Below are 55,740 nucleotides of genomic sequence, written 5' to 3' on the forward strand. Positions count from 1 at the left end.
CGGGGTTCGCGGGCCGGACGAGCGCGCTGGGCCGGGACGGCGCGGTTCTGGGGGTGAGCCTGACGGGGGCGGTCGCCGAGGGCGTGCGGCTGTCGGTGGGCTACACCGGCGACGTCCGCCCGGGCGCTACCGCCCAGGTGTTCACCGCAGGCCTCCAGGCCGCGTGGTGAGGGCCTCTTGAGCCACGCTCCCCGTCGCGGCCGGGTCGCTCCCGGCACCCGTGCCGAGCCCGCAGCATCACGCCGCGCACGCCGGCGTGGTCGGCGCGCTTCCGCCGCCTCGCCATCCGCTCCGGGCGGCGCGACGATCTCCGCGCGCCTTCGCCCATCCCGTCTGCGCCCTCGTCCGCCGGACCCGGGCCAGAGGGTCGTGTGGCCGACTCTGCGTCAGAGGCGTCGGTGAGGAGCCAACTCGAGAGCGGACGCGCCGCGAACCGGCGTGGCAGTCTGATCCGTCGCGGCCGAGTAGGTTTCAGCCGTCCCCTTCTGCTTACGCTTCGCGGCGTAGAGGGCCGCGTCGGCGTGGCGCAGCAGCACGTCGCGGTCCTGTCCGGCCTCTCGTGACCGCGCGAGGCCGATCGTTCCCGTCACCCGCGCGATCTGACCCTGCCCTTTCACGACCATCTCGAGGTCGTGCAGGAGGCGCCGCACCATCGCCTGCACGCCCGCGCCATCGCAGCCGGCAGGCACCAGGATCGCGAATTCGTCGCCCCCCAACCGTGCCGGGAAGCAACCGGCGTAGCAGGGCGCGCGCAACCGCTCGGCTACGCAACGCAGAACCTCGTCGCCGGCCGCGTGCCCGAGGCGATCGTTCACGCCCTTGAAGCCGTCGAGGTCGATCAGGAGGACAGCCACAGCGTCGTCGGAAGCGCGCGCCTCGCGCAGCCGCGCGTCGAGCGCGCGGTGGAATTCGGCTCGGTTGGCGAGTTGCGTCAGGTCATCGGTGCGCGCCTGATGGCGAAGACGCTGCTCCAAGCTGTGCCGTTCGGTGATGTCCTGGATCAGGCCGATGAGGGCGACGGGCTTACCCTTGACCAATTCGATCTCGCAGGAGCACCGCACGCGCCGGGCATTGCCCTTGGCGGTCACGAAATCGGCGTCCATCTCGAACGGCTCGCCCGTGTCCAGCACGCGCCTGACGGCCGCGCGGAAGAGGGCGCGATCGGGCTCGGGAAAGAAGTTCATGATCGCGCCAATCGGCACACCGCCGCTGACGGGCAGCTCGTGAATGACGAAGACGCCGTCCGACCAGGAGGTCGACCGCGTCTCGATATCGTAGCGGTACGAGCCCATCTCGGCCATGCGCTCCACCTGCTTGAACTGGCGGCGCTCACGCTCCAGGCCCTCGACGGCCATCCGGCGCTCTTCGGCAGCCTCGGCTGCGCGCAGGGCCACGGCGCGCGCCTCGATCAGCGCCTCCGCGACGCAGGCCAGCTCTTCGAGCACCTCTAGGTCTGTCGCCGTCGGCTCGCGGGGCTGTTCGTCGAGGACGCAGAGCGTGCCGATCGTGATCTTGTCGCCGTCGGCTTGCCGGACGCGGACCGGCACGCCCGCGTAGTAGCGGATGTACGGGGCGTTCGTGACGAAGGGGCTGGCCACGAAGCGAGGGTCGAGGCTGGCATCCGCCACGATCAGCGGAGCCTCCGTCTCGAACACGACGGGGCAGAACGCCTGGGCACGCGGCGTCTCGGCCGCCAAGGGACCGCAACGCGCCTTGAACCACTGGCGCTCCGGGTCGATCAGGGTGATCGAGGACATGCCGGTGCCGAGCATGCGCTGCGCGAGCCTGGCGAGTGCGTCGAACTCGCGCTCCGGCGGCGTGTCGAGGAGGGCGATCTCGGTCAGCGCCTGCTGGCGGAGTGCCTCGCGCTGGGTATTCGATATGGTCCCCTGCAGCACTGTTCGACCTCGCCGGAGCCAAGAGGGTATCCGGGGGATACGACGAGAAGGTTTAATCGAGGGTGCGATGGCCTGACCTTTCGTCGAGGCCCGGCTTCGTCCTGGGACTGGCGCTGTCCGGCACGCGCGCAGGGGCCGCTCTCACCGCTCTTCTCCCGCGAGCCGGCTGGCAGCTTCCGAGCGGGGGCGATCCGGCAGCGACCCGGGGTAGCCGTTCCGACGAACATGGCCCCTCCCGGGGGAAACAGCCGAGTGTCCGGCGATGCGGGCTTCGGCCGGCGCTGGGGCCTCCCGGGCCTGGATCGCTGACCCGTGCGGGAAGCCGCGCGGCGGCGCGCGCGCGTCAGGTGGCTGCCCGCAGGGTGATCCGCGTCAGCTCCGACGGACGCCCGAGCCGGAGGGCGAAGCCGGGCCAGAGCCCGGTGCCGTTGCTGACGTAGAGCCGCATGGCCCCGACCCGGTACGCCCCCGAGACGAACCCGGAATTGCCGCGCGCCACCAGCCGGTCCAGGCCGCGGATCATGCCGCCGTGGGTGTGGCCGGAGAGTTGGAGCGCGACGCCGCGCGCCGCGGCCCGCGCGGCGTTGGCCGGCTGGTGGTCCAGCAGAACGATCGGCGCGCCCGGCGGTGCGCCCGCCAGGGCCGCGTCGAGGTCGGGCCCCGGATGTCCCGTGGCGGGCGCGGAGCGGTCGGTGACGCCGGCCAGCACCAGCGCGTCGCCCCCGCGCCTCAGGATCGTGTGGGCGTTGGCGAGGACGCGGATCCCCAGGCCCGCGAGATGGCGCATCCAGGCGTCGTGGTCGAAGAAGTACTCGTGGTTGCCGGGCACGGCCCAGACACCGTCGCGCGCGCGCAGGGCCCGCAGCGGCGCGACGTCGTCTCGCCGGGCCTCCAGCGAACCGTCGATGAAGTCGCCGGTCACGACGATCAGGTCGGCCTGGAGGGCGTCGGCCCGCGCGACGACGGCCCGCGCCCAGGCGGCCGGGAACAGGCGACTGATATGCAGGTCGGTCAGGTGCAGGATCGTGTAGCCGTCGAGGCCGGGGCGCAGGTCCGCGATCGCGACCGGGACGTCCTTCAGGGGCGGCACGCGCACGGCCTGCCACACGGCGAGGGCCGAGAGGCCGGCGGCCGTCGAGGCCACCGCGATGCGCCAGGCGGTCGGGATCGCCCAGCCGCCCCCGGGCAGCGCCAGCGAGATCAGCGCGACGGCATCGAGGGCGAGCTGCATCACCGCCGCCAGCGCGATCGCACCGAACGCCCAGTTGAACAGGATCACGATCGGGCGCGGGAATTCGGGCGCGAAGACCGACCCGGAGGAGAGGCGGCTCCACAGGTGGTACTGGGAGGCGACCAGGAGGAGCCCGGCGAGGCCGAGCCTGAGCGCGAGCGGCACCGGCTGGGGCCACACCACCCGCGCGATGACGTAGGCCGCGGGCAGGCTGGGGATGAGGCGGATCATGGGCGGCTACATGGACCGGGCGACGGCCGAAAGGCAAAGCTCGCGCCGAGCCGCCCGGTGCGCGGCGGCACATGCGGTCGCCTCGCGTGAGTCGGGAGGTGCCCTCGGCCGGCCCGTCGCCCGCCCCGCCTTCCCCCCACCGCGCCCGGAGATTGTCGGCGTCAGCGCGCGCCCGGATCGAACCAGGCGCGCAGGGGATCCAGGGTGGTCTCGTGCGCCAGCGGAGGCGACGCGCCGTCCGGGGCCGCCATGCCCACGCGGTCGTGCCAGTACGTCGCCAGCCCCACCCGCGCCGTGCCCACGAGGTCGAAGGCCGAGCCCGCGACGAACAGGCAGCGCGCCGGCTCGACCCCGAGGGCCTGCAGTCCCAGCCGGTAGGGACGCGGATCGGGCTTGTAGAACCCGGCGCGCTCCGCCGTGACGACCGCGTCGAGCTCGACCCCCAGGCAGCCGGCGGCGATGCGACCCAGACGTTCGGAGCAGTTGGTCACGACGCCGAGCCGCACGGAGCGCGCCGCGAGCGCCTGCAGGGTCTCCGTCACGCCGGGCCAGGGCCGGAGCTCGCCGTAGCGGTCCTCGAGGTCCGCCGCGAGGCGGCGCGGCAGGCCCACCGCCGCGGCGGCCTCGGCGACGAGATCCTCGTAGGGCCGGTACGCCCCCGTCCGGTAGGTGATCCGCAGGTACTCCGCCCGCCACCGGCGGCCGGCTTCCGTGCTGCCGGCGACCGAGTCCCACAGGGACCAGCTGTCGAGCAGGGCCGTCAGGAGGTCGAACAGGACGGCGTCGAACCGATGGGCTGTCATGATGGGCTTCTCCTTCCGTATCGGGCGCCGCATCGGGCGGCGTCGGTGCCGGGGGCCTCGGGCCGCGCCGAGAAGGGCGGCGGTCACGCGCCTCGCGGTGTCCGGGATGGCTCCCGCCGCGTCCGGCGCCGCCGGGCGCTCGCGAGGCGCCCGATCCGCGACGTCACGGTCGGCGCCGCCTACCAGCCATTGATGCGCGGCCAGACGGCGGCGACCCGCCCGTCGGCGTCGAGGACGTGATAGCGGTCGTACTGGGCGCCCGTCGCGCAGGCGTGGTTCGGCAGGACGCGCACACGGTCGCCGATGGCCAGGTCGGGGAGGGCGGCGCGGGAGCCCGGGCGCAGGGCGAGGATGCCGTGCTCCTGGTTGGCGTCGGCGACGATCAGGTCCGGGTAGGGGCGGCCGGCGCGGTCGCAGACCACGCCGTAGCCCTGATCGACCGCCTGCCGGGCCGTGCCCCGGTCGCGCGACAGCGCCATCCAGCCGGCATCGGTGATGATCCAGCCCTTGTCGCGGCGGTGCCCGATCACGGTGGCGAGCACGCTCACCGCGATGTCGTCGACCGCGACGGAGCCGACGCCGGCCTGGAACAGGTCGCCGAACATGAACACGCCGGCACGGACCTCGGTGATCCCGTCGAGGTTCCGGGCGTAGCGCGCGGTCGGCGTAGAGCCGACGCTCACCACCGGGCACGGCAGGCCCGCCGCGCGCAGGAGGGTGGCCGCCGTCACCGCCGCCGCGCGCTCGCCCTCCGCCGCCGCGGCGAGATCCTCGGGATCGCTGAGGCCGTAGCTGTCGCCGGCGTGGAGCAGCACGCCGCGCAGGTCCGCCCCCGCGCCGAGCGCGCGCCCGATCGCCACCAGCAGCGCCGCGTCGGCCGGCTTCACGCCTGAGCGATGCCCGTCGGCGTCGACCTCGATCAGGACCGGCAGACGGTCGCCGGTCCGCGCGGCCCAGGCGGCGACCGCGTCCGCCTGCTCGATCGAGTCGAGCACCACGGCGAGGTCCGCACCCCAGCGGCGCCGGACCGCTCCGACGCGGTCGAGCTTCTGCGGGGCGATGCCGACGCCGTAGATCATGTCCCGGACCCCGCCCTCGGCGAAGTATTCGGCCTCGCGCAGGGTCGAGACGATCGCCGGGCCGGCCGGACCGGTCATCGCCAGGCGGGCGACGTCGATCGACTTCGCCGTCTTCAGGTGCGGCCGGAAGGCGACGCCCAGCCGGTCCAGGTGCGCCCGCAGCCCCGCGAGGTTCGCGCGCAGCCGCGCCTCGTCCAGGAGGAGGCACGGTGTCTGGAGCGGACCCGACACCCCGTCGGCCTCCGCTGACGGCACCTGCGTCCCGACTCCGGTCTCCGGCATGTCCACGCCTCCCTGTCTCGCTGCCGGGTGACAGATCATGCCGGACCGGCAGACGCCATTAATCTGTTCGGCATTCTGGATTAAGGTTGGCCTTAATGCTCGACACCGACGATCTCCGCTTCTTCGTCGCGGTCGCGGCCAGCCCGTCCCTGGCCGCCGCGGCGCGCAGCCTGAACGTGTCGCCGCCCGCCGTGACGCAGCGGCTGCGCAGCCTGGAGAAGCGGCTCCGGGTCCATCTGGTGGACCGGTCCGGCCGCGGCCTCACGCTGACCGACGAGGGGGAGCTGCTGGCCGAGCGCGGTCGCGACCTCCTCGGCGCCTTCGACGATCTCGCCGACGCCCTGGCCGAGCGCGTCGGCGCGGTGACCGGACATCTGCGCGTCGTCGCCCCGCTCGGCTTCGGGCGCCGCTACGTGGCCCCGGTCGTGACGGCGTTCCGGCTGCGGCATCCGGGCGTGCGGATCGACCTGCTGCTCTCGGATCGCCTGGGCCGCATCCCGTCCGAGACCTGGGACCTCGCGATCCACGTCGGTGAGATCAGGGAGGCGACCCCGAGCCTGACCGTGCGCGCCCTCGCGCCGAACGACCGGATCCTCTGCGCGGCGCCCGCCTACCTGGCCCGGCATCCGGCCCCGCGCGTGCCGGCCGACCTGCGGGATCACACCTGCATCGCGCTGCGCGAGAACGACGAGGACGTGACGCTCTGGCGCTTCCGCGCGGCGGACGGCGCCGAGGTCCGCGTCAGGGTGGATGCGGGCTTGGTCAGCAACGACGGCGACGTGGTGCGGGGCTGGGCCCTCGCGGGCCTCGGCGTGATCGTGCGCTCGGAATGGGATGTCGCCGACGACCTGCGCGCGGGGCGGCTGGCGCGCCTGCTCGAAGGCTACGCCCTGCCGTCGGCGCCGGTCGTCGCCCTGCTCGGCTCGGAACGGCGGTCGCGCGCGGCCCGGACGGAGCGGTTCCTCGAGGCGCTCCGGCGCTCGTTCGATCCGCTCCCGTGGCGCCCGCCCGCGGGGCCGGGCGCGGCCGCCGGGGATGCGGGGCCTTGAGGCGCCCCGGCCGCGCGCCGTCCGGCCCCGAACGCTCCGCCCGACGACGCCCGATCCCGCTCAGCTCCGGATCTCGATCGGCGTGCCGACCTCGACCCGCGCGTAGATCGCGCGGGCCTCGGCGTTGGTCACGCCCACGCAGCCATCCGTCCAGTCGATCAGACGATGCAGGCGACCGACCCAGGAGAACCCGTTCCTCAGACCGTGGATCATGATGTCCCCACCGGGCGGCACGCCGGCCGCGGACGCCGCGGCGCGGTCGGCGGCGTCCGGATAGGAGATCCGCAGCGCGAGGTGGGCGATGCTGTCCGGGTTCTTGCCCGCGATGCGGTAGCGACCCTCGGGTGTTCGGCCGTCGCCTTCCCTCGCCTTCGGGCCGATCGGCGCGAAGCCCAGCGAGACGCGGTAGACCGCCAGGACGCGTCCGCCGCGCAGCAGCGTCAGGCGCCGCTGCGCCTTCTCCACGCGGACGAGATCCGCGCGCTCGGCTTGCAGCACCAGGCCGGGGGCCGCGGAGCCCGCGGGACCGTCGGCCGTCCCGAAGAGGAGGGCGAGCGGCGCGACGCAGAGGATCGGTCCGACGAGGTGGCGGCGTCTCATCGGCCGATCCTACGGGGCAGGCGTTTCACGGCCAAACGACCGGGCCCGGATCGCCGCCGGTCAGGGTCGATCCCGGAGTCAGGCGGCCCATCGCAGGGCGTCGCGGCCGGCGTGCTTCGCCTCGTACAGAGCGCTGTCGGCCCGCTGAGCCAGCGCTTCGTAGCCCTCGCCCACGCGCGCGACGGCCAAGCCCATGCTCAGGCTGACCGGCGCTTCGGTCCCGGCACCGGTCGAGAACGGCAAGGCGCGTGCGCTCGCGCGGATCCGCTCGCACACCGCCCTGGCGCGCTCGAGGTCGCTCTCGCGGAGAAGGATCACGAACTCGTCGCCGCCGAGGCGCGCGACCAGATCCCCCGGGCGGATCTGCGACGCGAGCAGCAATCCGAGAGTCTCGAGCGCGCGATCGCCCGCCGGATGCCCCCAGCGGTCGTTGATCTGCTTGAAGTGATCGATGTCGATCGCGATCAGGCTGACGGGCGGGAGTGCCCTGACGGGCAGGATGGTCTCGATCTGATGCTCGAAGCCCGCACGGTTGAGCAGTCCTGTCAGGGAATCGGTGAAGGCGCTCCTCGTCATCTCCCGATCGTGCGCGGCCAGCTCGGCCGTGAGCCGCGCCCGCGCGGAGACCTCCGCCGCGACGGGCAGGCAGGTCAGCAGGATGAAGGCCAGAAACACCTGGAACGCCTGCGCCTGCGTGACGGCGTCGGCCGCGATCAGGACCATCGGCCCGCGACCGTACATCGTTGCGACGCCTCCGATGACGGCCACGACCATCACGGCCGCGGTGACACCCAGGCGGCCCAGCCGGAAAGCGATCAGGATGAGGGGCGGGAAGATCAGGAACAGCAAGGGGCGGCTGGTGCAGAAGAAGGTCGCGTACGCGACCGAGCCTGCGAGGACGAGCAAGGCGGCCGCTTCGAGCCGGTCCCGCCAGCTCCGCTCCGCGAGCGCACGCGCGTAATCGCCTCGGAACAGCGCGAGCAGGAAGGGCGTGAAGACGATGAGCCCCAGGCCGTCGCTCGCGACCCAGGTGCCGAACGAGCGCAACAGGGGCTCGCCGAAGACGAGATGCGCCGTCAAGCCTCCCAGGACGCCGCTCGCGGCCGGTGCCAGCAATCCCGCGATGGCGAGGAACCGCAGGGCGGATCTCGTGGATTGCAGCAGGGCGTCCTGCTCGTAGGTCCTCCGCAGGAGATGGACGGCCAACATCGCCTCGGCGAGGTTGGCGAGACTGTACAGGAAGGGGCCGATCAAAGTCCCCCGCGTCAGGACATTGGCCGCGATGTTCGCGGCCAATCCGGCGCTCAGCACCGTGCCCGCGCGCGACCTGTCATGGGAGAGCAGCAGGGCGACCAGAATGGCATTGGCCGGCCATATGGCGGCGATGTCGTGTCCGCTGCTCGCCAGACTCAGTGTCGAGGCAGCGGTGCAGAAATAGAGAAACGCTGTCGTCAACCATAGATAGAGTGCCGGCTTCTCGTTGCTCTCGTCGTCGGATCGCTCTCGGATCATGGTCTCGATAGACATGAAAATTTATAACGAACAGATAAGATTGTGCAACTATTGGTATGCTACTCGTCTATAATACAACTGCTGGGGATGGAGACAGCAATCGTCATGATCGGCGATCGGCGCAGCGAGCATTGCGCCGACTCGCATGATCGGAGATCGGAGCCGTTACGGGGTGCCGCTGAGGCGTCCGTCGCGCGGTTGACCGCGCGTCCCCGCGGCGGACCCGGTCTCGCGCGGGAGCGGCGGGCGTGCCGCTTCACGCCTGCCGTCCGCGATCCCGCCGGACCGAGCCGGCGCCGTCGAGGCCGTGGAGGTCGAGGGTCAGGGCAGCCGCCGGGGCGTCGGCGGGCCTCTCGTCCGAAGAGGCCCGCCTCGCAAGCAAAGGTGGCTAAAAGGCCGGCATTAACCAAAGCTTAATTATCTGAGGAGGGCCGCTCCGGCTGCCTAGCTCCGCAACGCCGGCTGAGATACGGTTAAGGATCACTTAACGGATCCGAATACGATGGCGTCTATTACAGGTCTCGCCAAAGACTTGGTGCCATACCCTGGTCCTGTGCCGCTGCGACGGCGTCCGACGGCCGCGCGGCGGCCGAGCGAGAAGCGGATCGCGCCGACCGTCTCGTCTCCCGACCACGGCCTTTCCGAACTCGCTCAGATCGAAGTCAATCTCGAAACCGACACCAGCACCCTGTGGGCCTTCATGCGCCCGCAGGGCCGCCCGTGCCAGAATCCCGAGATGCTGGCCGACTTCAGCCGCCTGCAGGATGGCATCGAGCGCGGTTTCGGCAACGGCAGCCTCGCCCTGAACTACTTTGTATTCGGTTCACGATTTCCCGGCGTGTTCAGTCTCGGCGGTGATCTGAGCCTGTTCGCGAGCAAGATCCGCGCGGGCGACGAGGCCGCGCTGGTCGGTTACGGCAACGCGTGCGTCGATGTTCTTCATCGCAACATGAACGCGCTGAACCTGCCGATCATCACGATCGGCCTCGTTCAGGGCGACGCGCTGGGCGGGGGGTTCGAGGGCCTGCTCTCGTTCGACGTGATCATCGCCGAGAAGGGCACCAAGTTCGGCTTCCCGGAGATCCTCTTCGGGCTCTTCCCCGGTATGGGGGCCTACAGCTTCCTCGCCCGGCGTCTGGGGACCATCAGGGCTCAGGAGATGATCCTCGATGGGAGAACCTACACCGCGGAGGAGATGCACGAACTGGGGATCGTTCACGTCCTCGCCGAGCGCGGCCAGGGCGAGGCGGCCGTGCGCGCGTACATCGCCGGCAACCACCGGCGCCGCAACGGGCAGCAGGCGATCTATCGAGCCGCCCGGGAGGTCAATCGCATATCGTTGGAGGAGCTGAGAAAGATCGTCTCGGTCTGGGCGGCCGCCGCGATGAATCTCACGGACAGGGATCTGAGCATCATGGAGCGGCTCGTCCTGGCGCAGGACAGGCTCAGGGGAAAAGCCCAGGCCGCTCAGGCCCGCACGGTGACCGCGCGGGGGCTGGCGGCGTCAGCTCGCTAGCTTCGTCACGGGCTCCGCGGCCGCGAGCATGGCCCGGATCTGGGGTGCGGCGACCGGACGACTGAACACGTAGCCCTGGATCAGATCGCAGCCCTCGGCCCGGAGGATGGAGAGCTGCGTCTCCGTCTCGACGCCCTCGACGACGATGGCCATCCCGATGCTCCTACCCATCCCGACGATCGCCCGGATGATCGCGGTCGACTCGGCTTTCCTGTCCAGGTCCCACACGAACGACCGGTCGATCTTCAGCTTGTCGAAGGCGAAGTTTCTCAGGGAGCTCAGGGACGAGTAACCGGTTCCGAAATCGTCGATCGACAGGCGGATCCCGAGCTGGCGGAGCGTGTGGATGGTCTCGACGATCTTGTGCGTCGCGCCCAGCGTCACGCTCTCCGTGATCTCGAGCTCCAGGCGATGCGCCGGGAGGCCGGAGCGGTTCAGCGCGCCGATGACGTGGAAGGCCAGCTGCGGATCACCGAACTGACGCGGCGACATGTTGACCGCGACGCTCACGGTCGACGGCCAGTTCCGGGCCTCGCGGCACGCTTCGTTCAGAACCCAGTCGCCCAGCTGGACGATGAGCCCCGTGTCCTCGGCCACCGGGATGAAATCCGACGGCGGGATGTAGCCGGAGACGGGGTGCTGCCACCGTAGCAGGGCCTCGCAGCTCACGATCGCCCCGGTGCTCGCGTCGACGATCGGCTGATAGTGCAGCTCCAGTTCGCCGTTGGTCAGGGCGGCTCGGAGATCGGACTCGAGGGCGTGCCGCGCGCGCGTGGCCGCTTCCATCTCGTGCTGGAAGATCTTGAACCCGCTCCTGCCGGCCCCCTTGATGGCGTAGAGGGCGATATCGGCGCATTTCAGCAGCCTGTCCTCGTCGTTGGCATGGAACGGGGCGATCGCGATGCCGATCGAGGCGCCGACCGTGACGTGAGTGCCGTCAATATCGAAAGGTCGCTCCAGCTCGTGCAGGACGCGCTGCGCGAGATCCTCCGCGACGGCCGGCGACGTGACGGATTGCTGGACGATGACGAACTCGTCGCCGCCGAGGCGGGCGACCGATCCGGACAGCGCCCCGATCCCGCGCAGCCGGTCCGCCACCATCTGCAACAACCTGTCTCCGGCCGGATGCCCCAGCGTGTCGTTGATGACCTTGAAGTGGTCGAGATCGAGCAGATGGACCGCGAAATCGCCCTTGCTGCTGGCGCTGGCTCGCAGCGCCTGGGAGACCTTGGCCTTGAAGCTGCTGCGATTGAGCAGGCCCGTCAGATCGTCGTAACGCGCCATCTGCTGGATGCGGGCTTCGCTCCGACGCCGCTCGGTGATGTCCTCGAAGATGATCACGTAGCCCTTCTCGGCGGTCCGCCGCTGCATCAGGGAGACCACGCGATCGTCGGGGAGGATCAGGACCAGGTTTCCCGACCTCAACGCGTTCGACGCCGCCGAGAATGTCGAGAGCGTCGCGCCGCGCCCCGCGGTTCGCTCATCGATGATGGCGCGGCTCAATGCGTACAGCGATTTGGCCGTCGAATTGGTGTGGATGCGGTTCGAGGGAATGCCCGATATCGAGAGGAATTGGTCGTTCCAGACCTGGAGCCGGCCGCGCGCGTCGAACATGCACAGTCCGTGCGACATGTTGCGCAACGCGATGTCGAAGAGATTGGCCTGGGCTTGGAATTTCTCGGCGAGCGCCTCCTTCTCGCGCGTGGTCACCAGGGCCGACACGATGATCTCGCGCGTGCTGAGCGTGATGTCGATCATGCCGTAGGCGAACAGGAGCGAGAGGATGCCGAGCGAGGCCCGCTCGCCGTCGCCCGACACGAGCAGGCCCGCGGACAGCGGCATCGCCGACAGGAGCACCTGCGCGATGGCCAGCAGGGGGCGGCCCGCATTGCGGCCCGAGATGCCCGCGGCATAACCGATCGTGAACGTGGGGGTGATGACCTGGAGCGCGAGGTTGGACGACCGCGTCGTGATGAGGAACGACAGGATGCCGAGCGACGCGGCGTAGGCGAACGCGCCGAGGGAGAAGTAGGTCTCCCAGAGCTCGTAACGATCGTGCTTCTGCGGCCCCTTCGTCAGGTAGATCCGAGCGAGCACGATGCGGGTGAGGCCGATCAGGCCGACCGCGAACGCGGTCACCGTGATCGCGCGATCGTCGGACCAGAACGCCGCGGCCGTGGCGACGATCGTCCCGGACGCGGCGCCGACCGCGAGCGACGCGAACGGCTGATACAGCCCGTCGACGAGCGAGCGCTTCACGCCGCGCGCGAGGAGGGCATCTTCAGCGAGTGCGGCCCGCAGCTTGGAATACAGTCCCAACGCGGCGTCTCGCTACTTCGCTCTCGTCGAGGGGGTCATCATTGTAGCAGTTCAATCCCAGGTTATATCCGCATATTAGCGGCCTGGAATTTCAGAAATATTGAAAACCGTGGTTAACGCCGCGCGCGGGGCGAATCTCTGCTTCGAATATTTGTCTCCTCTGCGCAAATATTCGGTGATCTCCGTCGTTCATGAGGCCGAATATCGGTGCCGCGCCGGGCAGTCCGGCGCATGTATGGACGGGACGGGTGCGGAGGGTTCACTCATATCCCGTCGGGCGTTGCGCAGCGGACACCCCATATCCGGAGCTGTCGTCTTGCTCGGCCGCGTTCGGCGCGAAGACGTCTGCCTGTTCGTCAGACGTCGCGGCGATCGCGCGATCCTGCCCCGGCGGCATCGTGGCACCGCCGATCCCGTTGCGCGCTCGACGTCCGCATCGGCGCCCGGATGATGTCGTCTCGTCGGGGACTTTCACGCTCCCGGGCGCGCGACATCGCTGTCCGCCGTGCGCGACCGCCACCGTTGCGTGTGAGCCGCTTCCCCGGCGCGATCGCGCTCGCGGAGCCCGGGCCACCCGCGCGTGGACGCCGGCGGGTGCGGCGCGCCGCCGGCGACCGGCTCAGCCGATCCCGAGGCCGCGGATGAGCAGGACGGCGATGGCCAGCAGCACGCCGAGCGAGGCGGTGACCGCCATCGTGACCCGGCCGCCGACCTGGGCCAGCACGCGCACGTCCACCCCGAGGCCGAGCGCGGCCATCGACACGATGGTGAGGAAGCCGGCGAGGCGGGAGATCGGCGCGACCCAGGCGTCCGGGATCAGCCCGAGCGAGCGCAGGCTCGCCAGGGCCAGGAAGCCGAGGATGAACCACGGGACCAGCTTGAAGAAGCCGGGCCGGCGCCGGGCGCTCCCGGGGGCGCTTCCCCCAGCAGGCTCGGCGGTCGCTCCCGCCGCCGGCAGGCGCGGGGCGAGGAGCGAGAGCGCCAGCACCACCGGCCCGAGCATCAGCACCCGGACCAGCTTGACCAGCGTGCCCACCTGCGTGGCGAGCGGGCCCACCGGGACGGTCGCGGCCAGCACCTGCGGCACCGCGTAGACGGTCAGGCCCGCCAGCACGCCGTACTGGTGCTCGCTGAAGCCGACGAGCGGCACGAACAGCGGCAGGCCCAGCACCATCAGCACGCCCAGCACCGCCGTGAAGGCGATGGCCGCCGCCACGTCCCGGCTGTCCGCCCCGATCACCGGCGCCACCGCGGCGATCGCCGAGTTGCCGCAGATGGCGTTGCCGCAGGCGATCAGCAGCGCCATGCGCACCGGCAGGCCCAGGGCGCGGCAGAGCGCGCAGCTCGCCAGGATGGTCAGCGCCACCGCCCCGACGATGCCGGCCAGCAGCGCCGGGCCCGAGGCGACGATCGCCCCGAGGCTCACCGCGGCGCCGAGCAGCGTGACGGCCACTTCCAGCACCTGCTTGGCCGAGAAGGCGATCCCGGCCTTGAAGCGCGCGCCCGGCACCCAGGCGGTCCGCACGGCCGTCCCCAGCAGGATGGCCAGCACCAGGGCCTCGACGTAGGGATGGCCGGTCAGGTGCTCCTCGCCGGCCTGCAGCGCCTGCGCCACCGCGGTGATGCCCAGGCACAGGAGCAGGCCCGGGATCAGGGTGCCGGCCGCCCCGACCCAGGCGGAGGCCCGCCGCGACCCGGTCGGCGCGGCCCCGGACCGGTCCGGCACGGCGGTTCTGACGGTCATCGCGCGGCCTCCTGCCCGGTCACGGCGCTCAGTAGGCCGCGCCGAGATAGCCGGCGATGGCCCGGGCCTGCTCCTCCGTGATCGGCGCCCGGTAGACCTTGATCATCTTGGCGACCTCGGCGTCCCAGAACGCCTGTCCCTTCCGGGGCGGCTGCATGGCGACGTAGTCGGCCGAGTGGCAGGTCAGGCAGTTCTCCTGCGCGGCCTGGAAGCCGGCCGCGTGCGCGGCATCCGGGGCCGGCCGGAACTGCGCCGTCGGCTCCGGCAGCGCGTAGGTCTCGGGCGCAGCCAGCGCGGGTGTCGCGGCCAGCGCGGCGGCGATCGCGACGACCGACGCGCGGAGCGGGCGGGTGCTGAACATGCCGATCCTCCCTCTAGGCCGCCCGCACGCGGGTCGTCTCGACGACGTTGCGCATGTAGCCGGCGGGGTTCCAGCGCGGCTCCATCGGCTGGGTCGCGCCGTCGTTGCCCGTGGCCCGCACGCGCAGGGCGTGGGCGCCCGGCGCGAGATCGACCTCCGCGGTCCAGGTGCGGAAGGCGTAGGGGCCGAGATCCTGGCCGAGCCGCGCCGCGCTCCAGGTCCTGCCGTCGTCGGCCGAGACCGCGACGTCCCGGATGCCCGAGCCGCCGTCGAACGCGATGCCCCGCAGGGCGACCGGACCCGCCTTCACCTGCGCGCCGTCGGTCAGGTTCGTCAGGAAGGAGCGGACGTTGAGGCGGCCGATCGGGACGGTCCTGTCCGGCGCCTTGCCGGGCTCGGTGCAGGCGCAGGCATTGTCGGGGATGCGGTAGGCCGTCTTCATCCAGAAGCCCTCGAAGGGGTGATCGAGGACGGCGATGCTGTCGAGGTGCTTGACCCAGTAGGTGCCGTAGTAGCCCGGCACCACGAGGCGGAGCGGGAAGCCGTTGAGCCAGGGCAGGTCCTGCCCGTTCATGCCCCAGGCGAGCAGCACCGCGCCGTCCCGGGCGTGGTCGAGGGTCAGCGCCTTGGCGAAGTCCGGCGTCTCGGGCAGGACCGGCCCGTCGAGGCCGTTGAAGGCGACCTGCACGGCGCCCGCCTTCACGCCGGCGCGGTCGAGCACCGTCTTGAGCGGCACGCCGGTCCAGCGGGCGCAGCCCATGGCGCCGTTGGCGAGCTGGCCGCCGGCGATGCGCGGCTCGAAGAAGCCGCGGGAATTGCCCGAGCACTGGTTGACCGCGACGATCTCGGTCTGCGGCATCGCCTTGAGGTCGGCGAGCGACAGAGAGAGCGGGCGCTCGACCTGCCCGGTCACGGCGACGCGGAAGGCCTGCGGGTCGATCTCGGTCGGGATGTCGGCGAGGTGGTAGCGGACGAAGAACGCGTCGTTCGGCGTGATCGCGCCCCCGTCGAAGACCGCGAACGGCGTCTCCAGCTGCGGCGGGCGCGCGGTCATCTGCAGGAGCGGCCGCTTGCCCGGATAGGCCACGAGCGGCCGCTCGCCGTTGCCGAAGGGCAGCGTCGCGCCGTCGGCCGCCCGTGCGCGCGGCACGCCTCCGAGCGCGGCGAGGGCGCCGAGGGCGCTCAGCCGCATGAAGTCCCGTCTTCCGCGATCCGTCATCGCGCGCTCCCCGTTCAGGCTGTGGCAGCGGAGGTCCAGTTCGGCGCGCCCCGCCTTCGACTGCGGGGCGGCGCGTCGGGGGGATCCCGGTCAGCGAAGGACCGAGAGGTAGTGGATGTCCTGCGTCAGGCAGGTCGAGAGGCGCCACTCGACCGGCCGCTCCTCGAGGTCGATGGCGACGCGGTCGATCTCGAGGGCGGGGGTTCCGGCGGGCACCTGGAGCAGCTCCGCCTCGCGGGGCCCGATCGCCACGGCCTTCAGGCGCTCGTTGGCGGTGGCGATCGTGATGCCGTAGCGGGTGGCGTAGAGGCTGTAGAGGGTGTTGGGCAGCTCGATCTGGGCGATGCCCGGGAACAGGCCGGCGGGCACGCTGATCGTCTCGACCACGCACAGCTTGGCGTCGACGGCGCGTACGCGCTCGATCCGGACCACGCGGGCGGACCGCACGAGGTCGAGCCGCCCGCGCTCGTCGGCGCTGGCGGCCGCCTCCGCGATCCCGGTGACCCGGCTCGTGGGCATGCCGGTGCCGTCGCCGTCCGGCCGCAGCTTCAGGAAGCGGAAGACGCTCTGCTTGTCGTCGTGGTCGGCCACGAACGTCCCGCGGCCCTGGCGGCGCACCAGCAGGCTGTCGGCGGTGAGCGCGTCGAGGGCCTTGCGCACCGTCCCCTGGCTGACGCCCAGCTCGGCGGCGAGCTGCCCCTCGCTCGGCAGGATCTGGCCGGGCTGCCAGACCGCGTCGGCCAGGCGCTTCAGCAGCGTGTCGTAGACCTGCCGGTAGAGCGGGCGGAAGCCGACCGCGCCGGCGCGCCCCGAACCTGCCTGCCCTTCGCCTGACCGTTCCATCGCGTGACGACGCAGAGCCCCATCCGTGGGTAGAGCGTCGAAGGTTGTGTCCAGCACCTCTCCCTCCTCTCGCTTACGTCGCCCTGCCGACGGGAGCAATCACGGGTTCTTCCTCCGCACAGGCGTTACGCCTCACAGCGCCCGGATCTCGGCCACGAGGGCTTCGGCCACGTCGAGGCCCGCCTCGGCGGCCCGGCGGCGGAGCCCGAGCCGGCGGCTGCCGGGGAGCCGGGCGCCGTCCTGCGCCTCGATCGCGCCGGCCAGCGCCGCGAAGCGCTCCGGCGCGTCCGGGCTGAGCGCCGCCGCGTCGAGGGCGAGGATCAGCTGTCCGGTCCCCGGCGGGTCGCCCGCGGCGTCGAGGAACGAGGAGGCTTCGCCGGCGAAGCGCGCGCCGACGAGGCCGGCGGCGAGCAGCTCGACCATCAGGGCGAGCGCCGTGCCTTTGGCGTCGCCCAGCGGCACCATGGTGCCGTCGAGGGCGGCCTCGGCGTCGGTCGTCGGGCGTCCCTCCACGTCGAGGGCCCAGCCCTCGGGGATCGGCTCGCCGCGCTTGGCCGCCCCGACGATGTTGGCGCGGGCCACCTTCGACAGGGCGAGGTCGACCACGATCGGCGCGCGGCCCGGCAGCGGGCAGGCGAAGGCCAGCGGGTTGGTGCCGAACACCGCCTGCCGCCCGCCCCAGGGCGCCATCGCGGCGGGCGTGTTGGCGAAGAGCAGCGCGACGCAGCCCTGCTCGGCCAGTCGCTCCACCGGGCGTCCGGCCGCGCCGCAATGGTGCGAGCGGCGGATGCCCGCCGCCGCCACGCCCTGCTGGCGCGCGACGCCCGGCAGCGCCTCCAGGGCGAGATCGATCGCCGGGTAGGCGAAGCCGTGGGCGGCGTCGATCGCGAGCAGGCCCGGCCGCGGGCGCGACGCAAGCGGGACCGCGTCGCCCACGACCTTCCCGGCCCGGACCTGCGCGGCATAGGGCGCGACCCGCGACAGGCCGTGGCCCTTGAGCCCGTCCGCCTCGGCGCCGACCAGGGCGCGGGCGACGCTCCGGGCCGCGGCCTCGGCCGTGCCGCAGCGGACGAGGGCGTCGGCGGCGAGGGCCTCGGCCTCCGACAGGGTCAGGTTCGGCATCGGCTCAGCGCTCCGTGAGATGGCGTCGCACGGCCGCGGCGGTGACGGCGGAGACGCGCACGTTCGACTCCTGCGTCACCCCGGCGATGTGCGGGGTCAGGATCAGGTTCGGCACGTCGGCGAAGACGGCGCCCGCCGCCGCGTCGAGGGGCTCCCGGTCGAACACGTCCAGCGCCGCGCCGCCGAGATGGCCGGAGCGCAGGGCTTGCGCCACGGCCGCCTCGTCCACCACCCCGCCCCTTGCCGCGTTGATCAGGATCGCGCCCGCAGGCATCCGGGCCAGCGCTGCCGCGTCGATCAACCCGCGGGTCTGATCGGTGAGCGGCACGTGCAGCGAGAGCACGTCGCTCTGCGCGATCAGCGCGTCGAGCGCCTGGCTCTGCACGGGGCCGGTGGCCGGGTTCCAGGCCGGGTCGCCCGCGGCCACGAAGGGGTCGTGGGCGGCGACCGTCATGCCGAGGGCCGCCGCCCTCCGGGCAGTCTCGCGGGCGATCGACCCGAAGCCGACGAGGCCGAGGCGCTTGCCGGCGATCTCGCGGCCCATCAGGGCGTTGCGCGGCCACGTCCCGGCCGCCACGCGGGCCGTGGCCCCGTAGGCGCCGCGCAGGAGCAGCAGCGCGGTGGCGACCACGTACTCGGCGACCGCGCCGTCGTTGGCGCCGGTGGCCGGGTAGACCGCGATGCCCCGATCCCGGCAGGCCGGGACGTCGATGTTGTCGAGGCCGACGCCGAGGCGGCCCACCACCTTGAGGTCGCGGGCGGCGTCGAGCAGGGGGCCGCGGACCTGGGTCCGGTTGCGCACGATCAGGGCGTCGGCCCGGGCCACGGCGGCGGCGAGGTCTCCGGGCCGGTCGACGAGGCCGGGATCGTACTGCACGTCGAGGCCGGCGAGCTCGGCCGCGATCGCGGCCTCGTCCATGAACTCGCTGATGATGACCTTGGGCATGGAGGATCCTTCTCAGGTCGCCGGCACGGCAGCGGGGAGGGGGCGGCGCAAGGCCGCCGCCGGCTCGCGGGCGGGGATCGCGTCCGCCGCCTCGTCCTCGTCGTCGAGGAGGTCGAGGTTCGGGGTGATGCGGCCGTCGAGCACCGCCCGGGCGTGCGCGAGGTCGATCTTGCCCTCCCAGCGGGCGATCACGAGGGTCGCCACCATGTTGCCGACCGCGTTGGTCACGCAGCGCAGCTCGTTCAGGATGCGGTCCACCCCGATGATCAGGGCGATGCCCGCCACCGGCAGGAGCTGCGAGGCCTGGAGCGTCGCGGCGAGCACGAACAGGATGGCGCCGGCCACGCCCGCCACGCCCTTCGAGGTCACCAGCGCGATGGCGAGGATGCCGAGCTCCTGCTCCCAGGTCAGCGGCACGTTGAGGGCCTGGGCGATGAAGCCGATCGCCATGGTCAGGTAGATGCACGAGCCGTCCATGTTGAAGGACAGGCCGGCGGGCATCACGAGGCCGGTGACGCTCTTGTCGACCCCGAGGCCGTTGAGCTTGGCCATGATCCGCGGCAGCACCGATTCCGAGCTCGTGGTGCCGAGCAGGATGAACAGCTCCTCCCGGCTGTAGCGGAACAGCTTCCACAGGCTCAGGCCGACGTAGAAGCGCATCACGCCGCCGAGGAAGACCGCGATGAACACGATGAAGGTCAGGTAGAGGGAGACGATCAGCATCCCGTACTGGGCGAGGATGCCGAGCCCGAACTTGCCGATGGTGAACGCCATCGCCCCGAAGGCGCCGATCGGCGCGAAGTGCATGATCAGGCCGACGACCTTCATCAGCACGTCGCCGAAGGCGTGGACCACCTTGAGCGGGAACTCGCCGCGCCGGCCCAGCATCGCGAGCCCCATGCCGACCAGCACCGAGAAGAACATCACCTGGATCAGGTCGCCCTTGGCGAAGGCGTCGACCGCGCTGTGGGGGATGATGTTGGCGACGATCTCCATCGGCGACTGCGCGTGGGCCTTGCCGGCGATGCCGGCCACGAGCTTGGCGTCGAGGCTGTCGACCGTGGCGTTCACGCCGTCGCCCGGCCGCAGCAGGTTGACGAACAGGAGGCCCGCGGCGAGCGCCACCGTCGTGGCGACCTCGAAGTACAGGATGGTCTTCAGGCCCATCCGGCCGACGCTCTTCATGTCGCCGACATGCGCGATGCCGACCACGACCGTGCAGAAGATCACGGGGGCGACGATCATCTTGATCAGGTTGATGAACATGTCGCCGAGGATCTTGCAGCCCACCGCGAAATCGGGCGCGACCACGCCGACGCCGATGCCCAGCGCGATGCCGAGCAGGACCTGGCCGTAGATCGACCGAAGCAGCCTCATGCGTTCCTCCAGAATGACGGGACGGAGGCCGCCGCGGTTTCCCCCGCGGTCGTGCGCTCCGGCGTGGTCCTGACCCCGTGGCGTCGGGGCCGCGCCCGCGGACCGGATCGCGGTCCGCGGGCGCGGGACTTGTGCGTCAGGCGCTGCGGTAGAGCTTCGTCATCACGAATTCCCGGTGGCCGAGGGACTCGGCCGCCGTGAGCCGGCCGTTGGCGGTGCGCACCACCATGTCGATGAGCGCGTCGCCGGCCTGCGGGATCGTCATCTCACGGGTGAGCACACCCGAGACGTCGACGTCGATATGCTCGCCCATGGTCCGCACGGTCCGGGGATTGCCGGTGATCTTGATCACCGGGACGATCGGGTTGCCGATGACGTTGCCCTGGCCGGTCGGGAAGGTGTGCACCACGTAGCCGGCCGCCGCCATCAGGGTGACGCACTCGGCCGCCGCCGAGGACGTGTCCATGAAGTACAGGCCGGGCCCCTTGGCGGGCGCCTCCGCGGGCTGCAGCGCGTCGATGAAGCGGCACTCGTGGCCGATCTTCTCGAGGTTGCCGAGCGCCTTCTCCTCGATCGTGGTGAGGCCGCCCGCGATGTTGCCCTTGGTCGGCTGCGAGTCCGAGAGATCGTCGGTCTTGTGCGCCTCGATCACGTCGTCCTGGTAGGCCTTCCACATCGTGTACCACTTGTCGGAGACTTCCGGGCTGATCGCCCGCTCGCGACAGAGGTGCTCGGCGCCGGTGATCTCCGAGGTCTCGCCGAACACTCCGTAGATCCCGTGCGGGATCAGCTTGTCGTACATGTTGCCGACGGTGGGGCAGGAGGCGAGGCCGGTGGTGGTGTCGGACTCGCCACACTTGGTCGAGACCCAGAGGTCGGCGATCGGGCATTCCTCGCGCTGGAGCTCGGTGGCCCACTGCACGAAGCGCTTGGCCTGGTAGCTCGCCCTGGCGACGATCGCGATGTCGCCGTGGCCCTCGATGCCGAAGCCGACGACCGGCTTGCCGGTCCTGGCGATGCCCTCGACCACGCGGTTGGTCCACTGGTCCTCGATGCCGATCACCACGACGGCGGCGACGTTCGGGTTCGAGCCGATGCCGATCAGGGTGCGGAAGTGGAGGTCCAGGTCCTCGCCGAACTGGAGCCGGCCGTAGGCGTGGGGCAGCGCCATCGTGCCCTTCACGTTGTTGGCGACCGCCTCGCAGGCGGCGTTGGACAGGTCGTCCAGCGGCAGGAGCACGACGTGGTTGCGCACGCCGACCCGGCCGTTCTCCCGGCGCCAGCCCATGAAGGTGGCGGAGGTGTAGTTCTCCGAGGCGCGCCGGGTCGCGAGCGCCTTGGTGGCGAACTGATCGGGCGCACCGCCGACGAAGGGGGTGGCGATCTCGTGTTCGAGCTGAGCGGCTTCCTTGAACATCGTCACCTCACCAGCGCTTCGTCTTGACGTTGTGGACGTGGACGTGCTCGCCCTTGGCGACGTCCTTGATGACCTTGCCGATGTCCTGGCCGTACTTGATCGCCGTGTCGCCGGCCTTCAGGTCGGTGAGCGCGACCTTGTGGCCGATCGGGATGTCGTGGCGGACATGGACCTCGAAGGTGCTGTCGTTCTCGGTGACCACCCCGAAGGCGTCGGTGCTCGCGCTCAGGCCCTCGATCACCGCGACGGCGACGTTGTCCTGGGGGGAATGGGCGAGAAGATGCGGCTTGCGGCGCCCTTCGCGATGCCCTTCGCCGGACGCGGCGTGGCTGCTCATGCGGTCCTCCTGATCTGCGTCGTCGGCTTCTCGGCGGCGACTAGTCTTATATAAGACCAATGAGGTGTCCGGCGTCAACGGGTGATCGAGGGGTGCGGGTGATTTCACTGGTTCGGGGACGGCACCGAGCGCCTCCATCCTACTCTGTGGCTGTGGGAGGTCGCGGGCCGAATCCGGATGGGCAGCCCTGGCGCGCCGCAGAGGCATGCGCCTTGCCCAGTCGGACAGGTCTTATATAAGATACATGGAAAGAGAGCCCGCCCCGGCGGGACGTGGGCCGGGAGGACGAGAATGGCGGGTGTGCGCGCGGATGGCATCGGCCGGGCCGGGCGCCCCCGGTGAACGAGACGCTCCTCCTCGTCCTCTGCGTCGGCTGCGCCGGCGTGATCTCGGGCCTGACGGGCTTCGCCTTCGCGCTGATCGCCTCCGGCACGCTGCTGTCGATCCGCACGCCCGTGGAGGCGACCGCCCTGGTGCTCGTCTGCAGCATCCTCTCGCAGGTGATCTCGATCCTGCGCCTGCGGACCTGGCCGCCGCGGGGCACCGCCTTCGCGATGATCCTGCCGGGTCTCGTCGGCGCGCCGATCGGCATCCACCTGCTGCACGATCTCGATCCGCGCTTCATCAAGGTCGCGATCGGCGCCTTCCTGGTCCTCTACAGCGGCGGCGTCGCCCTGCTGCGCGCCGATTACCGGGTCGGCTTCGGCAATCGCTGGAGTGACGGCGCGATCGGCTTCCTGGGCGGCGTGCTGGGCGGCATCGCGGGCCTGTCCGGAGCCCTGCCGACGGCCTGGAGCCTCGTGCGCGGCTGGGATCCGCGCACCCAGCGGGCGGTCTACCAGTCCTTCACCCTGGTGATGCAGGTCTGGGCCCTGACGATCCTCGTCTATCTCGATCCGCTGCCGCCCGAGCTCCTCGGCGACCTCGCCCTGGCGCTGCCGGTGGTGCTGGTGAGCGTGCTCGCCGGGCTCTCGCTGTTCGCCCGGATCGACCAGCGCCGCTTCCGCACGCTCGTCCTCGCGCTGCTCGCCGCGATCGGCCTGACCACGACGGCCCTGGCGCTGCCCGGCCTGCTGCAGAACTGAACGCGGCCGGTGGGGCGTCAGCTGCCCGCCTTGTCGTGGACGCCCGCGAAGAACAGGTCCTTCCAGCTCTCCGGCCGGCGACGGATCGTGCCGGTGCGGGCCATGAAGTCGGCGACCTTTCCGACCGCCCGGGGCGTCGCCGTGAAGGAGACCTGCGGGTCCTTCAGGATCTCGGTGATCAGCCCGACATCGCTCCCGTCCCGGGCGAGCCGCACGTAGGCGCGCGCCGCCTCCGACGGATCGGCCGTGATCGCGGCGAGCGCCTCGTCCAGGGCGGCGCCGAAGGCCGCGACGACCCGCGGGTTGGCGCCCGCGAAGGCCGAGGACGCCCAGACGACGTTGAAGGTCGAGGGTTCGCCCAGCACGTCGAAGCTGTTCAGCACCGTCCGGATGCCGGGCCGGCGCAGCTCCAGCTCCTGGATCGGCGCGGCGGTGAAGTGGGCTGTCACCTCGCTGCCCCCGAGGAGCGCCGCCATGCCGTCGGGATGGGAGAGGGTGACGGTGAGCCGGTCGAGGTCGGTGCGGCGGCCTGCGCCGAGCTCCTTCTCGGCAGCCATCTGCAGGAACATCGCCTGGACCGAGACCTTCACGGCGGGGAGCGCGATCTTGTCCCGGTCGGTGAAGTCGGCGAGCCGGTGCACCTTCGGATTGCTGGTGTTCATCAGGAGCGGCATGCTGTTCATCGCCGCCACGCCCTTCACCGCCATGGCGGTGCCCTCGGTCTTCGACCAGAGCAGCACGAGGGGCGGCACGCCGCCGGCCGCGAACTGGATCGTCCCGGAGAGCAGGGCGTCGTTCATCGCCGCCCCACCCGCGAGGGTGAGGTAGCGCGCCTGGAGCCCCGCCACGCCGCGGGCGGCCGCGGCCTTCTGGAGCAGGCCCTGCTCCTCCATCAGCATCAGCGGCAGGTGGCCGAGGCTCGGCTGGCGGGCGATCGCCACCGCGCCGACCTCGTCGGCCCGCCCCGGGACGGGACTCGCCAGGAGCGCCGCGGCCCCCGCCAGAACGTCGCGTCTGCGCATGATTCCCCTCCATGAGCCCAAGGTCCGCGACCGTCGCGCCGGCGCACGTGGCGGGCGCGACCTGCCCCCTCTCCCGAGCGGGAGAGGGTTGGGGTGAGGGATGAGAAGGTTCAGGATTAAGCCCGCCCTCGAACCGCCTACGGGGCGCGCCTCGTCCGGATAGGTCTCATCCCTCACCCTGTCCCTCTCCCGCCCGGGAGAGGGGACCCGCGCCTCATTCGGCAAGACGGCGTCGCCGTCATGTATCGTGCTCGCCCCCTCAGCCGGGGCGGCGGATCACCGGCGCCGCCACGCTCGCGATCATCACGTTGATGCAGGCCGGCAGGCCGCTGGCCTGGGCCGCCTCCAGCGCCGCCGGAAGTTCGGCCGCCTCGGTCACCAGCGCCCCGAAGCCGCCGAGGGCCTGGACGACCGCGTCGTAGCGGGTCGGGAGCAGGTCGCAGTGGCGCGTCCGCTCGGGGCCGTAGCTGCGCAGCTGGATCTGGTGCTCGGCGTTCCAGCGCGCGTCGTTGCCGACCACCGCGATGAACGGGATCCGGTAGCGCGCGGCGGTGTCGAACTCGGCCATGTGGAAGCCGAAGGTGCCGTCGCCCAGCACCGCGACCACCGGGGCGCCGGGCCGCTCCAGTGCGGCGGCTATCGCGAAGGGGATCGACGCGCCGATCGTGCCCGAGACGCCGTTGATCAGCCGGCGCCCGCCGCGGACCAGGGCCTGGGGCCATTGCCCGATCTCGCCGCCGTCGCAGATCAGCGTGCCGTCGGGGTGGCGTTCCAGGAAGGCGTCGACCGCCCGGCACAGCTCCACCGGGTGCAGGCGCTGACCCGTCCCGTGGAAATCCGCCCAGGCGGGCGGCCGGTAGGCGAGGGCGGCCCGCGCCTCCCGGTGCCAGGCGTCCCGGCGGGGGAGGGCGGTGGCGCGCGCGGTCAGCGCCGCCAGCACCGGCCGCGGATCGGCGAGCCCCGAGACCGCGAGGCGGTCGGCCGGCGCGCGGGCCAGCAGCGCCGGATCGGGATCGACGACGGCGAAGCGGCAGTCGGGCGCGAGGGCGGGCGCCGCGCCGAAGCGCAGGGTGAAGTCGAGCGGCTTGCCGAGGAGCACGAGGAGATCAGTCCGCGCCAGGACCTCGGCGAAGGCGCCGAGCGCCGGATCGTTGACCCCGCGCGGGCTCTCCATGCCGACGACCGGAAGGCCGAGGGTTTCCTCAAGCGTTGCCATGGCAGCCCGGCCGGAGGCGTCGCACAGCGCCGGGCCGCAGGCGATCAGCGGCCGTTCCGCCCCCGCGAGAGCGGCGAGGAGGTCGGCCACGAGATCCGGCGCCGGCTCGGCGGACCGGATGGCGGCCGCTGCGCGGTCCGGGATCCGCACCGAGGCGGCGGGGACGGCCGCCTCCAGCAGGTCGACCGGCAGGCTGAGATGGACCGGGCCGGGCCGCCCCTCCCGGGCGATCCGGAAGGCCCGGGCGAGGTCCGGCCCGAGGGCGGCGACCGACCCGGCGGTCCAGGCAGCCTTGGTCATCGGCCGGGCGATGTCGGCCTGGGCCAGTTCCTGGAAGGCGCCGCGCCCGAGCTCCGACAGGCCCGCATGGCCCGAGAGCAGCAGCACGGGCGACTCGGCCGCGAGCGCCGTGGTGAGCGCCGCCGCGCCGTTGGTGTGGCCCTGCCCACCGGTCACCAGGGCGACGCCGACCTCGCCGGTCAGCCGGCCCCAGGCGTCGGCCATGTGGACGCAGGCCGCCTCCTGGCGGGTGTGGACGAGGCCGATCCCGGTCTCCAGCAGGGCGTCGAAGACCGGCATGATGTGGTTGCCCGACAGGGTGAAGATCCGGGTGACGCCGAGCGCCTCCAAGGTCCGGGCCACGATGTCGGCGCCGCGCAGGGTCTGCATGGACGGGCTCTCCTCAGGCGGCGGCGTCGAGGAGCGAGCCGCCGGGCCGCACATGCGTGAAGTGCACCGGCTCCATCGCGAGGTCGAGCGCCCCGCCGCGCTGGCGCACCACGGTGAAGTGCGAGGTCGCGAGGTCCGAGGCCTCCGGGAAATCCTCGCGGAAATGGGCGCCGCGGCTGTCGGTGCGGGCGAGCGCCGCCCGGGCGACCGCCTGCGAGACCAGCACGAGGTTCTCGAGGTTCAGCCGGTCCATCCAGGTGAGCGCGTAGCGGCGGTCGCCGTCCGGCGCGCCGGCCCGGGCGACCGCGTCGGAGAGCCCGTCGAGGGTGGCGAGCGCCCGGGTCAGCCCGGCCGCGTCCCGCAGGATGCCGACATCGGCCCACATCGTCTCGTAGAGCGCCTCGCGGATCTCCGGCAGCGACTCCGCCGGCCGGCCGAGCGGGCCGTAGGCGCGGGCGAGGCCCGCCTCGATGGCGGCGGGATCCGGCTCGGCGAGGCGGCCCTCGCGCGTCACGGCCCGCGCCATGGACTGGCCGGCCAGCCCCCCGAACACCGTGGAGTTCGCGACGCCGTTGCCACCCAGACGGTTCGCCCCGTGGACGCCGCCGGTATCCTCGCCGGCAGCGTAAAGGCGCGGCAGCGCGGTGGTGCAATCGACCGCGAACTGGAGGCCGCCCATCATGTAGTGGGCCGTGGGGATGACCTCGACGAGCCCGCCCGCGAGGTCGAAGCCGCAATCGGCGCAGCGCTCGACCATGCCCTTGAACCGGCGGCGCACGTCCTCGGGGCCGAGATGGCTCATCTGGATGTGGACGCCCCCGCTCGGCGTGGCGAAGCCCTCGCGCAGCCGCCGCATGATCGAGCGGCTGACCACGTCCCGGGTCGCGCGCTCGGCCCGCGGGTCGTAGGCCTCCATGAAGCGCTGGCCGGTGGAGTCGAGGAGCCAGCCGCCGGCCCCGCGCAGGCCCTCCTCCAGCACCGTCCCGGTCATGCGGGTGCCGGCGCCGGCGAGCAGCCCGGTCGGGTGGAACTGCACCATCTCCATGTCGCGCAACGGCAGCCCGGCGCGCAGAGCCATGGCGAGCCCGTCGCAGGACTTGTCGCCGGACGGCGTGTGGTACTTGTACATGGTCGGCCCGCCGCCGGTGGCGAGCAGCACGGCCTTCGCCCGCACCAGCTTCGGCTCGCCGGTGCGCATGTCTAGCATCAGCACGCCCGCCAGCCCCGATTCGTCCCGGGCCGGGATCAGCTCCAGGGCGCGATGGTCCTCCAGGCGGCGCACGTCCCGGCGCCAGACCTGCTCGGACAGGCGGTTGATGATCTCGATGCCGGTGAGGTCGCCCTTGTGCACCGTCCGGTCGAAGGTCTGGCCGGCGAAGGCCTTCTGGTGGACGCTGCCGTCCGGGTTGCGGTCGAAGAAGCAGCCGAGCTCGGTCTCCAGCTCGCGGATCCGCACCTGCGCCTCGGTGACGAGCGTCCAGGCGAGTCCCTGGTCGTTCAGCCACTTGCCGCCCTCGATCGTGTCCATGAAGTGCCGCTCGACCGAGTCGCCCGGCGCCAGCGCCACGTTGTAGCCGCCCTGGACCATGCGGGTGCAGCCGCATTTCCCCAGCAGACCCTTCACCGCGACGGTGACGTCGAGGTCCGGCGCGACCTTCTTGGCGTGGAGCGCCGCGAACAGCCCGGCCCCGCCGGAGCCGAGGATCAGGATGTCGGTCTCGACCTGTTCGGGGCTCATCGGGCGTCCTCGAGGGAGGCGATGACGGCGTCGCGCCGGGCGGCCACGTCGCGCTGCACGTCGGCGAAGAGCGAGCCGCCGTGCGAATCCATGCCGACCAGCAGCGGCCCGAAATCGCGGATCGCGAACTGCCACAGGCTCTCGGGATGGAGATCGTCGAGGTCGACGTCCACGATGGTCTCGATCCAGGTGGTCTCCAGCGCCGCCGCGCCGCCGACGATTGCCAGGTAGGCGCCGCCGCGCCGCGCGAAGGCGTCGAGGGTCGCCGGCCCCATGCCGCCCTTGCCGACGATGAGGCGCACGCCCTCGCGCTCCATCAGCGCGTCGGTGAAGCGCTCCATGCGCATCGACGTGGTGGTGCCGATGCAGAACGGCGCGAAGCCGACCGGCGCCGCGTTGGAGACCGGGACGCGGTGGACGTTCGGCGCGGTGTGGATCACCGCGTGGCCGTCGAGGTCGAGCCGGGTGCGGCGGTCCCGGTCGAACATGTGGATCAGGGTCGCGTCGCGGATGCCGAACAGCCAGCGCCGCAGGGTGACGGTGTCGCCGATCCGGAGCGCCCGGATCTCGGCCTCAGTGGCCGGCATGTCGAGGACGTGGTGGGCCACGGTCTGCTCCTCAATCGAACGCGATGCCGCCGGGCGTGAGCGTCGCGCGGGCGCGGCGGGCCGAGTGGCACTGGATGTTCACGGCGACCGGGTTCTGGGTGATGTGGGTCGCGGCGAGCTCGACATGGACGGCGAAGCTCGTCGACCGGCCCCCGAGCCCCTGCGGGCCGATGCCGAGCTCGTTCACGGCCCGCGACAGCTCGGCCTCGATCCGGGCGCCTTCGGGATCGGCGCAGACTGAGCGCAGCGGCCGGGTCGCCGCCACCTTGGCGAGGTGCATGCACAGGTCGGAGGTGCCGCCGAGCCCGACGCCCACGATGGTCGGCGGGCAGACCCGGCCGCCGAGCTCGATCACCCGGTCGATGACGAAGCGCTTGGCCGCGCCGATCCCGTCCGAGGGCAGCAGCATCTGCAGGAACGATCCGTTCTCGGAGCCCGAGCCCTTCGGGATCATCTCCACCGCCACGGTCTCGGGCCGGTCGTCGAAGTCGACGTGGATGATCGGCACGCGGATGCCGCAGGAGGTCTGCTCGTTCCTGCGGGTGATCGGGTGGACCACCGAGGAGCGCAGGGAGAAGTCCTTGGTCGCCCGCTCGCAGCCGCGCCGGATCGCGGCCTTGAGCGCGGCGCCGTCGAAGCCCACGTCGGCGCCGATCACGACGTTGTAGATCGGGATGCCGGTATCCTGGCAGAGGATGTTCTTGGTGCGCTCCGCGACCGCGACGTTCTCCACCATCGTGTCGAGGATGGCGCGGCCGGTGGCGCTGGTCTCGGCCCGCTGCAGGTCGGCGAAGCCCGCCTTGATGTCGGGGGGCAGGATCTTCAGGGCGCGGACGTAGAGGTCGCGGCAGACCTCCTCGAATTCGCGGATGTCGAGATCCATGGCGGGTCTCCGCTGGTGACGGTCGGGGGATCAGGCCCCGCTCAGGAGGAACAGCAGGCCGACCGCGAAGGCGGCCGCGAGACAGCCCGCCACGACGCGGGCATTGCGCTCGCGGAAGCGCAGCCACTCGATGGCGAGCACGCGCAACCCCAGCGCCATGTGGACGGCGAGCGCGCAGACGAGTCCCCATTCGGCCGTGCGGACGAAGCCGTTATGGGTGAGGCCGAGGAAGCTCTCCAGCCGGTCGGCACCCTGGAGCGCGGTGCCGAGCGCGATGAAGTGCATCGGCAGGAACAGCGCCAGGGCGATCCCCGAGAGCCGGTGGATCAGCGCGGCGGCGAAGCCGGGCCGGCGCAGGGACGCGCGGGTGATGCCGGCCCGCCCGGCCGTGCCCGGGGCGGTCCTCATGCCGCGTACACCGCGAGTGCCGCCCGCAGGCCCAGCCCGGCGAGCAGGGCCGAGAGGGCGATCATGGAGACGTCGAGGGAGCGGCCGCGCCAGCCGGTCCACTCGCGCAGGACGCTGCGCAGGCCGATCGGCGCGTGGATCGCGGCCGCCAGAACGAAGACCGCGTAGAACAGCAGGAAGGCGAGGTTACCCTGCGTCCGGCCCAGGATCTCGCCGGCCGTGAGCCCGCCGCGCACCGCGTAGAGGATCGTGCCGAGATGGACCGCGACCGTGACCGCCAGGATCGCCGCGGTGCCGCGCTGGGCGAGGTACAGGAGCGGGCTCATCCGCGCCTCCAGAACCGGCGCAGCGCCGCCTTGCCGGTCTCGCGCTTGAGGCCCGCGATCGAGAAGGTCGGGCTCAGGCCCTTCGGGCAATGCTCGGTGCAGCTCATGTGGCTGTGGCAGGAATGGCAGCCGGCATCGCCCGCCACCGCGGCGAGCCGATCCCGGTCGCGGTCGCGCACGTCGTTGACCAGCGTCCAGGCCCGGTTGAGGGCCGCCGGCCCGAGATAGTCGGGGTTCCACGTCACCAGATCGCAGGCGGCGTAGCAGACGCCGCAATTGATGCACTCGATGCCGGCATCGACCTCCCGGCGCGCGGCGGATTCCGGTTCCACGACCGCGAAATCCTCGGGCGGGTTCTCGCCCGGCTCGAAGAAGCCGTGGGCCCGGCGCCACTTCTCGAAGAAGGGCTCCATGTCGACCGCGAGGTCCTTCACCACCGGCAGGTTGCGCAGGGGCTCCAGCAGAAGCTCTCCGTCGGGTGCCACGGCGGCGACTCGGGTCCGGCAGGTCCAGCGCGGGCGCCCGTTCACCGTCATGCCGCAGGAGCCGCACATGCCGACCCGGCAGGCGAACCGGTAGGCGAGGGTGGGGTCCTGGTCGCGCTGGATCTCGGTGACGACGTCGAGCACCGTCTGGTTGGCCCGGCGCGGCACCGCGTAGTCCGCGACGGTCTCTCCGCGCCGGACATGCACCCGCAGCGTCTCGCCTGCGCCCGGGTCGACGGCCGCGTGGCCGACGGGAGCCGTCACCGGTTGGCCTCCTTCGGGGCGCCGGCAGCGTTCGGATCGGGGAAGAACAGCTCGCTCTCGCTGTCGGCCTTGGCCGAGACCAGCCCGGCCCGGTTCATGTACGCGAGGTAGGCGAGCATCCGCTCCGGCTTGGTGGTCCAGGCGTTCTGCGGCGCGCGGATGATGGCCACGGCCTCCTCGGGCGAGATCTTCGCCCCCTCGGCCTTGATCCACAGGGCGGCGGCCCGGGCCGGGTCGTCGCGGATCAGCGCGAGGCTCTCCTCCAGCGCCGCCCGGAAGGCCGCCGTGACCTTGGGGTTCTCGGTGACGAAGCGGTTGGTCGCCCAGACGAGGTTAAAGGTGTGGGGGCCGCCCATCACGTCGTAGCTGTCGAGCACCTTGCGGGCGCGCGGGTCCTTCAGTTCCATCTCCTGGAAGGGCGGAGAGCCGAAATGGGCGGTGATCTCGGAGCGGCCGCCCATCATGGCGGTCTGCGCGTCCGGGTGCCCCATCGAGACGGTGAGCGGGTCGAGCTTGGCCTGCTGGCCCGGCCCGAAGGCCTTCTCGGCGGCCATCTGCAGGGTGATGGCCTGGATCGAGGTTTTCGCGGTCGGCAGGGCGATCTTGTCCTGGGGTCCGAAATCCGTGATCGACTTCACCGCCGGGTTGATGGTGACCAGCCAGAGCGGCATCGCGTTCAGCGCCGCCACGCCCTTGACCTTGAGATTGCCCTGCGTCCGGCCCCAGATCGTCAGGAACGGGCCGACGCCGCCGGAGGCGAGATCGAGGTTGCCGGAGAGCAGGGCCTCGTTCATCCCCGAGCCGCCGGTGAAGCGCAGCCACTCGGCCTTGACGTCGAGCCCGCGCTGCTTGGCCTGCTTCTCGAGCAGGCCCTCCTCCTCCATCACGGTGAGCGGCAGGTAGGAGATCCCGAACTGCTTGGCGAGCCGCACGGTCGAGACCTCGGCCCGGGCGGCGCCGAGCGCCCCCCATAGGACCGCGACCGTCCCGACGAGCCGGATGATGCTCCGTGCCGTCATGGCGCTCCTCACCTGTCCGCGCGCCGATCTTGCGAAGTCCGCGACCTCGTCGGCGTCGGATCGAGGATACGCCCCCGGGAAGGTCTGTCAATATTCATGTGTCATATATATGACCTGAGTACCGAGCCCCCGGTGGCTGCACCGAGACGCCCCGTGCGCGAGGGGACCGGCGGCGGATGGGCGGAGTGCGACCGACTCTCGCGGACGCTCTCGTCGGGATGATCGTCGACTTGGCACGCGTCAGAGTCGGCCCTTGTCTCGGGCTACCCGCCCCGCTGCGGGCGTCGGCGCAGATTTGAGGTCATTTATAAGACTTGCGCGCCGCCGCCGGCCGCCGCGACGTCGCTCACGCGAGGGCCGGCCGGAATGCGGCCCGCGGCCGGCACCGCGCAACCCGACCCACGGCGGAAGCCGGATCCGCCCGCGTCAGTCTTCCAGTGGCCGAAACCCGCTCGACGCGGGCTCCGCCGCCACGGCGCAGGTGTGGTCCTGCACGACCTCGCCGTTGGAGGCCTTGCCGAAGCGGCTGGTCACCAGACCGTCTAGGAGCACGAAGCCCGGCTTCGCGCCCGAAAACTCGGCGCCCACGACGGCCAGGGCGTGCTCGCCCATGGCCGAGCGCGCCCCGTCGTCGCGCGCCAGCAGGTCGAACGGGTCCGCGGTGCCGAGATCCTCGCCGAGCACGCGCATCGCCCTGTACGGGCGACCCACCAGCGGCTCCGCGAGAGGCGCCCAGCGATCCCCGATCGTGGGTGCGAGGCGGCGGAGGGTGTCGCGGACATCCCGGCGGACGCAGTCGATGTGGATGTGCAGCTGCCCCTGGGTCCGCCGCAGCCGCGAATTCACCGCGAGACTGACGTCCCGCCGGTCGAGCGGATGGCCGAGACGCTCCTCCACGAAGGTTCGGGCGCGCCACGCCTTGGCGAAGTAGTTCGTCGTGCCGGGCTGGAGGAGCACGGGGCTCTCGATGCCGGTGATGCGCGCCGTCGGGATCAGGAGGAACTGCGCCCGCCCGCGAAGGTCTTTGAGGATGGCGTATCCCTTCTCGACCCCGCCCTCCAGGTCGACCAGGCTGCACGGTGCGGGGCCCTGTCCGCGCAACGCGTGGGGGACGCACGCGCCGTGCACGATCGCCCACAGGGCTCCGCCCTTCCCGAGGAGGTTGGGCACGAGGGCGACGGCCAGCCAGACGGCCGTCGCCGCGAGGACGAGCAGGATGCCCAGCGATCGCCGCGACAGCCCGGTCCTCGCGCGCCCCGTCGAGCCGCGCGGTGACACGGTGCCCGGCCGGCCGCGGACGGCGTCACGCACCTGACGGGTGAGCCCGACCGCGGCTCTGCGCAAATCCATGACGTGACCCGGTAGCCCGTTGCCGCGAAGCGCCGGGGCCGCCGACGCCGGAACCGTCTTACAGATCGCCTGCCGCCTGAGCGATCTCTGTCCCGCTACGGATGCAACGCCGGACGGATCGTGCGGAACGCGGGCGCCGCCGCGGGGGCCGGCACCGGGCGCGGTGACGCGGCCGCGCTTTTCGCGCTCCGGAACCCGCGCAGCCCCTTCTCGGACACCTATCCGATGGGCCATGCCTTGAGAGGCCTCGTCATCGGCGCCGGACTGGGACATGCCTGTCCGCACCCCGATGCCGTCGGCGGCCGCAACCGATCCGGCGGCGCTCCGCCGGGAACGCGGCGCCAACGACAGGGGTGGGACGACGCGCGCGAGGACTTGCTCGACGCGCGCTCCGAGAGCCGGGAGCCCGGCGACCGCTGAGACAGACCGGACGGCCGGGGCAACCCGGGCCGCCCACGCGAGGAGACGACCATGACCGACGAACCGCACGGCTTCGACCGCGGCCTGACCAATTACGGCGACCGCGACTTCGCCCGCTACCTGCGCCGCTCTTTCGCGCGCTCGATGGGCATCTCGGTCGGCCTGCTGAACAAGCCGGTGGTCGGCATCGCCATGACGCCGTCGGGCTTCAACAACTGCCACCGGGGCATGCCGGAGCTGGTGGAGGCGGTCTCCCGCGGCGTGCTGGCGGCCGGCGCCCTGCCGCGGCCGTTCCCGACCGTGTCGCTCGGCGAGGTTTTCCTCAACCCGACCAGCATGATGTACCGCAACCTCATGGCCATGGACACCGAGGAGATGATCGGCGCCCAGCCGATGGACGCGGTGGTGCTGATCGGCGGCTGCGACAAGACCGTGCCGGCCCAGCTCATGGGCGCGGCCTCCGCCGACCTGCCGGCGATCCAGATCGTCACCGGCCCGATGTCGACCGGCCGTCACCGGGGCCAGCGGCTCGGCGCCTGCACGGATTGCCGGGGCTTCTGGGCCAAGTACCGGGCCGGCACCGTCGACGCCGAGGAGATCGCCGAGGTCGAGGGTCGGCTCTCCGTCACGGCCGGCACCTGCGCGGTGATGGGCACGGCCTCGACCATGGCGTGCATCGCCGAGGCGCTCGGCATGTCGCTGCCGGGCACCGCCGCGATCCCGGCGGTGCATTCCGACCGGCTGGTGGCCGCCGAGGAGACCGGCCGCGCGGCGGTGCGGCTGATCGAGACGCGGATCCGCCCCTCCCAGGTGATCACGCAGAAGTCGGTCGAGAACGCGATCCGCGTGCTGATGGCGGTGTCGGGCTCGACCAACGCCATCGTGCACCTCACCGCCATCGCCGGGCGGCTCGGCATCCGGATCTCGCCCGAGCGCTTCAACCAGATCTCCGACGAGACGCCGGTGCTGGTCGACCTGAAGCCCGTGGGGCAGGGCTACATGGAGGATTTCCACGCCGCCGGCGGCATGGGCGCGCTCCTGCGCGAACTGCGCCCGCTCCTGCATCTCGACACCGTGGACGTAGAGGGCCGGACGCTCGCCGAGCGCCTGGACGAGCCGGAGTCCTGGGTCGACCGCGCGGTCATCCGCACCGCGGCGGATCCCGTGTCGCCGGTCGGCGGCCTCGTGGCCCTGTCCGGCAGCCTCGCGCCCGACGGGGCGATCTTCAAGCGCGCGGCGGCGACGCCCGACCTGTTCGAGTCGGAGGGCCGGGCGGTGGTGTTCACCGGCCTGGAGGACCTGTCGGCGCGCATCGACGACCCCGCGCTCGACGTGGCGCCCGGCGACATCCTCGTCCTGCAGAATGCCGGCCCGCACGCGGCCGGCATGCCGGAGGCGGGCTACCTGCCGATCCCCAAGAAGCTGGCGCAGGCGGGCGTGAAGGACATGGTGCGCATCTCCGACGCGCGGATGTCGGGCACGGCCTTCGGGTCGATCGTCCTCCACGTGGCCCCGGAGGCCGCGGTGGGCGGGCCGCTGGCCGCGGTGCGCGACGGCGACCGCATCCGCCTGTCGATCCGGGACAAGCGCGTCGATCTCCTGGTCGCGGAGGACGAGATCGCCCGCCGGCTCGCCGACCACCAACCGCCGCCGGTTCCGGCCCGGGGCTACAAGGCGCTCTACCGGCGCAGCGTCACGCAGGCTCCGGAGGGCTGCGACTTCGACTTCCTCGCCAAGGCGGAGGGCTGACGGCCCGCAACCCTCCGTCCGGACGCGCCGGACGGCCGTGACGGACACCGTCGATCCGAAACCCGCGGCCCGCCCGGCGGGCCGCGCGCGCCGTCGCGGCATCTGGGGCCGTCGCATCGCCCGTCCCCGTCCCGGCGGTGAGGCGGCCCGAGCCGGGTGCCGCCTCGGACCGGCTCAGCCCGGGATCGTGGAGCGCGCCGCCTCGAGCAGTTCACCGGCCAGGGCCTCGTCGTCGACGCCCCGGGCCAGCACCACCGCCCCCACCATGGTCGACAGCGCGATCAGGGCGCGCTGCCGGCGGCGTTCCTTCGACGCTCTGGGCAGCCTGTCCGCGATGAGACCGGCGAGCCCCTTGACCCCCTGGGTGAACCGCGCCCGCAGGGCGCTTCCGGGCGGCTCACGCCCGACGTCGTTCACCAGCGCCGCGACGGGGCAGCCTCTCCCCGGCGTGCGGACATGCCCCAGGGAGAGGTAATTCTCGATGAAGGCGTCGAGGTTGGCCCGGTACTCGGCGCTGATCGCCGCGTCGAACGCCTCCGCGGCGAGGGCATCCTTGTTGGCGAACTGACCGTAGAAGCCGCCATGGGTCAGGCCCGCGGCCGCCATGATGTCGACGACGCCGATACCGTGTAGGCCGCGCTCCCGGAACAGGGCCGAGGCGACCTCGACCACGCGCTGGCGGTTCAGCTTGGCTTGCTCCTGCGAGACCCTCGGCATCGTACCGTCCTCCGCTCCGCCTCCTCACATAGATGCGAGATGTCATTTATTGAAGGGACGGCGAGCCGCGGATGCCCGAGGCCGGGCGGAGAGCGGCGTCGCGGTCGCGCCGCGGCGGCCGTTCAGGGCTGCCGACCGGCCCGCGCGAGGGGGCGAAGCGCGGGCCGGTCGACGCACCGCGCGCCCGGGACCCGAGCGCGCGATCGCGGGATGCCCCGAGCAGGGCATCGGTGGGGGGCGGCCGGGTCAGGGCTCGGCCGGCACGGGCACCGGTGCGGGGCCGGGTGCGGTCCGCGGCGCGTGCGCGTCCCGCGCCACCCGGAACCAGAGGGCGTAGAGTGCCGGCAGGAACAGCAGGGTCAGCAGGGTCCCGACGCCGACGCCGCCGATGAGCACGTAGGCCAGCGCCCCCCAGAACACCGAGTGGGTCAGCGGGACGAAGGCGAGCATCGCGGCAGCGGCCGTCAGGATCACCGGTCGGGCCCGCCGCACCGTCGACTCGACGATGGCCTCGTAGTCCGACAGGCCCGCCGCGCGGTCGTGGTGGATCTGGTCCACCAGGATCAGCGTGTTGCGCATCAGGATGCCGGACAGCGCGATCAAGCCGAGGATCGCGTTGAAGCCGAAGGGCTGGTGGAAGACGAGCAGCGTCGGGACCGCCCCGACGAGGCCGAGCGGCGCGGTCGCGAACACCATGAACATCGTGGTGAACGAGCGGACCTGCAGCATGATGACCGTCAGGGTCACGATCAGCATCAGCGGGAAGACCGTGACGAGCGCCTTCATCGCCTTCTCGCTCTCCTCCACCGAGCCGGCCGTGTCGATGCGGTAGCCGGGCGGCAGCCTCGCCTTGATGGCCGCGAGTTCGGGGACGATCTGCGCATGGATGTCCGGCGGCTGCTTGCCGTCGATCACGTCGCCCTGCACGCGGATGTAGGTCTCGCGGTTGTAGCGCTTGAGCACCGCGTCCTCGTTGCGGCTCTCCAGGTGCGCGACCTGGGAGAGCGGCACCTGCCGCCCGTCCCGCGTGGCCAGCGTCAGGTCGCCGATGTCGCCGAGCGAGCGGCGCTCGGGGCCGGGGCTGCGCAGGAGCACGTCCACGGAGCGGAGGTTCTCGCGGACCTGGGTCGCCGGCGTGCCGTTGAGGTAGCTCTGCAGCTGCTGGCCGGCCTCCTTCGGCGTCAGGCCGATCAGGCGCAGGCGCTCCTGGTCGAGGGCGAGGTGCAGGGTCGGCGTCCTGTCGCCCCAGTCGAGGTGGACGAGGCGCATGTTGGGGTTGGCCATCATCACGTCGCGCACCTCCGCGGCGATGCCCCGGATGACGGTGAGGTCGGGCCCGACCACCCGGAAGGCGACGGGGAAGCGCACCGGCGGCCCGAACACGATCTGCAGCACCCGCACCCGCGCCTCGGGGAAGCGGCCGTCGTCCACGAGCTTGCGCACCTTGCCGCGCAGCACGTCGCGGGCGTGGGAATCCGCGGTCTGGACGACGATCTGCGCGAAGGCGGGGTCCGGCAGCTCCGGGTCGAACGAGAGCACGAAGCGCGGCATGCCCTGGCCGATATAGCTCGTGATCTCGCCCGCCTCGGGCAGCGCGCGCACGGCCGCCTCGACCTTCCGGATGCTGGCCTCGGTGGTCGCGAAGGCGGACCCGGTCGGCAGCGTCACCTCGACGATGAGCTCGGAGCGCTCCGAGTTCGGGAAGAACTGCTTCTCGACCTTGCCCATGCCGACCGCGGCCACCGCGAACAGCGCAACGGTGATGCCGGCGGCCATCCACTTGTGGTCGACCGAGAGCCGCACGACCCGGCGCAGGCGCTGGTAGTTCCGCGTGGCGTAGATCGCGGCGTGGCCGCCCTCGACCGTCTTGATGTTCGGCAGGAGCTTGACGCCGAGGTAGGGCGTGAAGGTCACGGCCACGACCCACGAGACGATCAGCGAGTATGCCACCACCCAGAAGATGTTGCCGGCATACTCGCCCGCCGTGGAGGCGGCGAAGCCCACCGGCAGGAAGCCCGCGATGGTGACGAGCGTGCCGGTCAGCATCGGCGCGGCGGTGGCGCTCCAGGCATGGGTCGCCGCCGAGACCCGGTCGGCGCCCTCCTCCATGCGCACCACCATCATCTCGATGGCGATGATGGCGTCGTCGACGAGGAGGCCCAGTGAGATGATGAGCGCGCCGAGCGTGATGCGGTCGAAGTCGCGGCCGGTGATCATCATCACCACGAACACGGCCGAGAGGGTGAGCGGCACCGCCAGCGCCACCACGATGCCGACCCGGAAGCCGAGCGCCACGAGGCTGACGAAGATCACCACCGAGAGCGCTGTGAAGAACTTCACCATGAACTCGTGGATGGCGTCGTCGATCACCCTCGCCTGGTCGGTGATCTTCGTGAAGGTGATGCCGGTCGGGAGATCGCGATGGATCGCGACCTCCTCGGCGTTCAGCGCCTCGCCCAGGCTGAGTCCGTTGAAGCCCGGCTTCATCACGAGGCCGAGCACCAGGGCCGGCGCGCCGTCGTTGCGGATCGCGAAGGTCTTCGGGTCCTCGTAGCCGCGTTTCACCTCGGCGATGTCGCCGAGCTTGAGGCTGCGGTCGCCGGCCGCCACCGGCAGGTCGCGGATCGCGTCGAGGCCGTCGATGGCGCCGTCGAGGCGCAGGTAGACCCGCGGGCCGTCGGCCTCGACGAAGCCGGCCGGCGTCACGTCGTTCTGGTTGGCGAGCGCCGCCAGGAGCTGCTGGCCGGTGATGCCCAGGGTCGCGAGGCGCTGGTAGGAGACCTCGACGAAGATCTTCTGCGCCTGCTCGCCGAGGATGTTGATCTTCTCGACGCCGGGCACGCGCAGCAGCCGCTGGCGCAGCTCCTCGGCGCGGAGCACGAGATTCCGGTGCGGCAGCCCCTGGGCCTGGAGCGCGTAGAGGGCGAAGTAGACGTCCGAGAACTCGTCGTTGAACAGCGGCCCGAGCACGCCGCGCGGCAGGCCGGAGGCCTGGTCGGAGAGCTTCTTGCGCGCTTGGTAGAATTCCGACTGGAGCCGGGCCGGTGGCATGCTGTCCTTGAAGAAGACCTTCATCAGCATCAGGCCGGGGCGGACGGTCGTCTCGACGCGGTCGTAGTAAACGAGCTCCTGCAGCCGCTTCTCCAGCGGGTCGGCGACCTGCCGCTGCATCTCGTCGGTGGTCGCGCCGGGCCAGGCGGCCGAGACCGCCATGGTCTTGACCGTGAAGGTCGGGTCCTCGGCGCGCCCGAGCTTCTCGAAGGCGAAGATCCCGGCCGCGGTGACGGCGAGCAGGAGGAACAGCGTGACGGCGCGCTCGCGCACCGCCAGGGCCGAGAGGTTGAAGCCGGAGGCGTTCATCGACCGGCCTCCACGACGCTGGCGTCGGCCTGACGGACCTTCTCGCCCGCTCTCAGCAGATGGGCGCCGAGCGCGACGATCCGGTCACCGGGCGTCAGGCCCGAGGCGACTTCCGCGGTCTCCTCCGACAGGCGCGCGACGGTGACGGGCTGCGCCGCGACGGTCTGGGTCTCGGCGTCGTAGCGCCAGACGGCCGAGCCGCCGCCCTGGTCGAACAGGGCCCCCAGCGGCACGGACACCGAAGCCCGCGCCTGTCCCTGGGCAGGGATCAGCTGGAGCGTCACGGTCGCCCCGAGGGGCGCGGTCTCGCCCCCGCCCGACAGGATGTAGCGGGCGCGGTAGGTGCGGGTCGCCGGATCGGCCGTGGCCGACAATTCCCGGAGCTTGGCCGGGTAGGTCGTCTCGCCCTCGGCGTAGAGGGTGGCCGACGCCGTGCCCTTCGCGCGTTGCCGGCTCCCCTCCGGCAGGAACACCTCCGCCTCGCGCGCGCCGTCGCGGGCGAGCTTCACCACCGTCTGCCCGGCGGCGACGACTTGGCCCGGCTCGGTCGGCACCTCCATCACGACCCCGTCGGCATCGGCCTGGAGCTCGGAATAGCCGGCCTGGTTGGCGATCTGGCTCGCCTGCGCCTCGGCGTTGGCGAACTGGGCGATGGCCGCGTCGGCGGCCGCCTTGTTCTGGTCGTAGGTCTGCTTGGAGGTCCACCCGTCGCCGACGAGCTTGCGGCTGCGCTCCTCGTCGGCCCTGGCCTTGATCATCTGCGCGCGGGCCGCCTCGACCGAGGCGCGGGCCGCGTTGAGCGCCAGGGTGAAGTCGGTCCGGTCGAGCCGCATCAGGGGCTGGCCGAGGCGCACGTGGTCGCCCGGGTCGACGAGGCGCTCGAAGATCTTGCCGCCGACCCGGAAGCCGAGGTTGCTCTCGGTGCGCGCCCGGATCACGCCGGTGTAGCGCGCCACCGCCGCCGAGGCGGGCGCGACCGCGACGGTCTGCACCAGCGGCGGCTCCGGCGTGACGGCGGTCTCGGCCGGCGAGCATGCCGCGAGTGCCAAGCCGGCGAACCCGATCACCCATCGCGCGTCCATCACCGAGCCCCGTCGCAGCCGATCGACTGAAAAATTATGATCATCATTTATTATGGCGCGATACCGCCGTCAATGGCACCTGCGGCCAGCACCGGCCGAGGCCTGACGCGCGCCGTCCCCTCCGGCTCCGATCCGGCGGCCGTCCGATCCCCCTTGAAGAGAGCGGGGTCTGCCGGCATCTCACGATCATGCCCGATGTCGCGCTCGACGAAGCCAGCCTCGCCCGCTTTCTCGATGCCTTCTACGGGCGCGTGCGCGGCGATGCGCTGATCGGACCCGTCTTCGCGGCCGCGATCCCCGACCCGGACTGGCCGCGGCACATGGAGACCGTCCGGGCGTTCTGGTCCTCGGTCCTCTTCAAGTCAGGCCGGTACAAGGGCAACCCGTTCGGCAAGCATCTCGCGCTGGGCCGCCTCGAGCCCGAGCACTTCGCGCGGTGGCTCGAGCTGTTCGGGGAGACGGCCTCCGCCCATTTCCCGCCCGAACCTGCCGCCCTCCTGATCGAGCGCGCGCACCGCATCGGCGACAGCCTGAAGGCGGGCCTGTTCTTCCGGCCAGACATCTCGCCCGTCCGCGCGGCGGGATCGGCCGCGCCGTGACCCGCGGGGAAGGCGCACGCGTGAGACGCGCGCGGAGCCGCGACCGGCGGGACGGCTCGAGATCCCGGGGGCGGGTCCGGAGCCCTCAGAGCGCGGCCGGACTCGTGCGCGCCCGACGGCAGTGGATCAGCCACAGCACGATCGCCACGTTGACGGCGTTCCAGGCCAGCCCGTTGACGAACGCCGCACGGTAGGAGCCGGTGGCGTCGAAGATCGCCCCCGTGAGCCAGCCGCCGAGCGCCATGCCGGCCAGCGTCGCCATCAGCACCGCACCGATCCGCGCCCCGGCCTCCTCGGCCGGGAGGTACTCGCGCACGATGATCGCGTAGGCCGGCACGATGCCGCCCTGGAACAGCCCGAACAGGGCCGAGATCACGTAGAGCGAGGTCAGGTCGTCGAACGCGAGGTAGAGCGCGAGCGCCGCCGCCTGCAGCAGCGCACCGGCCAGCAGCGTCGCGAGACCGCCGATCCGGTCGGCGACGAAGCCCGACGCGACCCGGCTGACGATGCCGAAGCCGAGCATCAGCGACAGCATCTGCGCGCCGCGGGCGACGCCGTACCCGAGATCGCTGCAGTACGCCACGATGTGGACCTGCGGCATCGCCATCGCCACGCAGCACGCGGTGCCGGCCACGACGAGGAGGCCCTGCAGCGCCGCGGGCGACAGCGTCGTCACGGCCTGCGGACCGGCCGCGCGCGTCGCCGAGGCCCGTGGCGGCCGGCCCCGCATCAGCAGCGCGAGGGGCAGCATGGCGACGAGGCAGAACAGGCCGATGCCGGCCTGCGTCGCGCGCCAGCCGAACGCGTGGACCGCGCGCTCCACCACCGGCGGCCAGAGCGTGCCCGCGAGGTAATTGCCGGACGCGCACAGCGCGACGGCGAGCCCTCGCCGGCGCCAGAACCAGCGCGACACGTCGGCCATCAGCGGTCCGAAGGCGACCGAGCTGCCGAGCGCCCCGACGAGCACGCCGTGCACGAGGGCGAACTGCCAGAGGTTCGTCGCGAGGGCGCTGAGCCCGTAGCCGAGGGCCAGGCAGACGGTGCCGAGGACCAGCGGGGGCACGATGCCGATGCGGTCCGCGAGCCGGCCCATCACGAGGCCGCCGACCGCGAAGCCGAGCATCGTGAGGGTATAGGGCAGGGCGGCCGCCGCCCGATCGACCCCGAACTCGGCCTGAACCGCGGGCAGCACGACGACGACCGACCACATGCCGACGCCCCCGACCGTGCCGAGCGCCGTCGCCGCGGCGAGCCGACGCCAGGCGCGGCCCGAATCGGCAATCCCATCCTCAGCCATTCCGGCGCACATCGATCTCCGTCCGTGCGGCGCGTTTCACACGAATGCGCCTCCGTCGCCAGCACCGAGCCCGCCCGTCGGCGCGGGCCTTCGGGACACCGCTCGCTCGCCGACGCGCGCCTCACCCGGCCCTGCCGCGGCGCGCGATCGGTGCTAGAGGTGCCGCCGCGCTCGCCGGCGATGCCGGCTCGGGCCGGGGCGACCATCGGTCGGCCGATGTCGGGCCTCGATGGCGCCCGTCCACCGACCACCCGTACGAGAGGGCTGACGCCACGATGCGAACGATCGTTTATGCCGATGGCGGTTGCGACCCGAACCCCGGGCCGGGGGGGTGGGGCGTCGTCATCGCGGCCCCGGACGGCACGATCGAGCTGTGCGGCGGGGAGCCCGGCACCACGACCAACAACCGGATGGAACTGACGGCCGCGATCAAGGGCCTCGAGCATTTCCCCGCCGGGGCCGCGATCGAGATGCGGTGCGACAGCCAGTACGTCGTCAAGTCGGTGACCGAGTGGATGCGCGGCTGGAAGGCGCGGGGTTGGCGCTCGACGACGGGTGACGTGAAGAACGTCGATCTCATGAAGCGCCTCGACGAACTGAACGCGGCGCGCGACGTGAAGTGGACCTGGGTCCGGGGGCATGCCGGCGACCGCCTCAACGAGCGCGCCGACGCGCTCGTCCACAGGGGGCGTCGCGAAGCGAAGCTCGGCAAGCTCGAGTCGCGGAGCAGCGCCGCGCCCGTACCGGCCCCGACCGCCGCACCCGCGCCGTCGAGCCGGGGCGCCGACCTGCGGATCGACCTCGCGCTCGGCCTCCAGGTCGCTCGGGCCGCGAAGGCGGCGGGTGTCACGCCCGACGCACTCGTCGACGATGCGATCCGGTTCTACCTGGAGATCGGGCCGAGCGAGGTCGCACGCCTGCGATCAGGCCGGCCCTAGCGGGCGAGGCCGCGCGCGGCGACGCCGGGTCGCCGTTCCGCGATCTCCGGGACGGGGCTCGGCCTACTCGCAGACCTCGATCCGCCGAACGTGCTCGTACCCGTACGGGTCGATGTACGCGCGGCGCTCGAAGTGGCAGGCGCCGTACGGGTCGGGCGCGGCGTAGACGGGGCGACCCGGGTAGTACCCGCTGTTGGCGGACGCGATGGCGCTGCCGGCCACGACGCCGCCGAGGATGCCCAGCGCCACGGCGCCGCCGACGCCGATGCCGCGCGCCTGAGCGGCCGGCGGGGTGGCGCAGAGTGCCAGGGCGACCAGCGCGGCCGCACCGCCGGTCCGCAGAAACGTTTGACGCATGGTGTCCTCCCATTCCTCGATGCGGACACCATGAGCCCGCGACCGCCGGATCTCGGTGCTGATCGGCACCCCGAGTTCAGGGCCCGCCGCGCGCGACGCGGTGCCGGGCGATCCGGCGCTGTCATCGATCCTGTTCGGAGCTGTGGTAGCTACCCGGACCGGCCGCGCGGCCTCGTGGACCGCGCGGCGCTCGTGAACGGGACCGCCATGCGCTTCTCTGCCCTCGTCGTCGGTTTGTGCCTGACCTCCTTCCCGATCGGTGCGGCACTGGCACAACCGGCCCCGAAGCCCGCGCCCACGACCGCGCCGGATCCGGCCCTGCTGAAGGTTGCCCGGGAGACCGTCGCGCAGATGCAGGGTGATCGCGCCGCGACGCTCGGCTCGATGGCGGCCCCCATGATCGGCATGATGCAGCAGATCGGGATCAAGGAGCCCGACAAGGCGCAGGTGCTGGTGCAGGAGGTCGTCATGCCGACGCTCACGGCACACTACGACGAACTGCTCGACATCCAGGCGCGCGGTTTCGCCACCGTGCTGAACAAGGACGAGCTGCAGGCCATCGCCGCCTTCTACGCGACCCCCGCCGGGAAGCGCCTCGCGGCGGCCCAGCCGCAGCTCGCTCAGATCCAGCTCGCGGGCATGCAGCAATGGATCCAGTCGGTGATGCCAGAGATGCAGGGCAAGCTGACGACGGCCATCCAGGCCCACGGCTGGGCGCCGGGCGGACCGGCGAAGCCGCGCTGAGCCTCCCCGGGCCGCGACGCCGTCCGAGCGGAGCGGCGCCCTGCTTCGAAGGCGTCGATAGGCCGGACACGATGCGGGGCGCCGGGACGGCGTACCCGGACGCTCGGTCAGCGCGGCGGGCCTGAACGGTCAGCCGATGGCCCAGAACAGCGGCAGCGCGCCCGCGAGGAACAGGGCCGAGGAGACGAGCACGGCGAGGCGCTCGCGATGGTGCAGGACGAAGGCGTGCGGGCTGGCGAACATGGCTGGGTCGGATCGGTGGTGAGGGCATCACGCTCGCTCCTGAACCTTGACGGATCGAGGGCGCTTCGCGCTGTCCACAGGTGATGGCCGATCTCTGTCGCTGCCGCGCCACATCCTTTTGTATGTGCTCGGGCGCACCTCCCGGACGGCTCTTCTGGCATATTGAATTCAGCAGGCCGTCTTTCCCCCCTCGGCGGCCCGATCCAGCGGCGCAGCGACCCCACGGGTCGCTGCGCCGTTGTCGTTGTGGCCCGGGCTCGGCGCGAGGCCCCCGGCCCGGTGCCGCGCTGGAACGCCTCGGCCGCGGCGACGCGCGATCCGCGAGGGATTCGGATCGGGAACCGCGACACCGTGAAGGTCCGGATCGGACCGGTGGTCGCCCGCCGTCAGGGCCCGATGCGCCGCACGGGCGGCGCATCCTCCCGGGTCTCCTGCGCTGAGGGCGTCCAGAGGATGGACCGGTCGACGGCGCGGATGTCGCGATGGCCGCACAGGGCCATCGTCATGTCGAGTTCCGTGCGGATGATCTCCAGGGAGCGGGCGACGCCGGCCTGGCCGTAGGCGCCGAGCCCGTAGAGGAAGGCGCGGCCGATGAACACGCCCTTCGCGCCCAGGGCGACGGCCTTCAGCACGTCCTGGCCCGAGCGGATCCCGCCGTCCATCAGCACCTCGACGCGCCGGCCGACCGCGTCCGCGATCCCGGGAAGCGCGGCGATGGACGAGGGGGCGCCGTCGAGCTGCCGCCCGCCATGGTTCGAGACGATGAGCGCGTCGGCCCCGGTCGCGGTCGCCCTCTCGGCATCCTCGACGTCCAGGATGCCCTTCAGGATCAGGGGACCCTGCCACCGGTCGCGGATCCGCCGCACGTCGTCCCAGTCCAGGCGCGGGTCGAACTGGTCCGCCGTCCAGGCCGAGATGGAGCGGGTATCCCGCACGCCGTCCACGTGCCCCACGATGTTGCGGAAGGTCCGGCGCTGCGTGCGCAGCATGGACCAGCACCAGCGGGGCTTGGTCAGGAGATCGAGGACCGTGCCCGGCGTCAGCCGCGGCGGGGCCGACAGGCCGTTGCGGATGTCCTTGTGGCGCTGCCCGAGGATCTGGAGGTCCAGCGTCAGGACCAGGGCCGAGCAGCCCGCCGCCTTCGCGCGGTCGATGAGGCGGTCGTTGAAGCTGCGGTCGCGCATGAAGTAGAGCTGAAACCAGAACGGCTTGCTGACGTTCTCCGCGACGTCCTCGATGCTGCAGATGCTCATCGTCGACAGCGTGAACGGCACCCCCGCCGCCTCCGCCGCCCGTGCCGCCAGGATCTCGCCGTCGGCGTGCTGCATGCCCGTGAGCCCCGTCGGCGCCAGGGCGACGGGCATCGCGACGGCCTGACCGGCCATCGTCGTGGCGAGGGTACGGTCGGTCATGTCGACCGCGACGCGCTGGCGGAGCTTGATGCCGGCGAACTCGGCCTCGTTCGCGCGGTAGGTCGACTCCGTCCACGAACCGGAATCGCAGTAATCGTAGAACATCCGCGGCACCCGCCGCTTCGCGACCCGCCGCAGATCCTCGACCGTCGTGATGATGGGCGCCATGGGAGGTTCGGCCTCGCGACTGGATGACGGGGCCGGTCGCGGTTGAGGCGGGCTCGCGCCCGCTCGTACGCCGCGCGCGCTTCAGGCCGCGATGCCCCGTGCTGGAAGCTCGACGGTGCAACGGTTCGCTGGAAAACGGAAGCGCCTCCTCGCCGAATGCGCCGGTCGCGTCAGGCCTCTCCCGCGCGTACACCGATCCTATAGCGCCTGTTGCGCTCGCCCGCGCCGCAGAGGAACGCCGGATCTCTGCCTGAAAGTACACATTCCGGATCGCGCCTGTTCGGATCTTCGTGTTCCGAGCGCGCGTCAGGACAGAATGAATGCGGGCGGAGCCTCGCCGTCATCGTCTTCGCCTTCGCCGCACCGCAGCGAAAGCGGTCGAGTGACGATCCGAGAGCTTCTTCTCATCGAAGCTGAGCGTCGAAGGTTTGCAGGATAGACATCGGCGCGCGGAATAGGGACCATCGTCGCCAACGCCGGGCCCGAGCATCGGCGGTGGGACGGATACGCCAATGAGGACGACGCGCCGCGTTTTCTTGACGGGGGCCGCATCCGCAGTCGCGGGCGGCCTGGCGCCGGGGGTGGTCCGCTCGGCCTGCGCTCAGGGCGCCGGGTCGACCGTCCGGATCGGCATGGTGCTCCCGGTGACGGGGCCCGGCGCGGATGCCGGCCGCTACGCGCTCGCCGGGGCCAAGATCGCCCTGGAGACGGTCAACAAGGCCGGCGGCGTGCTCGGCAAGCCCCTGGAGATCGTCACGGAGGACGATCAGACCACCAATCCCGGCGCGGTCTTCGCCTTCTCGAAACTGGCGTCGCAGGGCGACCTCGTCGGCTTCCTCGGCTCGATCCGCTCGACCCAGAACCACGCGATGGCGCCCGACATCCTGAAGACGGGGAAACCCGTCTGTTTCGGCGGCACCGACCCGGTCCTGACGCAGCTCGGCAATCCCTGGCTGTTCCGCTTCCGCCCCAACGACACCTTCTCGGCCCGGGTGATCGCCGAGCACGGCGTCAACGGGCTGGGCAAGAAGAAGTGGGCGATCATCCACTCCACCGACGCCTTCGGGACCAGCGGCGCCAAGGCGCTGACCGAGAGCCTCGCCAAGGGCGGTGCCACGGTCGCCCTCGACCAGGGCTACACCAACCAGAGCCAGGACTTCACGCCGGTCGTGCTGGCGATCCGTCAGTCGGGCGCCGACGTGATCGGCTCGTACTTCACCTTCGAGAACGACATCGGCATCTTCGCCCGGCAGCTGCGCCAGCTCGGCGTCACCGCGCCCTGGGTCGGCTCGCCCTCGATCACCAACGTCACCGCCCTGAAGCTCGCCGGGCCGTCCCTCTACGGCACCTACGGCGTGGCCGACTACGCCGAGGAGTCGGGCGACGCCGCGCGCGCCTACGGCAAGGCCTACCGGGCCGCGATGAAGATCGCGCCCGACAACCAGTCCTCCTGGACCTTCGACGCGGTCACGGTGCTCGCCAAGGCGATCAACGCGGCGGGCAAGACCGACCCGCAGGCGGTCCGCGAGGCGATCCTGGCGGTGCGCGGCCACGAGGGCGCCGAGGGAACCTACAACTTCGACAAGAACGGCGACGGCCTGCACGGCTACAACGTCGTGCGCAACGACAAGGGCAACATCGTCTTCGACCGGCGGATCGACTTCTACCAAGGGTGAGCCGGCCGACGTGTTCGGGGTGCGTGAACGACATCCGGAGGAGGAGGCGAGAGTGCGGACCGCATGGACCTGATCCTGCAGCTCCTCTTCACCGGGATCGGCATCGGCTCCGTCTACGCCCTGGTGGCGCTCGGCTTCGTGCTGATCTTCCGCGCCACCAACGTGGTGAACTTCGCGCAGGGCGAGTTCTCGATGGTGGCGGCCTTCCTGATGGTGGTCTTCGCCGTCGACCTCCAGTGGCCCTACTGGCTCTCCCTCCTCCTGACTCTCGGCGGGATGGCGCTGCTCGGCGCCCTGTTCAATCTCGGCGTCTACTACCCGCTGCGGCACCGCAGCTACCTGCCGGTGATCATCTCGACCATCGGCGCCTCGATCTTCCTGGCGAACACGACGCTCGCCCTCTACGGGCCGCAGCCGCAGGTGCTCCCGCCCGTCTTCGAGACGCAAGGGTTCCTGCTCGGGCCGGTCTTCCTCGACAGCCAGTACCTGCTGATCATCGCGGTGACGGCGGCCCTGGTTGCGTTCCAGTACTGGTTCTTCGAGCACACTCTGGTCGGCAAGAAGCTTCAGGCGACGTCCCAGGACAAGGAGATGGCCGCCCTCCTGGGTATCCCGGTGGCCGGCATGATCATGCTGACCTTCGTGTACAGCGCGGTGCTCGGCGGCATCGCCGGCATCCTGGTGGCGCCGGTGCTGTTCGTGTCGATCCAGATGGGGGCCACGATCGCCCTCAAGGCCTTCGCGGCGACGATCATCGGCGGCTTCGGCGATGTCACCGGGGCGATCATCGGCGGCCTCGCGCTCGGCATCATCGAGACCTTCGGGGCGGCCTACATCTCGGTCCCCTACAAGGACGCCTTCGCGTTCCTGGTGCTGGTGGTGTTCCTGGTCGTGCGCCCGCAGGGCCTGTTCGGCGAGCGCGTGGCGGAGAAGGCATGAGCGGTCGCCCCTCCACCGTCGCCGGCCCGGCCGCAGCGGCTCCCGCGCCCCCGCCCCGCCGCCTGCCCCTCGGGAGCCTCGCCTACGCGGTCCTGGCCGCCGCCCTGGTGACGCTGGCCGCCACGACGCCGCTCAGCGGCTACGCCCTCAACATCCTGATGCAGGCGGCGACCTACGCCATCGCGGTGATCGGCCTCACCGTGGTGCTCGGCCTGTGCGGGCAGATCAACCTCGCCCAGGCCACCTTCTTCGGGATCGGTGCCTACGCGGTCGGGCTCGGCACGGTCGACGGGGGCCTGAACTTCTGGATCTGCCTGCTCACCGGCCTCGGTCTCGCGGTCGTGCTGGGCGCCGCGCTCGGCGCCTCCACGCTGCGGCTCGGCGGCCACTACCTCGCCATGGTGACGATCTCGTTCCAGCAGATCCTGACGCTGGTCCTCACCAACTGGATCCCCGTCACGCACGGGCCGGACGGCGTGCCGAACATCCGCCGCCCGGCCCTGTTCGCGGACGGGCAGAGCTACCTCGCCCTGTGCGTGCTGGTGCTGGCCGTCGTCGGCTGGCTCGTCTGGCACATGCCGCGGACGCGGCTCGGGCGCGCCATGCGGGCGGTGCGCGACAACGAGCTCGCGGCGGGGGTCTCGGGCATCGACATCTACCGCACCAAGGTCGCGGCCTTCGCGCTCGGGGCGCTGCTGGCGGGGCTCGGCGGCGGGCTGTTCGCCGGCAGCTTCACCTATATCAGCCCGGACCAGTTCGCCTTCGCCGAGTCGATCGTGTTCCTGACGATGGCGCTGCTCGGCGGCGTCGGCTCGCCGGTGGGCGCCGTGATCGGCACGGCCCTGCTGATCCTGATCCCGGAATGGCTCCGCTTCCTCAAGGAGATCCCCGGGCTCTACCTCGCGATCTACGGGCTCGCGGTGATCCTGATCGTGGTGTTCATGCCCGACGGGATCTGGGGCTTCCTCGGCGACCAAGTCCGGCGGCTGCGCCGCGCCCGCCCGATCCCGCCGCCCGCCGCCGAACTGATTCTGAGCCAGGGCGAGGCGTCCGCCGCGCCGATGCTGGAGGTGTCGGACCTGTCGAAGCACTTCGGCGGCCTCAAGGCCGTGGACGCGGTGAGCTTCACGGTGGCGCGGGGCGGCATCCACGCGCTGATCGGCCCGAACGGCTCCGGCAAGACCACGACGCTGAACGTCCTGTCCGGCCTCTACAGCCCCACGGGGGGCACCGTGCGGCTGGCCGGGCAGGACGTCACGCGCCTGTCCCCGCACCGGCGGGCGGCGGCCGGGATCGGGCGCACCTTCCAGAACATCCGCCTGTTCCGCTCCATGAGCGCCCTGGAGAACGTCGTCATCGGCGCCGAGCGCCCCAACAACCCGCTCGGCGCGCGCGACCGGGCGGGGCTGGAGGCCCGCGCCCGGGCGGCTCTGGCCTTCGTGGGGCTGGAGGGGCGGGCGCAGGAGCCGATCTCCGGCTTCTCGTACGGCCACCAGCGCCTGATCGAGATCGCGCGGGCGCTGGCCGGCAACCCCGTGCTGCTGCTCCTCGACGAGCCCGCCGCGGGGCTCAATTCCAGCGAGAAGAATGCCCTGACGGTGCTCCTGCGCCGGATGGCCGCCAAGGGCCTGACCATCCTGATCATCGACCACGACATGACGCTGGTGAGCGACGTGGCGAGCCACATCACCGTGCTGAACTTCGGCCGCCGCATCGCCGACGGCGTCACGGCGACCGTGCTGCGCGAGCCGGCGGTGATCCAGGCCTATCTCGGCGAGGACGCCGCCGCCGGTCCGGCGGCGAGCCTCAAGACCGACCTCGCCCCGGCCTGACCCCAGCGATGACGACGCCCGCCACGCCACTCCTCGAGATCCGCGACCTGGTCGTCCGCTACGGCGAGATCGAGGCGGTGCGCGGCCTGTCCTTCTCGGTCGGAGCCGGGGAGGTGGTGACGCTGCTGGGGTCCAACGGCGCCGGCAAGTCGACGACCCTCAAGGCGATCTCCGGGCTGGTGCGGCCCGCCGCCGGCACGATCCTGCTGGAGGGGCGGCCGCTGGAGGGCCTGAAGCCCGAGGCGATTGTGCGGCTCGGCGTCGCCCACGTCCCGGAGGGGCGCCGGGTCTTCCCGGGGCTCACGGTGCGCGAGAACATCATGCTGGGCGCGTCCAACCGCGCCGGCCTCGGCAAGCGGGCGCTGCGCGACGAGGTCGAGGCGATGTTCGACCTCTTCCCGGACATCCGCCGGTTCGGCGACGCCCTGGGCTGGACGCTGTCGGGCGGCCAGCTCCAGATGGTGGCCCTCGCGCGCGGCCTGATGGCCAAGCCCCGCATCCTGCTCCTCGACGAGCCCTCGCTCGGCCTGGCTCCCGTGATCGTCCAGGCGGTGTTCGCGATCATCGCCGAGGTGCGCCGCCGCGGGACCACCGTTCTGCTGGTGGAGCAGAACGCCCGGATGGGGCTCTCGGTCGCCGATCGGGGCTACGTGCTGGAGACGGGCCGGCTCGTCCTGCAGGGCGCCCCCGACGCCCTCTGGGCCAACGACGAGATCCGGTCGGCCTATCTCGGCGGACGGACGAGGCCCGAACTCGCGGGCTGACCGCACCGGGCCTCGTCGGCGGCTTCGTCGCTCGCGCGGTGCACGCGACCACCGCCGGACGGAGGGGCGTCCGCGACGCGGCGGTCCGGCGGCGGTCGGACGCGCCTCGGCCCGCGAGCCCGCCAGCGTCACGACCGGCGCGTCTCGGCGGCCGCCGGCGGTATCGTCGCGACCGTGAGGCCCGAGACCGCCGATTGTCCGGCGGCCTCGGCCCGATAAGCCTACGCGCTCTGCGTGGCTGGCGCGCGCGCGGGCAGCACCCAGTTGGGCCTGATGAAGTGGCAGGTATATCCGTCGGGACGCCGTTCCAGGTAGTCCTGATGCTCCGGCTCGGCCTCCCAGAACGGGCCGGCCGGCGCCACTTCGGTCACGACCTTGCCCGGCCACAGGCCGGAAGCGTCGACGTCGGCGATGGTCTCCTCGGCGACGCGGCGCTGGCCCTCGTCGGTGTAGAAGATGGCCGAGCGATAGCTCGGGCCCCTGTCGTTGCCCTGGCGGTTCGGCGTCGTCGGGTCGTGGATCTGAAAGAAGAATTCCAGCATGCGCCGGAAACTCGTCCGCGCCGGGTCGTAGATGATCTCGATGGCCTCGGCATGGGTGCCGTGGTTGCGGTAGGTCGCGTTCGGCACGTCGCCGCCCGTGTAGCCGACGCGGGTCGACACGACGCCCTCCTGGCGCCGGATGAGGTCCTGCATGCCCCAGAAGCAACCACCGGCCAGCACCGCCCTCTCGGTTTCCATCGTCGCTCCTCCTGAGCCGTTCCACTGATCGCGCAGATATAGGGATCCCGAGGCGCTTCGCGCTGCGGCCTCGTAGCTTGCCATGCCTGCGATGCCTGCACGAGCACGCGCGGGGTTCCGAGAAGACGTTCGCTGCCGGGCGAACGTCTCCGAAGCGGCCTGTCAGCTCCGCACGAGCGGCTTGTTGACCTTGAAATTCTTCCGTGCCGGTTCGGCCTTGCGGGGATCCGGCTTGTCGGCGAGGAGCCGCTTCACGCGCTCGTTGAAGTCCTCGGGCGTGACGCCCTGCGCTTTGCCGGTCTTGAGTTCGCGTGCCATGTCGGCCTCCGCCTCGTGGCCCAGAGCACGGGATTGCGCGGAGGGATCGCACGCATATGGGCACGCGGCGGCCGCGGCGCCACCGATGTCCGGCCAGGATCGCTGCGTGCACGCGATGGACCGGCGGCCCGGGATGGGTTACGGTGGCTGCGAGGTTGATGACCGGTTCGTAATAACGCTTCAGGACCCGGGGGCGGTACCCGGCGCCTCCACCAGAAGCATCTTGCCCCGGATACCGCGCGGGGACGAGGGCGAGCGTCCGGCGTTGCGGATCGCGCGCTGCCAGGGTGCTTCTGCTGGGGGTGAAACAGGTTCGACTGGGCGGTAAAGGGATCGCGAGTTCTGCCCTGCCTCGGCAGGGTAAGATGCGGCTTTCGGTAAGGACTCGACCGGCTCGGCGCGGGCAACCCTCGTTCCGGGCACCTGACCAAAACTCTAAATGCCAACGACAACGTCGGCATGGAGATGCGCCTCGCGGCGTAATCTTCCGGGGCGTGGGTACGCCTAGCAACAGAACCCGAGGCTTCGGCCTCGGGACCCGCCTTTATCGTCTGCCCGTTGTTCAGTTCGGGGTCGCGTCCGGGCAGATCGGAGACTTGCTTGAACGAGCCCGAACAGGGCAGCGCGGAGGCCGTCTACATCTCGGCCATGGTCGGCGAGATGATGCGGCGCGTCTTGGAGGACGCTCTCGCCGAACTCGCGAGAACCCGCGGTGCGGCCTTCCTGGAAATCTTCGTGGCGCGCGAGCTGGCTCGCTGCGCCGACCTGTTCCGCGAGCGGCCCGGCGACACGCCGGAGACGACGGAAATGTTGCGGGCCTGGTTCGCCATGGAGGGCGGTGAGGCGCTGCGCGCCGTGGTCGATCGCGCCAGCGTCGAGGCGGCGCGCGACTGAGGCACTCCGCGGATGTGCCTGCCGCCGGGCGCGGGCCCGTCCAGGCGGTCCGCGCACGGCGACAGTCCCCGGCGAACTGCTCGCCATCTTCCTGGGCTAAGCTCCGTCTCGGGAATGTTGAGACCGCGATCCCGGCCGAGGACAAGGGAATCGGGGGGACAGGTCTTCAGGGTCTTTCTCGCCGGGGAGGAGCAGGGAAGAGTAAAACCGCCGCGGCGAGGGGCCCGCGCACTTCGCCCGGGAATGCCGGTGCGACCGCCGATCAAACCAGCCGAGCGCGGCAGGCCTTCCGTCATCCCTGATCTTGTACCCGCCGCACCGTCGATCAGCGAGAACCCGATCTGCCTCCGCGGCCACGGAGCGCCCGCGCGCCTCGGCGACGGACAGGCTGCAACCTACATATCTGTCGCCGAGAAGCTGGCGCTCGCGCTCATCACGAGCTTGCCCGCTTCGTCGTAGGCTTGAGCGGTGAACGCGTTCACCTCGGTGCGATAGCCCTCATCGCGCAGGATGTCGGTCAGCAGCCGGCGAAGGGTGTCGCGCAGCGCGTCCCGACCGGAAAGTTGCACGCCTTCGTCGTCCTTGACCGTGATGTGATCGGATGTGACGATGAAATATCGCGGCATCGGGCTCTCCGCCGACTGGACATAGCATCACGCGGTCACCGGCCGCCGAGCCCACAATCGTCTACGCTCGCACAAACGCGGCGCGCGGGCACTCACCTGGATCAATCGCCGCGGCGCGGAACGACCGGCTCTCTCGGTGAAGAGATCGTTCGCTCCGGAGCGCCCTGTCCGCCGTGCCGGATTGACGGGAACCGTCATCCGAGGCGGCAGTTCTGTGCCGGTACCGACCTGTACAGCCCGCACCGGTCGCGGCGCGCGTGAGTTCCGTCAGGCTGTAGCCAAAATCATCCGTCCGCGATCGGAATTATAGTTCGCTAATCGAGTTGCCTAGTGCCGATACAAAACATATAGTGCCGCGTCGGCGGGGGAGCCAATGCCTGAAATGGCCGGTATCGGTGTCGCGCGCGCCCGCGTCGACCGACGGACTTGGTCCGTTCACGGAGCGGCCAAACGCAACTCGGCCATCATCCAGGCCGGTCTCGCCCGGATCGTCGAGGACGAGATCCTGCCGCGTCTGGCGCTCGCGCATCGGGCGGATCCGCCGTCGCCCGCGTCGACGACGCGATCACCGACGCCTGAGCGCGTCGCCTCTCTCGCTCAAGCGTTGATGGAGGGCGAACCGCACGCCGAGTGGGTGCGCGCGCTCCTGGAAGAGGGCTTGTCGCTGGATGCCCTGCTGCTCGACCTGTTCGCACCCGCGGCGCGGTATCTGGGCGAGCTCTGGGAAGACGATGCCGCCGACTTCCTCGACGTGGCGCTCGCGCTCGGTCGCCTCCAGAACCTGACCCGCGCCCTCTGTGCGGATCTGGAGGGCGTGGACGTGACGGCGAACGGTCGCCGCGTCCTGCTGATGCCCTGTCCCGGCGAGACCCATCTCTTCAGCCTCGCGCTCGTGGCGAGCTTCTTCCGCGAGGCGGGGTGGGATGTGGTCCTGACCAACGGAGCGGACGAGGACCCCGCCAGCTTGGTCCGCGCCGAACAGTTCGATCTGGTCGGCATCTCGCTGTCCTGCGACATCCTCCTGCCGGTGATGGCGGTGTCCGTGGCGAAACTGCGCGCCGCGTCGTGCAACCCGGACCTGCGCGTCATCGTCGGCGGGCCGCTCTTCGTGCGGGAGCCTGCCAGCGCCCGTGTCGTCGGCGCGGACGCCGTCGCCGCGGACGCGCAATCGGCCGTCCGGATCGCGGAGGCCACCCTCGCGCGATGACGCCGTGCGGCCGGGGGCCGGATCCGGCGCCTCGGCGCTGCGCGGATCTCTTCTCATCCCGACGGTGTTAGACGTGTCGCGGTTGAGAGGCAGAGATCCGGAATTTGCAGGCGTTCGACGAGCAACTGGCGCATGAATTCGTCCGCGGCCTCGTACAGTCGGCCGTCGCGCGCGGTCTCGATCCGGCCATCCGGCTCGATCAGTTCCGGGCGTTGCAGCAAGCGGTCGTCGCTCTATCGCGAGACGCTGACGTAGTTCGAACCAGCGAGCAGATCATCCGGGCGATCGACTGCGCTCTCCAGGAACTGACCGCGGTGAGATCGTAATCTGATCGGACGGTTTCCGCGGCGACGCGCGGGACAGGGCCGGTCGCGAGCGACCAGCGATGCCGCGTCCGACGGTCCGTTCAGCGCCCGTCCCTCGGGCCCGCGGTGACGGTTCGTTGCGGACACCCGGCAAGTGCCCTATCGGCCGCGGTGATGCCCGACCGATCCCTCCGCGCCGTCTGGTCCGACAGCCTCATGGCCGAGGTCGGCGCCCGCCTTCCCCTCTTCGACGACCTGTCCCCGGACACGATCCGGCGTCTGTCGGCCGAGGGCTTCGGGCGCGGCCTGCTGACGGCGTCCCTGCGCGCCCGCCTGCGGAAGGGCGGATTCCCGGATCTCGGTCATCTGGCCCAGTCTTCACCGGTCGCGATCG

General features: G+C 71.6%; 50 protein-coding genes and 1 other RNA gene (1 of these 51 only partly in view). 15 read left to right on the plus strand and 36 right to left on the minus strand.

Annotated features, from left to right (window positions below; translation table 11 throughout):
• Positions 1–386: 386 nt before the first annotated feature.
• The 4 genes from ACLBYB_RS14780 to ACLBYB_RS14795 form a co-directional block, all read right to left on the minus strand.
• Positions 387–1,883: a diguanylate cyclase domain-containing protein gene (locus tag ACLBYB_RS14780; protein ID WP_447699373.1), complete on the minus strand. Its 1,497-nt coding sequence runs from the start codon at positions 1,881–1,883 to the stop codon at positions 387–389.
• Positions 1,884–2,241: 358 nt separating this feature from the next.
• A complete protein-coding gene (locus ACLBYB_RS14785; RefSeq protein ID WP_447699210.1) occupies positions 2,242–3,360 on the minus strand; it encodes a metallophosphoesterase in 1,119 nt (372 codons plus the stop codon).
• Between the two features lie 161 nt (positions 3,361–3,521).
• Positions 3,522–4,163: an HAD-IA family hydrolase gene (locus ACLBYB_RS14790; protein ID WP_056530626.1), complete on the minus strand. Its 642-nt coding sequence runs from the start codon at positions 4,161–4,163 to the stop codon at positions 3,522–3,524.
• 179 nt (positions 4,164–4,342) lie between these two features.
• Positions 4,343–5,524, minus strand: a complete 1,182-nt coding sequence (locus ACLBYB_RS14795) for an alanine racemase (protein ID WP_447699211.1) — start codon at positions 5,522–5,524, stop codon at positions 4,343–4,345.
• 95 nt (positions 5,525–5,619) lie between these two features.
• Here ACLBYB_RS14795 and ACLBYB_RS14800 point away from each other — a divergent pair, with 95 nt between their 5' ends.
• The gene (locus tag ACLBYB_RS14800; RefSeq protein ID WP_427510291.1) at positions 5,620–6,573 is read left to right on the plus strand and encodes a LysR family transcriptional regulator; all 954 of its coding nucleotides are present in this window, start codon (positions 5,620–5,622) and stop codon (positions 6,571–6,573) included.
• Positions 6,574–6,633: 60 nt separating this feature from the next.
• Here ACLBYB_RS14800 and ACLBYB_RS14805 read toward each other — a convergent pair whose 3' ends face one another.
• Positions 6,634–7,173 carry a L,D-transpeptidase family protein gene (locus ACLBYB_RS14805; protein ID WP_447699212.1) on the minus strand — a complete coding sequence of 180 codons (540 nt, stop codon included), beginning with the start codon at positions 7,171–7,173 and terminating at the stop codon, positions 6,634–6,636.
• Positions 7,174–7,251: 78 nt separating this feature from the next.
• Entirely contained in the window at positions 7,252–8,700 is a 1,449-nt protein-coding gene (locus tag ACLBYB_RS14810) for a diguanylate cyclase domain-containing protein (protein ID WP_447699213.1), read from the minus strand.
• 487 nt (positions 8,701–9,187) lie between these two features.
• Here ACLBYB_RS14810 and ACLBYB_RS14815 point away from each other — a divergent pair, with 487 nt between their 5' ends.
• Positions 9,188–10,201: a crotonase/enoyl-CoA hydratase family protein gene (locus ACLBYB_RS14815; protein WP_447699214.1), complete on the plus strand. Its 1,014-nt coding sequence runs from the start codon at positions 9,188–9,190 to the stop codon at positions 10,199–10,201.
• Here the strand turns inward: ACLBYB_RS14815 and ACLBYB_RS14820 are convergent.
• From ACLBYB_RS14820 to ACLBYB_RS14865, 10 genes are all read right to left on the minus strand, one after another.
• Positions 10,190–12,520, minus strand: a complete 2,331-nt coding sequence (locus ACLBYB_RS14820; RefSeq protein ID WP_447699215.1) for a putative bifunctional diguanylate cyclase/phosphodiesterase — start codon at positions 12,518–12,520, stop codon at positions 10,190–10,192. The genes ACLBYB_RS14815 and ACLBYB_RS14820 overlap by 12 nt on opposite strands.
• Positions 12,521–13,139: 619 nt before the next feature.
• Entirely contained in the window at positions 13,140–14,264 is a 1,125-nt protein-coding gene (locus ACLBYB_RS14825; RefSeq protein ID WP_447699216.1) for a YeiH family protein, read from the minus strand.
• Between the two features lie 28 nt (positions 14,265–14,292).
• Positions 14,293–14,625 carry a SorB family sulfite dehydrogenase c-type cytochrome subunit gene (gene sorB / locus ACLBYB_RS14830; protein ID WP_091681709.1) on the minus strand — a complete coding sequence of 111 codons (333 nt, stop codon included), beginning with the start codon at positions 14,623–14,625 and terminating at the stop codon, positions 14,293–14,295.
• A 13-nt stretch (positions 14,626–14,638) separates the two neighbouring features.
• Positions 14,639–15,844, minus strand: a complete 1,206-nt coding sequence (sorA, locus tag ACLBYB_RS14835; RefSeq protein WP_447699217.1) for a SorA family sulfite dehydrogenase catalytic subunit — start codon at positions 15,842–15,844, stop codon at positions 14,639–14,641.
• A 90-nt stretch (positions 15,845–15,934) separates the two neighbouring features.
• Positions 15,935–16,744 carry a GntR family transcriptional regulator gene (locus tag ACLBYB_RS14840; RefSeq protein ID WP_447699218.1) on the minus strand — a complete coding sequence of 270 codons (810 nt, stop codon included), beginning with the start codon at positions 16,742–16,744 and terminating at the stop codon, positions 15,935–15,937.
• 75 nt (positions 16,745–16,819) lie between these two features.
• Positions 16,820–17,809 (minus strand): Ldh family oxidoreductase, encoded by a 990-nt coding sequence (locus tag ACLBYB_RS14845; protein WP_447699219.1) that lies wholly within the window; start codon positions 17,807–17,809, stop codon positions 16,820–16,822.
• Between the two features lie 4 nt (positions 17,810–17,813).
• A complete protein-coding gene (locus tag ACLBYB_RS14850) occupies positions 17,814–18,755 on the minus strand; it encodes a hydroxyacid dehydrogenase (protein ID WP_447699220.1) in 942 nt (313 codons plus the stop codon).
• 12 nt (positions 18,756–18,767) lie between these two features.
• Entirely contained in the window at positions 18,768–20,132 is a 1,365-nt protein-coding gene (locus ACLBYB_RS14855) for a C4-dicarboxylate transporter DctA (RefSeq protein ID WP_020094923.1), read from the minus strand.
• Between the two features lie 136 nt (positions 20,133–20,268).
• Positions 20,269–21,549: a UxaA family hydrolase gene (locus ACLBYB_RS14860; protein ID WP_447699221.1), complete on the minus strand. Its 1,281-nt coding sequence runs from the start codon at positions 21,547–21,549 to the stop codon at positions 20,269–20,271.
• 7 nt (positions 21,550–21,556) lie between these two features.
• A complete protein-coding gene (locus tag ACLBYB_RS14865) occupies positions 21,557–21,886 on the minus strand; it encodes a UxaA family hydrolase (protein ID WP_447683116.1) in 330 nt (109 codons plus the stop codon).
• 338 nt (positions 21,887–22,224) lie between these two features.
• Here ACLBYB_RS14865 and ACLBYB_RS14870 point away from each other — a divergent pair, with 338 nt between their 5' ends.
• Positions 22,225–22,971, plus strand: coding sequence for a sulfite exporter TauE/SafE family protein (locus ACLBYB_RS14870; protein ID WP_020094920.1), 747 nt, complete (start codon positions 22,225–22,227; stop codon positions 22,969–22,971).
• 17 nt (positions 22,972–22,988) lie between these two features.
• Here the strand turns inward: ACLBYB_RS14870 and ACLBYB_RS14875 are convergent, their stop codons facing one another.
• The 10 genes from ACLBYB_RS14875 to ACLBYB_RS14920 all read right to left on the minus strand — a co-directional run bounded on the left by ACLBYB_RS14875 (position 22,989) and on the right by ACLBYB_RS14920 (position 32,959).
• Positions 22,989–23,993 carry an ABC transporter substrate-binding protein gene (locus tag ACLBYB_RS14875; protein WP_447683117.1) on the minus strand — a complete coding sequence of 335 codons (1,005 nt, stop codon included), beginning with the start codon at positions 23,991–23,993 and terminating at the stop codon, positions 22,989–22,991.
• 259 nt (positions 23,994–24,252) lie between these two features.
• Entirely contained in the window at positions 24,253–25,878 is a 1,626-nt protein-coding gene (locus ACLBYB_RS14880; protein ID WP_447699222.1) for a thiamine pyrophosphate-binding protein, read from the minus strand.
• A gap of 13 nt (positions 25,879–25,891) precedes the next feature.
• Positions 25,892–27,616, minus strand: coding sequence for an L-aspartate oxidase (locus ACLBYB_RS14885; protein WP_447699223.1), 1,725 nt, complete (start codon positions 27,614–27,616; stop codon positions 25,892–25,894).
• Positions 27,613–28,224: a fumarate hydratase C-terminal domain-containing protein gene (locus ACLBYB_RS14890; RefSeq protein ID WP_447683120.1), complete on the minus strand. Its 612-nt coding sequence runs from the start codon at positions 28,222–28,224 to the stop codon at positions 27,613–27,615. The genes ACLBYB_RS14885 and ACLBYB_RS14890 overlap by 4 nt, the downstream gene beginning before the upstream one ends.
• Positions 28,225–28,234: 10 nt before the next feature.
• Positions 28,235–29,107, minus strand: coding sequence for a fumarate hydratase (locus ACLBYB_RS14895; protein WP_447699224.1), 873 nt, complete (start codon positions 29,105–29,107; stop codon positions 28,235–28,237).
• 30 nt (positions 29,108–29,137) lie between these two features.
• Positions 29,138–29,515, minus strand: a complete 378-nt coding sequence (locus tag ACLBYB_RS14900) for a succinate dehydrogenase, cytochrome b556 subunit (protein WP_447699225.1) — start codon at positions 29,513–29,515, stop codon at positions 29,138–29,140.
• Positions 29,512–29,841, minus strand: a complete 330-nt coding sequence (locus ACLBYB_RS14905) for a succinate dehydrogenase (protein ID WP_447699226.1) — start codon at positions 29,839–29,841, stop codon at positions 29,512–29,514. Before ACLBYB_RS14905 ends, ACLBYB_RS14900 begins: the two co-directional genes overlap by 4 nt.
• Entirely contained in the window at positions 29,838–30,590 is a 753-nt protein-coding gene (locus ACLBYB_RS14910) for a succinate dehydrogenase/fumarate reductase iron-sulfur subunit (RefSeq protein WP_020094912.1), read from the minus strand. Before ACLBYB_RS14910 ends, ACLBYB_RS14905 begins: the two co-directional genes overlap by 4 nt.
• Positions 30,587–31,609, minus strand: a complete 1,023-nt coding sequence (locus ACLBYB_RS14915; protein ID WP_447699227.1) for an ABC transporter substrate-binding protein — start codon at positions 31,607–31,609, stop codon at positions 30,587–30,589. The genes ACLBYB_RS14910 and ACLBYB_RS14915 overlap by 4 nt, the downstream gene beginning before the upstream one ends.
• Before the next feature lie 426 nt (positions 31,610–32,035).
• Positions 32,036–32,959 carry a CDP-diacylglycerol diphosphatase gene (locus ACLBYB_RS14920; protein ID WP_447699228.1) on the minus strand — a complete coding sequence of 308 codons (924 nt, stop codon included), beginning with the start codon at positions 32,957–32,959 and terminating at the stop codon, positions 32,036–32,038.
• Between the two features lie 471 nt (positions 32,960–33,430).
• Between ACLBYB_RS14920 and ACLBYB_RS14925 the strand changes: the two genes are divergently transcribed.
• Positions 33,431–35,128 (plus strand): IlvD/Edd family dehydratase, encoded by a 1,698-nt coding sequence (locus ACLBYB_RS14925; RefSeq protein WP_447699229.1) that lies wholly within the window; start codon positions 33,431–33,433, stop codon positions 35,126–35,128.
• 174 nt (positions 35,129–35,302) lie between these two features.
• On the opposite strand, the gene ACLBYB_RS14930 is transcribed toward ACLBYB_RS14925, so the two are convergent.
• The 3 genes from ACLBYB_RS14930 to ACLBYB_RS14940 form a co-directional block, all read right to left on the minus strand.
• Positions 35,303–35,845 (minus strand): TetR family transcriptional regulator, encoded by a 543-nt coding sequence (locus tag ACLBYB_RS14930; RefSeq protein ID WP_447699230.1) that lies wholly within the window; start codon positions 35,843–35,845, stop codon positions 35,303–35,305.
• Between the two features lie 246 nt (positions 35,846–36,091).
• On the minus strand, positions 36,092–39,205 hold the full coding sequence (locus ACLBYB_RS14935; RefSeq protein ID WP_447699231.1) for an efflux RND transporter permease subunit: 3,114 nt from the start codon (positions 39,203–39,205) through the stop codon (positions 36,092–36,094).
• Positions 39,202–40,287, minus strand: a complete 1,086-nt coding sequence (locus tag ACLBYB_RS14940) for an efflux RND transporter periplasmic adaptor subunit (RefSeq protein WP_091978509.1) — start codon at positions 40,285–40,287, stop codon at positions 39,202–39,204. The genes ACLBYB_RS14935 and ACLBYB_RS14940 overlap by 4 nt, the downstream gene beginning before the upstream one ends.
• A 188-nt stretch (positions 40,288–40,475) precedes the next feature.
• Here ACLBYB_RS14940 and ACLBYB_RS14945 point away from each other — a divergent pair, with 188 nt between their 5' ends.
• Positions 40,476–40,886 (plus strand): group III truncated hemoglobin, encoded by a 411-nt coding sequence (locus tag ACLBYB_RS14945; protein ID WP_447699232.1) that lies wholly within the window; start codon positions 40,476–40,478, stop codon positions 40,884–40,886.
• An 85-nt stretch (positions 40,887–40,971) separates the two neighbouring features.
• Here ACLBYB_RS14945 and ACLBYB_RS14950 read toward each other — a convergent pair whose 3' ends face one another.
• On the minus strand, positions 40,972–42,183 hold the full coding sequence (locus tag ACLBYB_RS14950; protein WP_447699233.1) for an MFS transporter: 1,212 nt from the start codon (positions 42,181–42,183) through the stop codon (positions 40,972–40,974).
• Between the two features lie 275 nt (positions 42,184–42,458).
• Between ACLBYB_RS14950 and ACLBYB_RS14955 the strand changes: the two genes are divergently transcribed.
• Positions 42,459–43,121, plus strand: a complete 663-nt coding sequence (locus tag ACLBYB_RS14955; RefSeq protein WP_447699234.1) for a ribonuclease H family protein — start codon at positions 42,459–42,461, stop codon at positions 43,119–43,121.
• Positions 43,122–43,184: 63 nt separating this feature from the next.
• Here the strand turns inward: ACLBYB_RS14955 and ACLBYB_RS14960 are convergent, their stop codons facing one another.
• Entirely contained in the window at positions 43,185–43,478 is a 294-nt protein-coding gene (locus tag ACLBYB_RS14960; RefSeq protein ID WP_056530937.1) for a hypothetical protein, read from the minus strand.
• A gap of 207 nt (positions 43,479–43,685) precedes the next feature.
• Here ACLBYB_RS14960 and ACLBYB_RS14965 point away from each other — a divergent pair, with 207 nt between their 5' ends.
• On the plus strand, positions 43,686–44,222 hold the full coding sequence (locus tag ACLBYB_RS14965) for a DUF2059 domain-containing protein (RefSeq protein WP_100251818.1): 537 nt from the start codon (positions 43,686–43,688) through the stop codon (positions 44,220–44,222).
• 629 nt (positions 44,223–44,851) lie between these two features.
• On the opposite strand, the gene ACLBYB_RS14970 is transcribed toward ACLBYB_RS14965, so the two are convergent.
• A complete protein-coding gene (locus ACLBYB_RS14970; protein ID WP_056530545.1) occupies positions 44,852–46,045 on the minus strand; it encodes an alpha-hydroxy acid oxidase in 1,194 nt (397 codons plus the stop codon).
• 512 nt (positions 46,046–46,557) lie between these two features.
• Here ACLBYB_RS14970 and ACLBYB_RS14975 point away from each other — a divergent pair.
• The 4 genes from ACLBYB_RS14975 to ACLBYB_RS14990 all read left to right on the plus strand — a co-directional run bounded on the left by ACLBYB_RS14975 (position 46,558) and on the right by ACLBYB_RS14990 (position 51,256).
• The gene (locus ACLBYB_RS14975) at positions 46,558–47,721 is read left to right on the plus strand and encodes an ABC transporter substrate-binding protein (RefSeq protein WP_447699235.1); all 1,164 of its coding nucleotides are present in this window, start codon (positions 46,558–46,560) and stop codon (positions 47,719–47,721) included.
• 63 nt (positions 47,722–47,784) lie between these two features.
• Positions 47,785–48,660, plus strand: a complete 876-nt coding sequence (locus ACLBYB_RS14980; protein ID WP_012329745.1) for a branched-chain amino acid ABC transporter permease — start codon at positions 47,785–47,787, stop codon at positions 48,658–48,660.
• Positions 48,657–50,492 carry a branched-chain amino acid ABC transporter ATP-binding protein/permease gene (locus tag ACLBYB_RS14985; RefSeq protein WP_447699236.1) on the plus strand — a complete coding sequence of 612 codons (1,836 nt, stop codon included), beginning with the start codon at positions 48,657–48,659 and terminating at the stop codon, positions 50,490–50,492. The genes ACLBYB_RS14980 and ACLBYB_RS14985 overlap by 4 nt, the downstream gene beginning before the upstream one ends.
• A gap of 8 nt (positions 50,493–50,500) precedes the next feature.
• Positions 50,501–51,256, plus strand: a complete 756-nt coding sequence (locus ACLBYB_RS14990; protein ID WP_020094895.1) for an ABC transporter ATP-binding protein — start codon at positions 50,501–50,503, stop codon at positions 51,254–51,256.
• A 221-nt stretch (positions 51,257–51,477) separates the two neighbouring features.
• On the opposite strand, the gene msrA is transcribed toward ACLBYB_RS14990, so the two are convergent.
• Both msrA and ACLBYB_RS15000 read right to left on the minus strand, forming a co-directional pair.
• Positions 51,478–51,996 carry a peptide-methionine (S)-S-oxide reductase MsrA gene (gene msrA, locus ACLBYB_RS14995; RefSeq protein ID WP_026605211.1) on the minus strand — a complete coding sequence of 173 codons (519 nt, stop codon included), beginning with the start codon at positions 51,994–51,996 and terminating at the stop codon, positions 51,478–51,480.
• A gap of 162 nt (positions 51,997–52,158) precedes the next feature.
• Positions 52,159–52,314 (minus strand): hypothetical protein, encoded by a 156-nt coding sequence (locus ACLBYB_RS15000; protein ID WP_020094893.1) that lies wholly within the window; start codon positions 52,312–52,314, stop codon positions 52,159–52,161.
• Between the two features lie 163 nt (positions 52,315–52,477).
• Between ACLBYB_RS15000 and ssrA the strand changes: the two genes are divergently transcribed.
• Positions 52,478–52,650: a transfer-messenger RNA gene (ssrA, locus tag ACLBYB_RS15005) on the plus strand.
• A 264-nt stretch (positions 52,651–52,914) separates the two neighbouring features.
• On the plus strand, positions 52,915–53,208 hold the full coding sequence (locus ACLBYB_RS15010) for a hypothetical protein (RefSeq protein ID WP_447699237.1): 294 nt from the start codon (positions 52,915–52,917) through the stop codon (positions 53,206–53,208).
• 395 nt (positions 53,209–53,603) lie between these two features.
• On the opposite strand, the gene ACLBYB_RS15015 is transcribed toward ACLBYB_RS15010, so the two are convergent.
• Entirely contained in the window at positions 53,604–53,834 is a 231-nt protein-coding gene (locus ACLBYB_RS15015) for a DUF6894 family protein (RefSeq protein ID WP_447699238.1), read from the minus strand.
• 382 nt (positions 53,835–54,216) lie between these two features.
• Between ACLBYB_RS15015 and ACLBYB_RS15020 the strand changes: the two genes are divergently transcribed.
• Entirely contained in the window at positions 54,217–55,041 is an 825-nt protein-coding gene (locus ACLBYB_RS15020; RefSeq protein WP_020094890.1) for a cobalamin B12-binding domain-containing protein, read from the plus strand.
• A 53-nt stretch (positions 55,042–55,094) separates the two neighbouring features.
• Here the strand turns inward: ACLBYB_RS15020 and ACLBYB_RS15025 are convergent, their stop codons facing one another.
• Positions 55,095–55,262 (minus strand): hypothetical protein, encoded by a 168-nt coding sequence (locus ACLBYB_RS15025; protein WP_447699239.1) that lies wholly within the window; start codon positions 55,260–55,262, stop codon positions 55,095–55,097.
• Positions 55,263–55,520: 258 nt separating this feature from the next.
• On the opposite strand from ACLBYB_RS15025, the gene ACLBYB_RS15030 reads away from it, so the two are divergent.
• On the plus strand, positions 55,521–55,740 hold the 5' end (the start) of the coding sequence (locus ACLBYB_RS15030) for a hypothetical protein (RefSeq protein WP_447699240.1). The gene runs 470 nt beyond the window's last position; the window shows 220 of its 690 coding nt (coding positions 1–220); its start codon is at positions 55,521–55,523; the stop codon falls past the right edge of the window.

The sequence above is a fragment of the Methylobacterium sp. D54C genome, from assembly GCF_053345595.1.

Coding starts and splice junctions, on each gene's coding strand:
- ACLBYB_RS14785 (WP_447699210.1), bottom strand. CDS start 3,360: ATGATCCGCCTCATCCCCAGCCTGCCCGCGGCCTACGTCATCGCGCGG.
- ACLBYB_RS14790 (WP_056530626.1), bottom strand. CDS start 4,163: ATGACAGCCCATCGGTTCGACGCCGTCCTGTTCGACCTCCTGACGGCC.
- ACLBYB_RS14795 (WP_447699211.1), bottom strand. CDS start 5,524: ATGCCGGAGACCGGAGTCGGGACGCAGGTGCCGTCAGCGGAGGCCGAC.
- ACLBYB_RS14800 (WP_427510291.1), top strand. CDS start 5,620: ATGCTCGACACCGACGATCTCCGCTTCTTCGTCGCGGTCGCGGCCAGC.
- ACLBYB_RS14805 (WP_447699212.1), bottom strand. CDS start 7,173: ATGAGACGCCGCCACCTCGTCGGACCGATCCTCTGCGTCGCGCCGCTC.
- ACLBYB_RS14810 (WP_447699213.1), bottom strand. CDS start 8,700: ATGTCTATCGAGACCATGATCCGAGAGCGATCCGACGACGAGAGCAAC.
- ACLBYB_RS14815 (WP_447699214.1), top strand. CDS start 9,188: ATGGCGTCTATTACAGGTCTCGCCAAAGACTTGGTGCCATACCCTGGT.
- ACLBYB_RS14825 (WP_447699216.1), bottom strand. CDS start 14,264: ATGACCGTCAGAACCGCCGTGCCGGACCGGTCCGGGGCCGCGCCGACC.
- sorB (WP_091681709.1), bottom strand. CDS start 14,625: ATGTTCAGCACCCGCCCGCTCCGCGCGTCGGTCGTCGCGATCGCCGCC.
- sorA (WP_447699217.1), bottom strand. CDS start 15,844: ATGACGGATCGCGGAAGACGGGACTTCATGCGGCTGAGCGCCCTCGGC.
- ACLBYB_RS14845 (WP_447699219.1), bottom strand. CDS start 17,809: ATGCCGAACCTGACCCTGTCGGAGGCCGAGGCCCTCGCCGCCGACGCC.
- ACLBYB_RS14850 (WP_447699220.1), bottom strand. CDS start 18,755: ATGCCCAAGGTCATCATCAGCGAGTTCATGGACGAGGCCGCGATCGCG.
- ACLBYB_RS14855 (WP_020094923.1), bottom strand. CDS start 20,132: ATGAGGCTGCTTCGGTCGATCTACGGCCAGGTCCTGCTCGGCATCGCG.
- ACLBYB_RS14860 (WP_447699221.1), bottom strand. CDS start 21,549: ATGTTCAAGGAAGCCGCTCAGCTCGAACACGAGATCGCCACCCCCTTC.
- ACLBYB_RS14865 (WP_447683116.1), bottom strand. CDS start 21,886: ATGAGCAGCCACGCCGCGTCCGGCGAAGGGCATCGCGAAGGGCGCCGC.
- ACLBYB_RS14875 (WP_447683117.1), bottom strand. CDS start 23,993: ATGCGCAGACGCGACGTTCTGGCGGGGGCCGCGGCGCTCCTGGCGAGT.
- ACLBYB_RS14880 (WP_447699222.1), bottom strand. CDS start 25,878: ATGCAGACCCTGCGCGGCGCCGACATCGTGGCCCGGACCTTGGAGGCG.
- ACLBYB_RS14885 (WP_447699223.1), bottom strand. CDS start 27,616: ATGAGCCCCGAACAGGTCGAGACCGACATCCTGATCCTCGGCTCCGGC.
- ACLBYB_RS14895 (WP_447699224.1), bottom strand. CDS start 29,107: ATGGATCTCGACATCCGCGAATTCGAGGAGGTCTGCCGCGACCTCTAC.
- ACLBYB_RS14900 (WP_447699225.1), bottom strand. CDS start 29,515: ATGAGGACCGCCCCGGGCACGGCCGGGCGGGCCGGCATCACCCGCGCG.
- ACLBYB_RS14905 (WP_447699226.1), bottom strand. CDS start 29,841: ATGAGCCCGCTCCTGTACCTCGCCCAGCGCGGCACCGCGGCGATCCTG.
- ACLBYB_RS14915 (WP_447699227.1), bottom strand. CDS start 31,609: ATGACGGCACGGAGCATCATCCGGCTCGTCGGGACGGTCGCGGTCCTA.
- ACLBYB_RS14920 (WP_447699228.1), bottom strand. CDS start 32,959: ATGGATTTGCGCAGAGCCGCGGTCGGGCTCACCCGTCAGGTGCGTGAC.
- ACLBYB_RS14925 (WP_447699229.1), top strand. CDS start 33,431: ATGACCGACGAACCGCACGGCTTCGACCGCGGCCTGACCAATTACGGC.
- ACLBYB_RS14930 (WP_447699230.1), bottom strand. CDS start 35,845: ATGCCGAGGGTCTCGCAGGAGCAAGCCAAGCTGAACCGCCAGCGCGTG.
- ACLBYB_RS14935 (WP_447699231.1), bottom strand. CDS start 39,205: ATGAACGCCTCCGGCTTCAACCTCTCGGCCCTGGCGGTGCGCGAGCGC.
- ACLBYB_RS14940 (WP_091978509.1), bottom strand. CDS start 40,287: ATGGACGCGCGATGGGTGATCGGGTTCGCCGGCTTGGCACTCGCGGCA.
- ACLBYB_RS14945 (WP_447699232.1), top strand. CDS start 40,476: ATGCCCGATGTCGCGCTCGACGAAGCCAGCCTCGCCCGCTTTCTCGAT.
- ACLBYB_RS14950 (WP_447699233.1), bottom strand. CDS start 42,183: ATGGCTGAGGATGGGATTGCCGATTCGGGCCGCGCCTGGCGTCGGCTC.
- ACLBYB_RS14955 (WP_447699234.1), top strand. CDS start 42,459: ATGCGAACGATCGTTTATGCCGATGGCGGTTGCGACCCGAACCCCGGG.
- ACLBYB_RS14960 (WP_056530937.1), bottom strand. CDS start 43,478: ATGCGTCAAACGTTTCTGCGGACCGGCGGTGCGGCCGCGCTGGTCGCC.
- ACLBYB_RS14965 (WP_100251818.1), top strand. CDS start 43,686: ATGCGCTTCTCTGCCCTCGTCGTCGGTTTGTGCCTGACCTCCTTCCCG.
- ACLBYB_RS14970 (WP_056530545.1), bottom strand. CDS start 46,045: ATGGCGCCCATCATCACGACGGTCGAGGATCTGCGGCGGGTCGCGAAG.
- ACLBYB_RS14975 (WP_447699235.1), top strand. CDS start 46,558: ATGAGGACGACGCGCCGCGTTTTCTTGACGGGGGCCGCATCCGCAGTC.
- ACLBYB_RS14980 (WP_012329745.1), top strand. CDS start 47,785: ATGGACCTGATCCTGCAGCTCCTCTTCACCGGGATCGGCATCGGCTCC.
- ACLBYB_RS14985 (WP_447699236.1), top strand. CDS start 48,657: ATGAGCGGTCGCCCCTCCACCGTCGCCGGCCCGGCCGCAGCGGCTCCC.
- ACLBYB_RS14990 (WP_020094895.1), top strand. CDS start 50,501: ATGACGACGCCCGCCACGCCACTCCTCGAGATCCGCGACCTGGTCGTC.
- msrA (WP_026605211.1), bottom strand. CDS start 51,996: ATGGAAACCGAGAGGGCGGTGCTGGCCGGTGGTTGCTTCTGGGGCATG.
- ACLBYB_RS15000 (WP_020094893.1), bottom strand. CDS start 52,314: ATGGCACGCGAACTCAAGACCGGCAAAGCGCAGGGCGTCACGCCCGAG.
- ACLBYB_RS15015 (WP_447699238.1), bottom strand. CDS start 53,834: ATGCCGCGATATTTCATCGTCACATCCGATCACATCACGGTCAAGGAC.
- ACLBYB_RS15020 (WP_020094890.1), top strand. CDS start 54,217: ATGGCCGGTATCGGTGTCGCGCGCGCCCGCGTCGACCGACGGACTTGG.